Below are 57671 nucleotides of genomic sequence, written 5' to 3'. Positions count from 1 at the left end.
CCGATACGAAACGCGCCGCCAGGCCCAGGTGGCGCAGCGCCTGCACCAGCAGCCAGGCCGAATCGCGGCACGAGCCAGCGTTGCGGGTCAGCGTCACCTCGGGCGTCTGCACGCCCGGCTCCATGCGGATCAAGTACTTGATTTCCTGGTGGATCTGGCGGTTCAGGCCCACCAGGAAATCCACGGTGCGCTGGCGCCGCACGTCCACCCGTTCCAGGAAGTCGACAAAGCGCGGCGTGGCGTCGTCACGCACCCGGTACGGCGCCAGTTCACGGGCCAGCCCCTCGTCGTAGTCAAAGGGGTATTCCTCGGCGCCCGGCTCCAGGAAGAAATCGAACGGGTTGTAGACCGCCATTTCGGCGACCAGGTCCACCGTGATCTTGAATTCGCGGGTCTTGTCGGGAAAATTCAGCCGCGCCAGGTAATTGGCAAAGGGATCCTGCTGCCAATTGATGAAGTGGTTTTCCGGCTCGACCTTCAGCGAATACGACAGGATCGGGGTGCGGCTGTGCGGCGCCGGCCGCAGCCGCAACACCTGGGCGGACAGCCCCACCAGCCGGTCATATCGGTACTGCGTCACATGCTTGAGCGCTACGTGGATCGTCACTGCCTTCTCCGAAGACCGGGCCTGGGGCCAGGATACTGAAACGCGCCTGGCCGGTGATCGGTCGCCCGGCCAGGCGCGGATTGAATGCCGCAAAAAAGGGGAAAGCGGGAAAGCCTATGTGCTCAGGCGCCGGCTTGCATCGTCACGGAAATCTGCGTGGACAGTTCCGCGCCCTGCCCGTGCAGCCAGCGCACCGGCGAGGCCGAATCATGGTCGCGCGCCACGGCCAGCCGGCAGTGCCGGTCCGACGCAAAGCGGCGGTGGGTCACGTCCACGCTGACCCAGCCCGGTTCGGGCAGCCAGATGTCGGCCCAGGCATGGGCCACGGCCTGGTCTTCCTGGGTGTACAGGTAGCCGCTGACGTAGCGCGCGGGGGTGCCGCAGGCCCGGGCGCAGGCCAGGAACAGGTGGGCCTGGTCGCGGCTGCCGCCCCGGCCCAGCGCCAGCACCTGGGCGGCGCCAGACGGTTCGCCCCCCGCCGTATCATCGTCGGGGGCAAACACCACCCGGTCGCAGATGGCTTCGGCCAGCGACAAGGCATCTTCGGGGGTGGACAGGCCGCGCGGCAGCACCCGGCCCGAAAAGCCCCGCACGGCGTCATCGCCGTGGGTCAGCGCGGTGGGCACGCAGTACACGTGCACGGGCAGCCGGTGGTCTTCCTGGCCCACGTGGCCCTGGGCCCGCGGTTCGATCTCGACCTGGCCAGTGACCTGGATCTCGACCTCGTGGTGGCGTCGGTTCAGGATCAGGGTGTGCGCCACATTGCCGTAGGCGTCGACCTGGGCCTGGATGTCGCCGGGCGCCTGGATGTGCCAGCGCAAGGCGCGCTGATGGTCATCGAACCGGGGCGTCAGCCGCAGCGTCTGGATGCTGTAACTGACCGGCGCGGCATAGCGGTAACGGGTAACGTGCTTGACGAGATGCCTCACGAACGTCTCCTTTGCAAGATCACGCCGGCCCTGCCTGTCTTGGGCAGATGCCGGCTTTGCGCTTATCTTGATGACCGTCTGTGACGTTACTGCTAGCAACTCGCGTGCCAAGCCCTGACAGGGATGCGCAGGTTGCGCCGTACGGAGGGAAACGCCGCCGCGGCAAACGCGGTGCGAACGAAAATAATGCCACGGCAAGGGGGTTGGCACCAAGCCGGTGCCGCCGCGACGCGCCATCGCGGGTCAGACCTTGGCGGCTGCCCCGGCCATGACCCGGCCATACCGGTGCGCCTACACCGCCACCGGCTGTTCCAGCCGCAGCCCGCGGCGCTGGGTATCCAGCGTCACCAGCGCCCCCAACGGCAGCGTCAGGTTGGGGTCGCCGTGGCCGCTGGGCCAGGCCGCCAGCACGGGAATGCCGCGCGCCTGGAATTGTTCCTGCAACAGCGGAAACAGCTGAAACTGCCCCGCCGCATCGCCGCCCGGCAGCCCCAGGCGGGTGAAATTGCCCACCAGCACGCCCTTGATGCGGTCGAATTTACCGGCCGCGCGTAATTGCGACAGCAGGCGGTCGATGCGCGGCAGCGCCTCGTTGACGTCTTCGATGAACAGAATCGCGTCGCGGGTGGCGATCTCGTGGCGCGAGCCGATGGTGGCGGCGATCAGCGCCAGGTTGCCGCCCACCAGCCGGCCGGTCGCCACGCCGGGCGCCAGCACCACCGGGTTGGATTCCGGGGGCGCATCGATCCAGGCGCCCTGCCCGATCTGCCCGCCCACCATGGCCAGCACGTGGCTGGCGGTGGGTTCGGCCTTGCCGGCCAGCAGGTCCTGCGCCAGCATCGGCCCGTGAAAGGTCACGAAACCCGCCTGTTTCTGGATGGCCAGGTGCAGCGCGGTGATGTCGCTATAGCCGATGAAGGGCTTGGGGTGCTTGCGCAACAGGCCGAAATCCAGCTTGTCGGCAATGCGCCACGAGCCGAAACCGCCTTGCAGGCACCACACCGCGCCAATCGCCGGGTCGGCAAACGCCGCGTGCAGGTCATTGAGCCGGGCGGCGTCGTCGCCGGCCAGGTACTCGAACGGCGCGTCGCTGCGGGTCAGCGCGGCGGGCATGATCTGGGCTTCGAAGCCCCGGGCCTGCAACCAGTCGGCCGCTTCAAAGGCCGCGCCATCGGCGGCCGACGCGGGCGCCACGATGGCCACGCGGCCGCCGGGCCGCAAGGCCGGTACCGGGGCGTCGCGCCGGGGGGCGGCGTTGGACAGCGATTGGCCCGTCTGGCTGGCCGACAAGTCGCCGGGCGCGGTCTGCTCGCCTTCGCCACGGTTCGGCGAGCGGGTGGCGCAGCCGGCCAGCGCCAGGCTCGACAAGCCCACGGCACCCACGGCGCGCAACACGCTGCGGCGGTGCGGGTTGAAAGCGGGCGACAAGCGGCCGGGCGTACTTGGCATGCAGCGTCCTTTTAAATTTTATTATTATTTATCAATAATTTATTGAATAAACTTCATGTAAATAATGAGATTATTCAAGAATTCACTTGAAGCTATTCGAGAAACCACACGAAGTCATTCGAGAATTCACTTGAGGTTATCCGAGAATTCACTTGAAGTCTTTCGGGGGCTGGCAAGGGCCTAGAACCGCTCGTATTCCAGCCGATAGCGCCACTGCCCCACCGCCAGCCCCGCCATCGGCAACCGGCCAATGCGCAAACGGCGCAGCCCCAGCAATTGCAGCCCGGCGGTATCGCACACGTATTCGATGAACCCCAGCGCCGGCGTCTTCAGCGCAAAGCGCAGGTGGGTTTCGTTCTGCCAGCTGACCTTCATGGGCGTGGCGGGCCGGCCCTCGTAGGCCAGGCCGCGTTGCAGGCGCGCCAAGCCGGCCGCGTCCAGCGTGCCGCGCACCTGGGCAATGTATTCCTGTTCGACGTGCCGGCCTTCTTCGACCAGCTTGCGCGACACCGCGTATTCCTGCGTGTACACCACCAGCCCACTGGCCGCACGCTCGAGCGGCGTCGCCAGTTTCAGGCCGTTGAACATGCGCTTCAGATAACGCAGGCCCGAACGGTCACCCGGCATCAGGTTGGCCGGCACGATCAGGTCCAGCGCGGATTCCCGAGGGTCTGATGCGGACAGGCCCGCCGGCTTGTGCACCAGCACGCTGACCGGCCGCATGTCTTCCAGCTTGGCGCCGGCAAGCAGGCTCACCGTCTGGTTGGCGCCGACGCGAAAACCGGGTTCTTCCACCACCTTGCCATCCACGGCCACCCAGCCGCCTTCGATATAGCGTTCGGCATCGCCGCGCGAGCACGATTGTTCGGTGGCCAGCCGCTTGGCCAGGCGGATGCTGTCGCTCATGGCCGGCCTCCCGAGTGCGTGAGGATCACGAAGGCAAGGCGGGAAAGCGCGGGAATGGGCGTAGAGGAATTCAGCGGAAAAATCGTCATCTTGGACACTGCGGAAAAGGCGAAACGGGGGGGGCGTTGATGCAGGCCTGAATCACGCAAGCCTGCATGCACGGCGGGCCCCAAGGCCAGAATGGTACGCGCTTTCCCCTGGCCGCGCGGGCCGCCCGGCCGGGGCATCACGCAGGCCAGCGCCGAATCCGGTTGCCGGACACGACGCCAGCCATCACCGAAAGCGCCCGTCCGCCACGCCGGGTTCAAGCCAGCGCCGACAGCGCCTGCTCCAGGTCCGCGATCAGCAGCGGCGCCGGTTCCAGCCCCACGTTCAGCCGCACCAGCCGGTCGCCGTATGGCCGCACCGTGCGCCGCAGCTTGAAGTACGGCGCGACCAGGCTGGTCACGCCGCCCCAGCTGTAGCCGATCTTGAACAGCCGCAGCCGGTCCACGAAGGCCTCGATCCGCGCGCGGCTCGGCGCCGGCCCCAGCACGATCGAAAACACGCTGGCCGACCCGGTAAAGTCGCGCCGCCAGATCTCGTGCCCGGGGCAGGATGGCAGCGCCGGATGCAGCACCGTCTGCACCTCGGGCCTTGCGGCCAGCCACTGGGCGACCTCGAGCGTGCTGCGTTCCAGCTGGTCCAGCCGCACCGCCAGCGTCTGCAGGCCGCGCAGCGCCAGGCTGCAATCGTCCGGCGACGCCGCCATGCCCAGGAAATTGCGCGCCTCGCCCAGCGCCCGGTAATGCGCCTCGTCGCGGCAGGTCACCGACCCCAGCAGCAAGTCGCTATGGCCGCCGATGTACTTGGTCAGCGCCTGCATCGTCACGTCCACGCCGTGCGCGAAGGCGTCGAACAGCACGCCCGCCGCATACGTGTTGTCCAGCGCCACCACGGCGCCCGCCCGGTGCGCCGCCGCCGCAATCGCCGGCACGTCCTGGATTTCCATCGTGGCCGAGCCGGGGCTTTCGCACCAGACCAGCCTGGTATTGGGCCGGATCAGCGCCGCGATGCCCGCGCCGATCATCGGGTCGTAGGTTTCCACCTCGACACCCAGGCGTTGCATCAGGCCGCCGGCCAGCCCCTGGTTGGGGCCGTAGGCCGTCTCGGGCAGCAAGGCGTGGTCGCCCGCGCCGCAAAACGCCAGGTAGATCAAGGCGATGGCCGCCTGCCCGCCCGGCGTGATGAAGCAGTGCCGGCCCTGTTCGATGCGGGCGATGCGCGCCCCCAGTTCCAGCACCGTGGGCGTGCCGTGCAAGCCATAGGTATAGGGGGATCTCTCGGCATCCCAATCGTCGCGCAGATCGGCGGCGCGCTCGAACAGCGTGGTCGAACCGCGGCTGGTCGGGGTGACCAGCGACCGGAATCCTGCCGGCGCCAAGGGCGCGGGGTCCACCACGGCACTGCGCCAATCGAAGGGTTGCGAGGGATGCGGTGTCACGGGCGGCTCCTGGTGGCGGGTTGTGGTCTGGGCCAACGGGTGGTGGTCTGGCCCAAAGATAAGCCGCCCGCGACGATAAAGATTGCACCAGCTTGCGGTGGCCGGGCCGCCATCAAAGCTCGGTCGGATGCTTCAACGTGGCCGGCGCGCCATCATCGGGCGGCGGCACTTCGTCAACCCAGGCCTTGAGCAGCGTCGATGTCACGGCCAGGATCACCGGCCCGATGAACAGGCCCACGATGCCGAACGCAAACAGGCCGCCCAGCACCCCGGCCAGGATCAGCAGCATCGACAGGTTCACGCCGCGCTTGATCAACATGGGGCGCAACAGGTTGTCCAGCATCGTCACCAGCACGGCCCACACCAGCAGCAGCACCGCCGCCAGCTTCATGTCGTTCTGGAACAGCCAGACCACCCCGCCCAGCAGCGGCAGGAACGGCCCCAACTGCGCCAGGCACAGCATCAGCATCAGCGCCGTGATGATGCCGGCGGCCGGCACCCCGGCGATCCACAGGCCCAGCCCGCCCAGCGCCGACTGCACCACGGCGGTCACGACGATACCCAGCGCCACCGCGCGGATCGACAGGCCGGCCAGCCGGATGGCCGCCACGCCCCGGTGGCCCGCCAGCCGGTTGGCAAAGCGCTGCATGAAGTCGGCCGCCACGTCACCCTGGAAATACAGGATGCCGGCAATGACGATCGTGATCAGCATGTGCATGACGAACACGCCGACAATCGCCGCATTGCTCAGCAGCCACTTGGCGGCCATGGTCACGTAGGGTTCCAGCCGCGCCAGCAGGCCGCCCGCGCCCGCATCGGCCAGCGCCTGCCATTCCTGGGCGATGCGCGGCCCGCCCAGCGGCACGCTTTGCACCCAGCCCGGCGGCGCCATCAAGGCGTAGTCGGGCAGGCTCTTGATGGCCGTCATGATGGCGCCGCCATGCAGCGCCAGGGTGGAAATCGCCTGGTACAGCGGCAGCACGATCACCACCAGCAGCACCAGCAGCATCACCAGCGTCGCCAGCCAGCGGCGGCCGCCGCAGCGGCGCTGGATCGCCCGCATCACCGGCCACGTCGCCACCACGATGGTGGTGGCCCAGATCAGCCCGAACAGAAAGGGTTTCAGCACATACAGGCTGCCGATCATCAGGGCCAGCAGGATGACGATGACCAGCAGGTTACGGGGCAGATCAGAGGTCGGGCGCGGGATCGGGTTCAAGCGGTGCTCCAGGCGAACAGGCCCAAGGTGCCCTGGGCGTTTACGAATTTATCCGAAATTGCCGTGGACGAGTCACCCGGGCGGGAGGAAAATGGCCCAGACAAGCCCGCCCAGGCGCCGCCCTGCTGCTTTCGCCCCGCCCGGGCACACCACTTGCTGTGGGCTTGCCCCATGAGCTGTTCCCCCTCCCAACAAGACATGCTGTGGATCGCTTGTCGCGGGACGCCCCTGGCCTGCCACCAGGATGCGCCGCGATAGCCCCTCGCACCCGGCAAAGCCGGGTGCCCGAGGCCTCGACAGGCTGTGTTGATTTGCTTGCCATCGTTTCTGCCCATCCGCCAGGCGGCCCGACCACGGCCTGCCTGACCGGACAGGCACCATCGCGCCTGCATCCGGCGCGCATGTGGCACGCCGGAGTGGATGCAGGCGATACCGGCCAGTCCGGTCCGCTTTTCCGGCAAGCTTCTTTGTGGAGGTTTGTGATGAAACTCGTGACCACTGCCGGCCTCGTGCTGGCCATCCTGCTAGCCGGCTGCACCATGACACCGGGCGGCAGCAGCAGCGCCAGCGGCCAGAAGTCCAGCATGCGTTCGGACCCGGCCAACTATCACGCCGACAATTTCGGTGAACCCGACAATACGCCGTTCCAGGGGGTGTATCCCGGCCGCTAGGGCGCGATGGCCGGGCGCCGCGACAATGCTTGGGCCTGACCCTGCCTGGCCCTGACCCGATGACCGGGCCAGCAGCCAGGCCGCGGCGCATTACCGACAGGGGCCGGCAGCCACTTTCGCCGGCCTGCCCCGACCTTCAGGCTGGGCCCGCCTGCTTTTCCCCTGCGGAATCGGACTTGGCCTGCGCGGCCATCAGGTGCCGAGTCAATTCCAGTAGCTGGGCATCCCGCGCCTTCAGTTGCGCCAATAATTCGACCCCTTGCGCGTCGGCCGCGGCCACGCGCTCGACCAGATCCTGTTCGCGGCGTCGCGAGGCCTGCAGGGCTTCCTGGGCCGCCGCCGCGTCGGCCTGCCGCCGGCCCAACTCGGCCAGGGCATCCGCCCGGCGGGCCTGGGCGTCGGCCTGCGCCGCGCGCAGTTGTTCGGCTGCGCTGTGCTCGGCCGCGCGCAGGCGTTCAGTGGCCTGCGCCAGGGCCTGGCGCGCCTGTTCTGCCTGTTGCTGACGGGCTGCCTGGGCCTCGTCGACCCGCCCCTGCAAACGCTTGACCGCCCCGCGCTCGGCATCCAGTTCGGTCATCCAGCGCCGTTCGTGCGCGGCATGGCGCTCATGCGCCGCCGCCAGGGCCTCGGCCTGCTCGGCGCGGGCGCGCTCGGCGTCGGCCGCCTGGGCTTGCAGCACGGCGCGCGCGTCCGCCAGTTGCCGCTGCCCGGCGGCCAGCGCCTGGTCTCGTTCGCGCAAGTGCGCCTCGGCCGTACGCAGGCGCTCTTCCGTGGCAGCCAATTGGCGGGTGGCGACTTTCAGGCCTTCTTCCAGGTCGCGTTCGCGCGCTTGCAGCTGCGTTTCGCGCAGCGCCAGCTGTTCGGCCCGGCCGGCCAGGCGTGCGCCCTCTTCTTTCAGTTCTTCCCAGCGCTGGCGGGTGGCGTCGGCCTGCTCGGCCCGGGCGGCCGACAGCGCGGCTTCCCAGAAATGGGTCGCGGCCTGGGCAATGGGGTCGGGAATGGCGGCGGGTGCGGCGAACGCGCCCGGGTCCTGGATGCGTGCCCCCAGGCCGCCAAACCAGCTTTCCAGGTGCGGACTGACGGTATTGGGCGAGCCACGGCCGATTTTCTGGCGCACCCGCTCGATGGTGGGCCGTGCGCCTTCGAGCAGCAAGGCATCTGCGGCTGCCCAAACGTCCGATTGCGTGATTCCGGTGGCCATGGCGCGATTCCTGGAGAGAGGTTCATTGAATTACTCACGATAAGTGAACATTATCGTGAGTAATTTCTAATTTATATATTATATATTACGTCATACGTATTAAATCATACAAATAAGGCAAGTGGAGGACGAATCGCGTCGCGCAGGACGGATTGGGAAGGAAATGGGGGTGCCAAATTCGCTTGGCAGTGGGACGATGGCGAATCGGCCTGCAGAATGGGCCTGAGTCCAACCTCAAGGTGCAAACTGATGTTCAGCCATATCACCGTCGGCGTGAGCGACTTGAATCGCGCGTCGGACTTCTACGACGCGATTCTGCTGCCGCTAGGCCTGCAACAGCGCCAGGTCACGCCGGACGGCGGGCCGGCCGCCCGCTGCTGGATCGTTCCGGGTCAGCCATTGCCGCGCTTCTATGCCTATGCCCCATTCAACCGGCAAGCGCCTAGCGCCGGCAACGGCAGCATGGTGGCGTTTCTGGCACCCGACGCGCACGCCGTGCGCCGCGCCCACGCCGCAGGCCTGGCCGCGGGCGGCACGGATGAAGGCGCGCCCGGGTCCCGGCCGCATTACGGCGATGGATACTACGGCGCTTACCTGCGCGATCCCGACGGCAACAAGATCCATCTCGTCTATCGGGGCGATCTCGCGGCGCCCGGCGCCGTCAGCTCAGCAGTTCCGCCGTCAGCCGGGCAATGATCGCGTTCGACAGAATCACCGGCAGTCCCGAGGCCTCGGCCGCCACCTGCCGGTGGCGCTCGACAAACCCCATGCAGTCCAGCACCAGCACTTCGGCGCCCTGGCGCCGCAGATCTTGTGCGGCCTGCGCCAGCGTGGCGGTCTCATCCGAATAAGGCGAGGCCGCGGCGCACAGCGGCGCATGCGCCAGTGCACGCCACTTGTGCGCCTCGGACGCCATCTGCGACGCCAAGGGCACGATCACCCCCACCTGCCGCCCGCCGACCAGCGCCGCCACGGTGGGCGACACGATGCGGTCCGGCTCGATCAGCCACGCGCCGCCCGCCTCAAGATCATCGAAGGCGCCCGTGCACAGCACCAGCACGTAACGGCAACCCTGGACCGCCAGCGCTGCCGCTTTCTGCTTCAGCAATTCAAGCATCCGGGCCTTGTCCACCACCACCGACGACCCGTCCAGCAAGCGCGTGATCAGCGTGGGCTGGTCGCCCTGGGGGGCATAGCGCTGGCCGATCTCGTCTCGCGACAGGCCGTCGAGCAATCCGGCATGCACGCACGAGACACCGGGCGGCAAGTGCTGAAGAAGAATCGGCGTGATGTCAGGCCGCGGCGCCTGCCCGATGGTGATGGTGCCCAGTTGGGCGGGGGTGGACATGGCGATGCTCCTTGCGTGTCAGCGCGGTATCAGGGCTTTTGGACCTGGACGCCCTGCAAATGCGCCAGCGAGCCGTACAGTTCTTGCAGCAAGGCGAATTCTTCGCGGTCGAAGAACTGGCACTTGCCCTGGGTGAATTCCTTGGCGACTTCCACGGCGAACTTGGCGGCCGCAGCAATGTCGACCTCGTGGCTGGCGCCGGTGCCGCAGCCAGGCACCACCGTCTCTGCGGTGATGGCCACGCCCACCACCGGCGCCGAAGTGGCCACCGACGGTTGCAGGATGCTGTTCACGTGGTAGACGCCGTTGTCGTAGGGCGTGATGTCCTGGATCGAGATCGGAAAGGTCGCGGCCGGGCGGCCCGTGGTCGTTTCCATGATGCGCAGCAGGTCTTCCGACATCCGCAGAATGTAGCCCTGCTTCACCGTGGGCGACAGCGCAAAGCCTTTGTGGTTGATGATGCGGTTGCCCTTGGTGGTGTCGATCGACAGCACGGCGTCCATCTCGTCGCTCAGTTCGTGGTCGTTCATGGCCTTCATGTCCACGGGCGAATCCATGAAGTCCACCGGCTGGTGCGGGCGGGTGGGCGCGTCGGGGCAGATGTGCGTGCCCACGATCACGTCGCCGGCCAGCACGTCGCCCTGCGACTGCATGTGCGCCAGTTTCAGCGCGGCGGCCACGGCCGCCACGGCGCCATCGCCGTCGGACACCAGACCCAGGCGGCTGGGCCGCGCGCCGATGCCGCCCAGGCGGCCGACGATGCCCAGCGTGGGCGCCGACCCGCCGGCGCGCTTGCCCTGGGCGCCGGGAATCACCACGCGCACGAAATCGGTCGAACCGTTCGCGCCGCGGATCTGGGTGACGGTGACGCTGGCGTTCGGGTACGGGGCCAGCAGCCTGGCCACGGTGTCGCCGGACGCGTACGCGCTGTCCAGCGCTTCAAAGGCCTGCAAGGTTTGGGAAAGACTCACAACGGGTTCCTTTCTGGGTAAGACAACAAGAAGGGAAAATCACTTCTTGCCAAAATGCGAGGTAATGGTGGCGTTGAAGAAGCTGAAGATGGCGTCGCCAGCGATGATGCCCCCGGCAAACACTTCCATATGGTTGCGGTGCTTTTCGCCGCCGACCTTCTCGATCAAGAGGCGCAGCGCGATGCCGGCCGCCACGGCCCAGCCGGCCAGCGGATTGGCGATCAACAGGCCCGTGGCCAGCAGCACGCCCAGCTGGCGCTTGGGGCCGCCGATCAACTGGATGACGGCGCCGGGTATGGCCCAGATCAGCAGCATGTGGGCGATGCCCGGGGTGGCGCCGGCGTTGATGGTGGCGACATACACCTTGGCCACCGGCGGCAGCTGGCCGCCATCGAACAGCGCGCCGTAGCTGAAATACACCACCGGAATGGCAATCAAGAAGGCCAGCATCGCGGCGATCAGCTGCTGCTTGCGCCCTTCCAGTTCCTGCGCCATGTCGGCGCCGTTGCCGCGCAGCATGTAGCCCGCCTTCAGGTCGTAGCCCATGTCGGCAAAGGCCGGGCCGGTCGCTACCGAGAAGCCGCACAGAATCGCCAGCGCATGGGGCGGAAAGCCGATCAACAGGCCCAGCAGCAGCGTGATGAGCGCCACGGCAAACGCCGGAAACCACCCCGAATGCATGGCCGCGATGCCCACGATCAGCTCATGCACCAAGGCAGCAAAGGCGGCATACAGAATGAAGCCCAGCAGCATCGGCAGCGACATGTCGGCATACAGCCCCGCCAACACCGAAATACCGGCGGACAGCAGGATGTAGCCCGCCCCGCCCAGGCGCAGGCTGCTGCCCACGCTGGGGCCGGTCGGGCCGCTGGCCTTGGGGCCGGACTTACTGCGCATCACCATCACCACCTGCACCAGCGCCACGAGACCCGCGCCGATCATCATGCCGTGCGGAATGTATTGCTTGCTGATGTCGACGCCGAACAGGGGTTCGGAATAGCCCCGCAACAGCAAGCCGGCGCCGAACATGGCCAGCGCCCAGATGTTGCCGATGAAGGCCACGCCGAACGCCGACATGGGTATCTTGAACCACGAGCCCACCGTGCCCACGACGATGCCCAGGCCCAGCAGCTTGGCCTGCGTGCCGCCCTGGTCGCCCGCCTTGATGGCTTCGGCCGCCGCCACGCCCGGCGGCCAGGCGCCCGTGGCCGGAAACACCGTGCTGCCGAACAGGCGATACAGCATGTAGGCGTCCAGCAGCATCGCCAGGCCCACGCCCAGGAACATCGGCAGCACCATGTCGGGGCGGCCCAGCAGATAGGGAATGGCCAGCGGCAGCAGCAGGCTGTTGGCCGCGCCGAACGTGGCCGACGAAATCGCGGTCTGCGCCAGGTTCTGCGCATGCACCGAGCGGTACGAGCGCAGCAGCTGCACGGGGATGCGCGACAGGATCATCGCCACCAGTGCGCCGATGATGGAGGTATTGGGCGTGACGCCCAGCGTGACGATCAGCTGGATGCCGATCACGGCGCCGAACACGCTCAGCGCGGCCAGCAGAATCAGGTTGGACAGCGACAGTGCCCTGGGATGCGACGGCGGGCCCTCGTGTGCCGAAGCGCGATGGGGCTCTACGGCGGATTGGGGGGTGGACTTGATCATCGTGCTCACACTTGAGTGACAGGAACGGGAGAACCCCAGGCCGGATCGCAAACCAGCCGGCCCAGGGTGGAGGCTTCCGCCAGCAGCTCCGCGGCCAGCGCCTTGACGCTGGCCGCATCGGCCTGCGCCGCCGGAAAGGAAAGACACATGGCCAGGCGTTGCATCGATGCCGGATCGCTCACGGCGCAGCTGATGGACGCCACGCCGGGGATGGCCTCGTTGATGGCCACCGCATAACCGGCTTGCCGCACGCCCTGCAGCAGCGCTTGCACGTCCTGCACCGTACGTGGCGCGTGGTCGGAGATGAACGGCAGCGACTTGCCCAGCCGCTTGGCGACGTCCGCGTCGCTGTCGCGCGCCAGCAGCACGCGGCCGGTTGAGGTGGCCCAGCTGGGCGACCGGTGGCCCGGATGGGTGGTGACGCGCAAGGGATGGGTGCCGTGCTGCACGTGCAGCACCATGATGTCCCTGCCCTCCAGCACCGAGATGTAGCCGGTATGGCCGCTTTGGGCGCTGAGCCGTTTCAGGGCGTCCTGCATCTGCGCCGACAGCGTGGTGGTTTCGCGCACCAGGCGCGACAGTTCAAGAATGATGACGCCCGGCCCATAGGCGCGGGTACTTTCCTCGCGTTCGAGCAGCCCCAGGTCCTTCATCTGCGCCAACAGGCGCGAGGCCGAGCTTTTCGGCATATCGAGATGCTCGACCAGATCGGTCACCGTGACCTTGCGATGCAACGTATTGATCAGGCGCAGGATGATGGCGGCGTTTTCGAGTGAGGCCATGAAGTTCCAAAAAATGAGACTTGGTTCCAATTAATGGATTAATTTTACGCTTGGCGATATCGGCGCAAACGAGGACTAACCCTAGGTGGCAGCCAAAAAATGTAGGAAACTTCCACCTTCTGATGCGCTGCCGTCCCACCCGTCCCTGCCGTTGCCCTGCCCCCGCGATTGCCGAATGCTCCCCGTTTCTCCTGCCCCGCCCGGCCTGCTGCCAGACCCCACCCGGCTTGATCGCGACGCCGACGCTGCCGCGCGCGAGCTGCTGCGCGAAGGCAGTTCACCCAATACGGCGGCCAGCTATCGCGCCGCCATCCGCTACTGGTCGGCGTGGTTCGGCCTGCGCTACGGACAGGCGTTTGCCCTGCCCCTGTCCGAAGCCGCCGTCATCCAGTTCGTGGTGGACCACGCCCAGCGCGCCACGGCCCAGGGGCTGACATGCGAGCTGCCGCCCGCGCTGGACCAGGAGCTGGTGCGCCTGAAGGCCAAGGGGCGGCCGGGCGCGCCCGCCCTGAACACGCTGCTGCAACGCCTGTCCGTGCTGTCCAAGGCCCACGCGCTGGGTGGCCTGCCCAACCCCTGCCATGCGCCGGCCGTGCGCGAACTGGTGGCCAAGACTCGGCGCGCCTATGCCCGCCGCGGCGTCGCGCCGAGCCGCAAGGACGCCCTGACACGCGAACCGTTGCAGGCGCTGCTGGATACCTGCGACGATTCCCTGCGCGGCCTGCGTGACCGGGCGCTGCTGCTGTTCGCCTGGGCCAGCGGCGGGCGACGCCGCTCTGAAGTGGTGAGCGCGACCGTCGAGAACACGCGCCGGGTGGGCGACGATTACCTGTACGTCCTGTCCCATTCCAAGACCAACCAATCCGGCCTCGACCGCGCGCAGGATCGCAAGCCCATTGCCGGCGCCGCGGCCCGGGCGCTGGACGCCTGGCTGGCGGCCAGCGGCATTCGCGAAGGGGCGCTGTTTCGCCGCATTCGCCGCGGCGATGTGATTGGCGAACCCCTGGCCGGCGCCGCGGTGCGCGCCATCGTGCAGGAACGCTGCCGCCTGGCCGGCATCGAGGGCGATTTCTCGGCCCACAGCCTGCGGTCGGGCTACGTCACCGAGGCCGGCCGGCAGAACGTGCCGCTGGGCGAGGCCATGGCCATGACCGGCCACGCCAGCGTGGCCACCGTCATGGGCTATTTCCGCGCCGGCGCGGCGCCGCAATCGCGCGCAGCCCGTTTACTGGATCGCGACGCCGACGTAAAGGACGAATAACGCGGCCAGGCAGCACCTGGCCCCACGATTGGACTTGGCGGCCGCTTGCATACAATGGCGCCTGCCGGCGAAGTCGCCGCGCCCCTCCCGAGGTCCAAGCCTGCTGTGTTCCCCCTGCGAATCAATCTGCGCGGCCTGGTGCTCGCGCTTACGGTGTTCAGCGCCCTCGCCGCCACCGCCAACGCCCTGTATGCCAGCTACCGCCTGCAACGCGAACAGCTCATCGCCAACACACTGGAGTCGAACCGGGTCTACGCCGCCAAACTGGCCGAAAGCGCCGGCTATTTCCTGAAGGCGGCCCAGCGCCAGCTGAGCTACAGCGCCCGCCAGATTGCCGAGCATATGGACACGCCCGACCAATTGGCGGCCGAAGTGCTGCGGGTGCAGGAACAAAGCGACAACTTCAACTCGGTCGGCGTGGTGGGCGCGGACGGCCTGATCCTGGCCACCACGCAGAACTTCCGCAATTTCCTGGGCACCCGCGTGGACAGCCCCGGCAGCCGAGCCGCGCTGGCCGCGCGCCAGCCGCTGATCAGCAAGCCCTACGTGTCCATCGCCGGCAACCTGCTGATCAACCTGTCGCACCCGGTGTTCTCGGCCGACGGCCGCTACCTGGGCTATCTGGCGGGCACCCTGCACTTGCGCAAGGAAAGCGCCCTGGAAGATTTGCTGGGCAAACACCATTACACCGACGGCTCTTATCTCTATGTGGTCGATGGCGACGGCCGGCTGATCTATCACACCGACCCCCACCGGGTCGGCGAACGCGTCACCGGCAACGCCGTGATCGACGCCGTGGTGGCAGGCCATGCCGGCGCGCAGCGCGTCATCAATTCGAAGGGCGTGGACATGCTGGCCGGCTACGCGCCGGTGCCTGCCAGCGGCTGGGGCGTGGTGGCGCAACGGCCGGCCGAGGCCACGCTGGAACCCATCCACGAACTGGTCTGGGCGCTGGTGGGCTATGCCGCGCCGCTGGCGCTGGTGTTCCTGCTGGCGATCTGGTGGTGCGCGCGGCAGATCTCGCTGCCCCTGTCGCAACTGGCCACCAACGTCGAACACCACGACGTGGCCGTGGCCATGCAGCGGGTGAAATCGGTGAAAGCCTGGTATTTCGAGGCCGAACGCCTGAAGCGCGCGGTGATCTGGAGCTTCACCAGCCTGCAGGAAAAGATCGGCAGGCTGAATCTGGCCAGCATCACCGATCCGCTGACCGGTCTGCGCAACCGGCGCGGCACGCAGGATGCGGTCGACCACCTGCAGGCATCGAACACGCCCTTCGCCGTGGTGGCGCTGGACATCGACCACTTCAAACAGGTCAACGACACCTACGGCCACACCATCGGCGACCAGGTGATCCAGGGCGTGGCGCAACGAATGCGGGACTGTTCGCGGCCCAGCGACATCCTGTGCCGCAACGGCGGCGAGGAATTCCTGATCCTGCTGCCCGGCGTGGCGCAGACCGAAGCGGCCATCGTGGCCGAACGGCTGCGTGGCCGCATCGCGGCGCGCGACATCAGCCAGGTGGGCGGCATCACGGTGTCGGCCGGCGTGGCGCAGTGGCCGGCGGCCGGGCCCGACGTGGCCCAGGCATTCCATGCGGCCGACGCCGCGCTGTATGCCGCCAAGCAGCAAGGGCGCAACCGGGTGGTGCTGCACGGCACGCCGTGAGGCATGCCGTGGGCCGCTTCCTGAAGCGTGCCGTCTGCGCTTGTGCGCGAGGCCGGCCGCGGCCCCTAGTGGCCGGTCAAGGCCCTGAAATGGCTGGCGATGGCCGCCGCGATCAGCCCGCCGATGACCGACACGTGTTCCAGCGCGAAGAACAGCGCCAGCTTGGCCTGGGGCGGCGGCAGCCGCCAGAACGCGTGCACGAGCACGATCGTGAGCAGCAGGAACCCGCCCAGCGCCCCCGCGGCCAGCCACAGCGCACGGTCGGCAAGGATCAGCACGGACCCGGCCAGCATCAGCGCCGCCACCGCAATATTGGTGAGGATGGCCGGCTCGAGCCCGGCCGCGCGCATTTCTGCCACCCCGCCCCGAAAATCGATCACCTTGGCCACGCCGGACGCAATGAACACCACCGCCAGGCACAGCCGGGCGATGAACCAGAGTCCGCTGCTTTGAAGAAGGGGATCGATGTATTGCGCGATGAACGGCGGGGTCTGCATGAGTCCTGGTCCTGGGTGGCCGCGGCCCGATGGGCGTCGCGGTGAAGCTGAGTTGCCAAATGCGGCGCGACGGACTATAAGACCTCAAGCTAACTTGAGGTCAACACCCATGGCGGGCGACAAGCCGATCGACACGGCGCGACTCATGACGGTGGGCGAAGTGGCCCGGCGCAGCGGGGTCGCGGTGTCCACCCTGCACTTCTACGAATCCAAAGGCCTGATCCAGAGCACCCGCAGCGGCGGCAACCAGCGGCGCTATCCGGTCATCGTGCTGCGCTATATCGCCATCATCAAGGTGGCGCAGCGCACGGGCATTCCGCTGGAGGAAATCCGCGAGGCCATGGCCCGCTTTCCGCAAGACGGCAACAAGCTCACCCCGGCGCAATGGAACGAGCTCTCGTCGCAATGGCGCGAAAACCTGGACGAACGCATCCGCAAGCTGACCCGGCTGCGCGACGAGCTGGACAGCTGCATCGGCTGCGGCTGCCTGTCGCTGCAGGACTGTCCGCTGCGCAATCCCGACGACGTGCTGGGCCGCGACGGGCCGGGGGCGCGGATATTGGACCGGCCATGAGGCCGCTGTTGGCCGGCGATGCGGCCCGCCAGGGCGCATTCCGGCAATGATCCGCATTGATTTCAATTCCTTGCGCAACGGCTTGTATTCGATTGACATAGTGTTGCGCGACGGCTCGGCATAATCGCAATTGTCCGACCAAGTCGGGCCTGCCGGCCCTGCAATTACAGTATCCTGCGCGCAGAGAAACATCGCATCAGGCCGGCCCACCCGTATATGTTGCGCAGTAGATTTTCGATCAAGTCCCTGGAACGCTATTTCTTGATCCTGGCGGCGGGGGTCGTGTTGCCGATGTCGGTGTTGACCGGGATTCTGCTGCTGCAGAGCCGCGCCGCTGATGTCGCCACGAGCGATGCGCAACGCGCCTTCAGCATCGTGCGCGCCACCGTGAGCGCCATGGAAAAGGTCTCGGCCGAACGCGGCCCGATGAATGCCGCGCTGGGGGCCCCCTATCCCGTGGCACCGCCCCTGCTGGATGCCCTGCAGACCGCCCGCGACCGCAGCGACGCCAGCATCGCCCAACTGCTGGCCTTGTACCGCGCGCCGCTCAGCCCGAACAGCGCCAAGGAATTCACCAATGTCCAGCGCATCCGCTACGCCCTGATCCAGGCGCGCGCGCAGGCCGACGCCCTGATCGCCGCGCCGCGTGACACGGTGTCGGGCTACAGCGTTCTGATGGCGGTCAATGGCATGGTGGCGCTGGTGCCCGAGCTGCAAGCGGCCATGGCCGACAGCGTCGGCGTGGTGATGCGCAACGAAGTTGACGCCCCCAGCCTGCTCGCCCTGGCGCTGCTCGCCAGCGAGCTGCGCGAACAGGCGGGCCTGTTCGGGTCGACCTTCACGCCCGCGCTGACCAAGCACCGCCAGCTGACCGATGCCGACGAATACCGCATGGAACGGGTGCTGGGGCGCATCGACCAACTGCGCGCGCTGCTCGAAGCACGCATCGCCACGCGCCCCGACCTGCGCGCATCGCTGGCCTACATGGACATGCAACGGCTGTACTTCGGCGAAGGCATGCGCTACCTGGAAGAAATCCGCGATGCGGCGGCGTTGCAGCCGGGCGGCGCCGAGATCTCGACCGGCGAACTGGCCCGGACCTACGTGCCGCTAATGGCGTCCATCACGCAGTTTCGCGACCAGATGCTGGACAGCATCGAACGCAGCATGCAGCAGCACCGCGCCGAGGCGATCCGCCTGCTGGTCATCACGCTGGTGGCGGCCACCATGCTGGCCGCCGCGTTGATGCTGTCGCTGGGGCAATTCCGGCGCCGCGTGATCCGGCCGTTCGTGCAGGCCACCCGCATCATCGGCGCCATCGCCAACGGGGCCCCCACGTCGTCCATTCCGGTGGGCCGGTACCGCGGCGAGGTCGACGGCATGTTCAAGGCGCTGCGCGTGCTGGAGGACAATGCGTCGGCGCGCCAGCGGCTGGAACGCGAGCGCGACCGGCTGATCGTCGACCTGGCCGTCATGGCCGAAACCGATTTCCTGACCGGCCTCTTGAACCGGCGCGCCTTCGAGGGCCGCCTGGAGCAGGCGCTGGAAACCTGGAGCGGCTCGGACGCGGTGCTGGCGTTCATCCTGTTCGACATCGACGATTTCAAGGGCATCAACGACACCTATGGCCACGCCAGCGGCGACCAGGCCTTGAAGGTCGTCGCGGACCTGTGCCGCCAGACCTGGCGCCAGTCCGACGTGGTGGCGCGCGTGGGCGGCGAGGAATTCGCGGTGCTCTGTCATACCGGTACGGCGGACCAGGCGGTGCAGGCTGCCGAACGCATGCGCATGCGCATCGCCGCCGCCCGCGTGCCGGCCGAGAACGGCACGACCTTTGCGCTGACCGCCAGTTTCGGCGTGGCGTATGCGTCGTGGGGCAATGCCGGCGCGGCCGATTCGCTGTTCCGCCATGCCGACGAGCTACTGTATCGCGCCAAGATGGCGGGCAAGAACCGCGTGGTGCCGGGCGACGTCGCCTAGCGGGTGCCAGGCGCGCGCCCTTGAAATGAAAACCGCCGCCGGCATGGCATGCGGGCGGCGGTCGGTAGGGTCGGTCGAAACGGGGTACAGCGACGCTTGACCGCGATGGGGTTACGCAGGCGCGTGGGCAGCGCGCTTGTCTTCGGACGGCTCGGTGTCGGCCGGGCGGGGGATGATTTCAGGGTCCGGGCGCGTATCAGGCGCCTTCCAGTTCAGCGGCGGAATCTCGATGCGCGATTTCTTGCTGATCAATTGGGACATGTGCGTACTCCTGTTTGCGGTGTCGGCCTGCCCTGCGCAGGCACACAACACGGGTATCCAGCGCGCCCGGGATGCGAAGGAATGCAGAGGGGCATCAGGAACGGGCGCCAGGGCGTGGCCCTGGGGACTGCTCTCGTAGGGGGCAATGCGTGCGGTGTCTTCGGCGGCTTGGAAACAGCGGCCCGAAGGCGATTGTTTGGGATTGCCCTGGATGGCTTGCCACAGTGTTGCCGACCAGGCATTTGGGGGAAGGTCTTGCCCAAAATCGGCCGCCCCACCCGGAAGACTTGCCAGAAGACTGGCAACCACCACTGATAACTACGAGATAAAAGTAGTTTACAACAAATTAAAAGAAAAAGCCAGAAAATGGTCACGAATTGCCCGCATGGCAAGTCCAAGGCATACCCGAGCGAAAAGTTGCACGAGCTGTCGACAAACGGGAAAATCGCCACCTTGGGCCGCCCTGTCCGTGGCTGCAGACTATAGGAGTAAACGACGTGCGCAACCCCGTTCTCGCGGCAATACCGGCCGGCATCATGAAAGGCCGGGGCCGGCAAAGCGCCCAAGGCAAACACGCGATCCTGCATGGGGTCGTTTGCGCGGTCCTCGCCAGCGCGCCTTTCCTGCAGATCGAATCCGCCCAAGCCGCCGACTTCGACTGCAAGGCCGCGAAAACCCATGTCGAACATCTGATCTGCGGCGAACCCTCGCTGTCCCGGCTGGACGATCAGGTCAAGGACCTCTACGACCGGATTCAAGCCGAAACCGCTGGCCGTGACGGTGAAACCGGTGAATGGCGCGATCCTGTCGCGAAAGAGCAGACGCAATGGCGTACCACCGTGCGCGACCGTTGCCCGGACGCCGCCTGCTTGAAATCCGCCTACGTGGACCGCATCGCTGCCATGAAAAAGAACTGGGCAGAAGCGCTGGGCCCCGCAGGCAAGTAATACGCGAAGCCCTCCGGGGGCGAATCTCGCGATTCAGACGCCTCCTGTCGGCGCCGACGTGATGGCGGACTGACCATGGAGATTGGCAGCAGGGATTGACACCAGAGAATGACCGTTCTACTCTGCATCATCCTTTGCAGAACGATCATTCTCCATGGTTCGCCCCGCTCCCTCACGCGCCTCTCGCCCCCCTGCCCTGGCCGCCGCATCGCTGCCCCCGGCAGACACCCGCCAGCGTCTGCTGCAAGCCACCGAATACCTGGTCTATTCGGGCGGCATCCACGCCACCGGCATCGACCTGATCGTCAAGACATCCGGCGTGGCGCGCAAGAGCCTGTACCAGCTGTATCCGAACAAGGATGCGTTGGTGGCGGCGGCGCTACAAGCGCGCGATGCACGCTGGATGCGATGGTTCATCGACGCGACGTCGACCGCGCCCACGCCGCAGGCGCGGCTGCTGTCCATGTTCGACGCCTTGCGCGAGTGGTTTGCCTCCGACGGCTTTCGGGGCTGCGCCTTTTTGAACGCCGCGGGCGAGATCGGCGACGACGCCAGCCCGATCCTGGCGGTGTCGCGCGAACATAAAACGCGCTTGCTGGCCTATGTGCGCGACCTGACGCACGCGGCGGCGCTGCCGAACCCGGACGACACGGCCTTGCAGTGGCTGGTGCTGCTGGACGGCGCCATTGCGGTGGCGCTGGTCTCGCGCGATCCGTCCATTGCCGACAACGCGCGGCGCGCGGCCCAGGCCGTGCTGCAGGCGGCCGGCTTGCACGTCGTTGACGCCAATTCCCCAAGCTGAAGGCCCGCCGCCCGGTTTTCTCTTCCCTGCCCCCCACCCATGAGGTCACCGCGATGACATCCGTTTCCGCCAACCGTCCCCCGCTTCCTCCCTTTACCCGCGACAGCGCGATCCAGAAAGTGCGCCTGGCCGAAGACGGCTGGAACAGCCGCGATCCGGACAAGGTCGCGCAGGCCTACAGCCTGGACACGCAGTGGCGCAACCGCGCCGAATTCGTCAAGAACCGCGAGGAGGCGCGCGCCTTCCTGGCCCGTAAATGGGCCAAGGAACTGGATTACCGCCTGATCAAGGAACTGTGGGCGTTCACCGACAACCGCATTGCGGTGCGCTACGCCTACGAGTGGCACGACGATTCCGGCAACTGGTTCCGGTCGTACGGCAACGAGAACTGGGAATTCGGCGAAGACGGGCTGATGATTCACCGCTACGCATGCATCAATGACCTGCCCATCAAAGAGGCCGACCGCAAGTTCCGTTGGCCGCTGGGCCGCCGGCCGGATGACCATCCTGGCCTGTCGGCGCTGGGCCTGTAAAGCGGGTCGTGACGACGGGGCCCGCCCCGGATCAGCCCTGCTTACGATTCGCCTGCAAGAGCTTGGCCAGCAGCGCGCTCAACTGCGCCTGCTCTTTGGCGTCCAGCGCCGCCAAGACCTCGGCCTGGTTCTGCACGTGCGCGCCGACGGCCTCGTCGATCAGTTTGACGCCCTGGCGCGTCAGCATCACCCGCGTGGCGCGGCCATCGGTGGGGTCGGCGCCGCGCTTGACCAGCCCCGCCGCTTCCAGTCGGTCGATGCGGTTGGTCATGCTGCCCGACGAGATCATGGCGTCTTCGTACAGCGCCGTGGGCGTCAGCGCATAGGGCTTGCCGCTGCGCCGCAGCGTCGCCAGCACATCGAATTCCCCCGGCTGCAGGCCGAAGCGCGCGAACAGCGGGTTGATGCGGTCGCGTGACAGCACCAGCGCGCATTCGGCCAACCGGCCCAGCACCTGCATCGTCGACACGTCCAGATCCGGGCGTTCGCGGTTCCATTGCGCCACGGCGCGTTCTGCTCGATCCATAGCCCTGCTGGCCTCCCTGATTATCTTGACGTCAAGATAAATGCCATCTATCTTGACGTCGAGATATTTTAGCGGAACGCGCCGGGCATGCCGCCCCCGCCATCCGTGCCGGAGCCTTCGTGTCATTCTTTCGCCTCAACAACGCCTGGCGCATCGTCGCCATCATCCTGGTGGGCCTGAACCTGCGCCCCGTGCTGGCCTCGGTGCCGCCGCTGCTGGACCTGGTGCAGGCCGCCACCCGCCTTTCCGATTCAGCCGCCGGGCTGCTGACCGCCCTGCCGGTCTTCATCATGGGCCTGGGCGCCCTGGCCGTGGCGCCGCTGCGCCGGGTGGTCAACGAACAGCAAGGCGTGGCGCTGGGCCTCGTGCTGATCGCCGCCGCCACCGCCGGCCGCCACTGGGCCGGCCAGCCCCATGTCATGCTGGCCACCGGCCTGACCGCCGGGCTGGGCATCGCCATCACGCAGGCCCTGCTGCCGATCTACATCAAGACGCGCCTGCCCGCGCAAGCCAGCCGCATCATGGGGCTGTATTCCACCGCCATCATGGGCGGCGCGGCGATCGCCAGCGTCGCCGCGCCCCTGGCGGCGCAAGGCGGCGCCTGGCCCGACGCGCTGGCGCTGTGGGCCGCGCCCGCCGGGCTGGCGCTGCTGTGCTGGCTGGCGGTGGCGCGACGCGCGCCCGTACCGGCCACGGCCAGCGCCCGCGCCGCCACCGCCCGCGCGCCGCGCAGCCGCGTGGCCTTGCTGGCTGCCTTCTTCGGCCTGGGCACCGGCGCCTACACGCTGGTGCTGGCGTGGCTGTCGCCCTACTTCACCGCGCGCGGCTGGACGCCGCTGGCGGCCGGGCAGCTGCTGGGCGCGGTCACCGTGGCCGAGATCGTGGCGGGCCTTGCGGTATCCGCGGGCATCGGCCGCCTGCCCGACCGGCGGCCGGCGCTGTATGCGGCCGTGGCCGCCCTGCTGGCCGGATTGGCCGGCCTGGTCGTCGCGCCCGATGCGCTGGCCTGGCCTGCGGCGATCCTGGCCGGCCTGGGCATCGGCTCGCTGTTCCCGCTGTCGCTCATCGTCACGATGGACCATGCCGCCACGCCCGCCGAAGCCGGCCGCCTGGCGTCCCTGGTGCAAGGCGCCGGCTACCTGATCGCGGCGCTGTTTCCGTTTGCCGCGGGCCTGGTACGCCAGCATCTGGCGGACCTCGCGCCCGCCTGGATCGCGATGATGTTCATCTGCCTGGCGCTGTTCGCCATGGCCGCGCGGCTGCGCCCGGCACGGGCAGCCTGATCGGCAAATCAAGGGGGTTTGGGCGGCGCACGGCCGCCAGAACCCGCTTGCATTCGCTGCGCCCAGGGCCCGATTTGCATCAGATGGCCCTAGGGATTTCCCTCGATTATTCCTGCGTCCCCGCCCTGCGCTGAAATTTTTTTTCATCCCTGAAAGGTGAACGGAAGTTTGAGTTTTTAGACTCCCGCATTCATTGGACTGTCAGCTATTTTTCAGACCTCAGTCAGGTCTAAGAAAAGCAACAACAAAGGGAGGAATGATCCAATGCAGTCAAAACGCAGCGCCATCAAGCGCGAGCTCTGGGCCGCCGGCACGATGATCGTGCTGGGCCTGGGGGCCATCGCGCAGGCATCCACCTACACGTTAGGCAGCCTGGCGCGCATGGGGCCGGGCCTGTTTCCGGCCATCCTCGGCGTGCTTCTGGTCCTGTTGGGCCTGATCATCGCCCGCATGGCGTATTCGCCGCTGACCACCGAAGAAGACGCCGAAGACGTCCCGCCGCCGCAATGGCGCGGCTGGGGCTGCATCATCGGCGGCCTGATGGCGTTCATCCTGTTCGGCAAGTTCGGCGGCCTGATTCCCGCCACCTTCGCGCTGGTCTTCATTTCGGCCCTGGGCGACCGCCAGCACACGCTGCGAAGCGCCGCCGTGCTGGCCGTGGGCGTGACCATTCTGGGCGTGGCCGTTTTCTCCTGGGCGCTGCAGCTGCAGTTTCCGCTGTTTCGCTGGGGCTGATCGATGGAAATCTTCAATAACCTGATGCACGGGTTCTCCGTCGCGTTCGCGCTGGACAACCTGCTGTGGGCCGTGTTCGGCGTCTTCATGGGCAACCTGATCGGCGTGTTGCCGGGCATGGGTGTGCTCGCCGCCATCTCGATCCTGCTGCCGCTGACCTACACCATGACGCCCACCGCGGCGCTGGTGATGCTGTCCGGCATCTACTACGGTTCGCAATACGGCGGCGGCATCACCTCGATCATGCTGAACCTGCCGGGCACCGCCTCGCACGCGGTGGCCTGCCTGGACGGCAATCCGCTGGCACGCAACGGCAAGGCCGGCTCGGCGCTGTTCATGCTGATGTTCTCGTCGTTCTGCGGCGCGTCGGTCGGCATCCTGGCGATGATCCTGTTCTCGCCGCTGCTGGTGGACGTGGCCTTCAAGTTCGGTCCGGCCGAATACTTCTCGATGATGATGCTGGGCCTGTTGGCCGGCGCCACGCTGGCCAAGGGATCGGCCATCAAGGGCGTGGCGATGGTGGTCGTGGGCCTGTTGCTGGGCGTGGTGGGCACCGACGTCAACACCGGCACCATGCGCTTTCACTTCGGCATCCTCGAGCTGAGCGACGGTCTGCAGATCGTGGCGCTGGCGATGGGCCTGTTCGGCGTGGCCGACTTCCTGAAGAACATCAACCAGATCGGCGGCGACACCAAGGTCACCAGCGGCAAGATCAGCATGAAGTCCATGCGTCCTGAAGCCGGCGACATCAAGCAATCGCGCGGCGCCCTGGTGCGCGGCACCGCCATCGGCGCGGCCTTCGGCATCCTGCCGGGCACCGGCCCTACCATTGCGTCCTTCATCTCGTACGCGGTGGAAAAGAAAGTGGCGCGCGAACCGCGCCGCTTCGGCCGCGGCGCGATCGAAGGCATCGCCGGCCCCGAGGCCGCCACCAGCGCATCGACGCAGACCAGCTTCATTCCCACCATGAGCCTGGGCATCCCCGGCGACCCGGTGATGGCGCTGATGCTGGGCGCGCTGATCATCCACGGCATCCAGCCGGGTCCGCAGATGATGGTCGAACACGCCGACATGTTCTGGGGGCTGATCGCCAGCTTCTGGGTCGGCAACGTGCTGCTGTTGCTGCTGAACCTGCCGCTGATCGGCATGTGGGTGCGCCTGTTGACGGTGCCGTTCCGCTACCTGTTCCCGGCCGCGCTGTTCTTTGTCTGCGTCGGGGTCTACAGCACCAACAACAACCTGTTCGACGTGGGCATGGTGACGCTCTTCGGCGCCGCGGGCTACGCGCTGATCCGCCTGCGCTTCGAGCCGGCGCCGCTGCTCCTGGGCTTCGTGCTGGGGCCCATGGTGGAAGAAAACTTCCGCCGCGCCCTGCTGCTGTCGCGCGGCGACCTGGCCATCTTCGTGACGCGTCCGATCAGCCTGGGCTTCGTGCTCGCTTGCGTGCTGCTGATCGCGCTGCTGCTGGTATCGGCGGTGCGCCAGCGCAACAAGGTGCGCCTGGCCATGGAGACATCCAACTCGACGGCCTGATCAATCCAGGCAAATGCAAACAGCCGCCTCATCGGGCGGCTGTTTTTCTATGTGGCGTCAGGCTCGGCCCGGTGCCCATCGATATGCCCCAGCGGCCGGCCCGGATCCAGCCGGTCGCGCACACGCTGCTTGAGCACCTTGGCCTCGGGAAATCCGCCGTCCCGCTTGCGGTCCCAGATCAGCTCGCCCTCGTAGGTGATCTGAAACACGCCTCCCGTGCCGGGCTGCAGCACCACTTCGCCCAGGTCGGTGGAAAACGTCGACAGCAGTTCCTGCGCCATCCAGCCGGCGCGCAGCAGCCACTGGCACTGCGTGCAATACAGGATGACGATGCGGGGCGCGGGCGTGGCGGGATCGTGGGCGGATGTCATGGTGAGGGCAATCGCATTGGCGCGGGCACGCCGTTGTCGTGGATAATGTCAGGTTTTCCCGGGCGTGCAATGCGCCCAGAGTCTTACGCATGAAGTCTGCATTATCGCCCCGTGGCCAACGCTGGTTGATCGGCCTCTTGATGGGCCTGGTCACGCTCACGCCGATGGGCATCGACATCTACCTGCCGTCCCTGCCTGCCATGGCGGTTGGCTTTGGCCACCCCGTCAGTGCGTTGCAGGCCAGCATCACCCTCTTCATTTTCGCGGTGGGCGTGGGCCAGATCCTGATCGGCCCGCTGGCCGACCGCTACGGTCGCCGTCCGGTGGCGCTGGGCGGCGCCATCGCCTACCTGGCCGGGTCCGCGCTGGGCGCGGCAGCCTCGTCGCTGGACCTGTTCTATACCGCCCGCGTGATCCAGGGCCTGGGCGCGTGCTCGGCATCGCTGGTGGCCTTTGCCGCGGTGCGCGACTGCTTCAGCCCCGCGGTCGGCGCCCGCGTGTACAGCTACCTGAACGGCGCGCTGTGCACCGTGCCCGCGCTGGCCCCGCTGCTGGGCGGCGCGCTGGCCGTGCACGCCGGCTGGCGCAGCACCTTCGTGTTCATGGCGCTGTTCGCGCTGGCCCTGGCCGCGCTGCTGGCGCGCCGTTTCGAAGAAACGCGCGCCGCGCCGCCGCCCGCAGGCGCCGCGCTCTACAGCCTGCGGCGCTATGCGCCTATCATCACCAGCGGCCGCTTCCTGTATTTCGCCGTCTACGCCATGGCCGGCATGGCCATGATCCTGGTGTTCGTATCGGCCGCGCCCGTGGTGCTGGTGCAGCAGCTGGGCTATTCCGAACTGGGCTTTTCCGCCTGGTTCGGCGGCAACGCGGCCATCAACATCGCGGCCTTCTTCCTGGCGCCGGTGTTCATCGCGCGTTTTGGCCGCTACCCCATGCTGCGGGTCGGCATGGCGTCGTTGCTGCTGGCCGCGTTGATGCATCTTGCCGCGTGGCGCTGGGCCCCCGCGGCCGCGTGGATATTCATGCTGCCGGTGGCTGTGCTGACAGTCGGCTTCTCGCTGGCGCTGGGGTCGGCGCTGAGCCTGGCGCTGGAACCCTTCGGCGACCGCGCCGGCACCGCCGCGGCGGTCTTCGGCCTGTTCCAGATGAGTGGGTCCGCCGTCATCGCCACCCTGCTGCTGGACGGCGGCGTCGCGCCACAGGCCGCCATGGGCCTGATCGGTGTCGGGATCGTGGGGCCGCTGCTGTGCCTGTCCGGCGTCATCGCGCGACGCCTTGCGGGCAGGCAGCCAGCGCCGGGCTGACCGTCGCTACGCGGGTGTCGACCCACGGCCCGGATGTTGGCCACGCGCCGTGCCACCGGGCGGTGCCGCCGCCGGCAGCCCGATGCTCACCCCGCCGCGCGCGGCCCGTTCGACAGGTGCATCAGCAATGCCCCCCCGGCGATCAACACCGCGCCCAGCAGCCGGCCCGGGTTCAACGCGTTGGCCGCAAATCCCACCAGCGCGTAGCGGTCCAGCAACAGCGCCGCCAGCATCTGCCCTGCTATCACCGCAGCCAGGAACGCCCCGGCGCCCAGCCGGGGCGCCAACATCAAGGCTGCCGTGATGTAGAACACGCCCGACAGGCCGCCCGTCCAGCCCCACCACGGCAAGCGGCCGATTTCCGAAAAGCTGGGCGCGGGCACCCGCAGCAGCGCCATCACCGCCATGGCGGCGATGGCGCTGATGGCCAGAGACGCCATCGTGGCCCATAGCGGGTGGCCCAGGTGACGGCCCAACGTGGCATTCGCGCCGGCCTGGAAGGGAACGAGGGCGCCGGCCAGGATGGCCGCGGGGATGGCGAAAAGAGAAGTGCCGTTCATGGCGAGGCTCCGATTCAAGAGGGATTGGCGTTATTCTCTTATTCACCAAACGCCAAATCCAATTCGATATTTAGCTATCGAATATGCACCGAATGAATAATCCAGACGCCCCATCCGCCCTCGCCCACAACCTGCGCGCGGTGGACCTGAACCTGCTGGTGGTGCTGGACGCCCTGCTGCACGAACGCCACCTGACCCGCGCCGCCGCCCGGTTGCCGATGAGCCAGCCGGCCGTTAGCCATGCCCTGGCCCGCCTGCGCACGCTGCTGGGCGACCCCTTGTTTCACCGCACCCGCGGCGGCCTGCGGCCCACGCCGCACGCCCTGGCGCTGGAAGCGCCGCTGCGCGACGTGCTGGCGCAAGTGCGCCGCCTGCTGGCCGGCGCGGTGTTCGACCCCGCGGCCAGCCGGCGCACGTTTCGCCTGGCCATGTCCGACTACGGCGCCAGCGTGGTACTGCCGCCGCTGGTGCGGCGCCTGCGCGCCGAGGCCCCCGGCATCGACCTGGAAATCAGCTACACCAGCCGCGGCGGCATGATCGCGGGCGTGGCCGATGGCCAGCTCGACCTGGCTCTGGCCGTGTTCGGCGAAACGCCGGCCGACATTCGTCGCGCGGTACTGTTCCAGGAACCGTTTGTCTGTGTGAGGGATGCGGCCAGCTCGGCCGGCCCATTGACGCTGGATGACTATCTGGCGCGGCCCCACGTGCTGGTGGCCGCCAGCCAGGACCAGCGTTCAGGGGAAGTGGACGCGGCCCTGGCCCGCCTGGGCCGGGCCCGCCGCGTGGCCCTGCGGCTGCCGCACTGGACGGCGGCCCCCGCCGTCGTGGCCGGCACCGACCTGGTACTGACGGTGGCGCAGCGTACGGTGATGCCGACACCGCCCGGGCTGGCGGTGCAGCCGGTGCCGTTTCCGATCGACCCCCTGGGGTTCGAGATGATCTGGCATGAGCGTACGGATGGCGACGCCGGGCTGCGCTGGCTGCGCGAATCGCTGGCCGCGTTGATGGGCTGATGGTCAGGCGCCCATGAAAAAGGCCGCCAGGATCGGCGGCCTTGACCACGACGTCAGTCGCGCGCCCGCGGCGCCATGAATTCCGGCCCCACCGGGTCCAGGATGTTCTTGTCCAGCAGCTCGTTGATCTCGGCCATCTCGGTGTCGGTCAGATGCCAGCCGAACGCATCGTCCACGCCGTTCAACTGGTCCGGCCGGCGCGCGCCCCACAGCGCAATCGTCGGGCCGCTGTCCAGCACCCACCGTATCGCCAGCGCCAGCACCGACTTGTCGTGGCGAATGCGCGCAAAGGCCTCCAATTCCTTGGTGGCGCGCACGTACTGGTCAAACCGCGGCCGACGGAACTTCGGGTCGTTCGACCGCAGGTCGTCGGACCCGAAGGTGGTGTCCACCGTCATGCGGCCGGACAGCAGGCCGCGGCACAGCGCGCCGTAGGCCAGCACCGCCAGCTGGTGCTCGCGGGCATACGGCAGCACGTCGGCTTCGATGGCGCGTTCGAACAGGTTGTACGGCGGCTGCACCGACGCCAGCGGCAGGACGGCGCGGAACTGGTCCATCTGCTCGGGCGAATAATTGCTGACGCCCACCGCCAGGATCTTGCCTTCGCGCTGCAGGTCCTGCAGCGTGCGCGCGGTGTCCTCGATCGGCACCCGCGGATCGGGCCAATGGATCTGGTACAGGTCGATGCGGTCGGTGCGCAGGCGGCGCAGCGAATCTTCCACCTCGCGGCGGATGCGCGCCGGGCTGGAATTGCGCCGCACGCCCTCGCCCGCCCATTCCAGGCCCGCCTTGGTGGCAATCACGGCCTGGTCGCGAATGCCCTGCAAGGCCTGCCCGACCATTTCCTCGGCGTGGCCAAAGCCGTACACCGGGGCGGTGTCGATCAGGTTGATGCCGCGCTCGATCGCGCCGCGCAGCGTCGCCACCGACGCGGCGTCATCGGCGCCGCCCCACATCCAGCCGCCAATCGCCCACGTGCCCAGGCCGATTCTGGACACAGGCGCAGGGATACCTTCAATACGCATGGTCTCGACCAGCATGCTTACCACTCCTGCAAAAAAAAGTTTGATGAGTGTAGGTCAGGTATTATTGAATCAGACTCAACGATCTATTCACTTCGCCGCAGCGCCCCATGCCTTCCTACAGCCGCCACGACCTGGCCGATCTCAGCGCCTTCGCGGCCATCTGCCGCCGCGGCAGTTTCCGCCTGGCGGCCAGTGAACTGGGCGTATCCACCTCGGCCCTCAGCCACGCGCTGCGCAACCTGGAAGGCCGCCTGGGCGTCAAGCTGCTCAACCGCACGACCCGATCGGTCGCCCCCACCGAAGCCGGCAGCAAGCTGGCCGCGCAACTGGACCAGAGCTTCGGTGAAATCGGCGAAGCCCTGTCCGAACTCGGCCAATACCGCGCCGGCCCGCTGGGCGGCCTGCGCATCAACGTGCCGCGCGACGCCGCACGCCTGCTGCTCAGCCCCGTGCTGGCGCGCTACCTGCACGACTACCCCGGCGTGAAGATCGAAGTGGTGGTCGACAACAATATGGTCGACATCGTCAAGACGGGCTTTGACGCCGGCATCCGCTTTGGCGACACGGTGCCGCAGGACATGGTCTGCATGCCGCTGACGCCGGCGCTCAGGTGGGTGGTGGTGGCCGCGCCCGCCTACCTGGGCCGCCACGGCACGCCCAAGACGCCCGACGACCTGCTGCGCCACGCCTGCATCCGCCTGCGCCTGGGCGACCAGACCCTGTACCGGTGGGAGCTGGGCCAGGGCCCGCGCGCCTGCGAAATCGACGTGCCGGGCGCCCTCATCGTGAACGACACCGACATGGCCGTGGACGCCGCGCTGGACGGGCTGGGCCTGGCCTATTGCCTGGAACGCTACGCCGAACCGCATTTGCGCGCCGGCCGCCTGCGCCGCGTGCTGGACGACTGGGCGCCGGCCGGCGCGCCGCTGGTCATGTACTACCCCAGCCGACGGCAACTGGCGCCCGCGCTCAGCCGCCTGATCCAGGCCATCCGCTCGGCCAACGGCCTGCCAGACCCCGGGTGAACGGCAGCCCCGGCTGGCCTACTATGGCAGGCAACGATGGCAGGCGCCGATCACAGGCGCCGCCCCCCTCCTGGAGACATCATGGCCCCCGATTCCCCGACCCGCACCGACGCCCCCGCCCCGCTGCTGCTGCGCACGACGCAAGCCGGCATCGCCACCTTGCGGCTGAACCGGCCGGCACAATTCAACGCGCTGTCTGAAGCATTGCTGGAGGCGCTGCGCGTGGAAATCGATGCGCTGGCGCGCGACCCTTCGCTGCGCTGCGTGGTGCTGGAATCGGCCGGTCGCGCCTTCTGCGCCGGCCACGACCTGCGCGAAATGCGTAGCCAGCCGTCGTTCGACGACTACCTGGCGCTGTTTCGCCAGTGCAGCCGCGTGATGCAGGGTTTGCAGGCGTTGCCGGTGCCCGTCATTGCCAAGGTGCGCGGCATCGCCACCGCCGCGGGCTGCCAGCTGGTGGCCAGCTGCGACCTGGCCGTGGCGGCCGATACCGCTACTTTTGCCGTGTCCGGCATCAATGCGGGGCTGTTCTGCTCGACGCCGGCCGTGGCGCTCAGCCGCAACGTATCGACCAAGCGCGCCTTCGAGATGCTGGTCACCGCGCGCTTCATCGATGCCGCGCAGGCCTGCGATTGGGGCCTGTTGAACGATGTCGCGCCCGATGCCGAGCTGGATGCACGGGTGCAGGCCCTGGCCGAGGTCATCGCCGCCAAGAGCCCCAGCGCGATCCGCTACGGCAAGCGCATGTTCTATGCGCAGCGCCAGATGCCGCAGGCCGAGGCCTACGACTACGCCGCCGAGGTCATGGCGCGCAACATGATGGAAGAAGACGCAGCCGAAGGCATCGATGCCTTCCTGCAGAAGCGCGCGCCGCAGTGGCGCGGCTGACGCGCGGGCAACCCACCCGGCCCGCTACGCCAGCCAGGCCAGCGCCCAGCCGCCCGCCGCGGCGGCCAACACCACCCACACGGGCGACCAGCGCGCATAGACCAGCAGGCCGAACAGCGCCAGGGCCAGGCCGAAGTCGGCCTTGTTCAGGATGGCGCCCGTCCACACCGGATCGTATAGCGCCGCCAACAGGATACCCACCACCGCGGCATTGACGCCCGCCACCATGTTGCGCACGCCGGGCCGGCGGCGCAGGCTTTCCCAGAACGGCAACGCGGCCGCCAGGATCAGTGCGCCGGGCAGGAAAATGGTGGCCAGCAACGCCACCCCACCCGCCCAGCCGGATAACGGACCCGCGCCGGCCGCACCCACAAACGCGGCGAAACTGAACAACGGCCCCGGCATGCCCTGCGCCACGCCATAGCCCGCCAGGAAATCCGCGCTGGACAGCATGCCCCCGCGCACCGCGGCCGTTTCCAGCAAGGGCAGCACCACGTGGCCGCCGCCGAACACCAGCGCGCCGGCCCGATAGAAGCCCGCCAGTTGCGCCGCCAAGGCGCTGCCCGACCCCGCGGCCCAAAGCGGCAGCGCCACCAGCAGCGCCGTGAACACCCCCAGGCACACGTAGCCCGCGCGCCGGGACACGCCTTGCGCCCGGTTGGCCAGGAGCGGCCGGGGCGGCACCTGCAACAGCACCGCGCCCGCGACGGCGCCCAGCGCGATTGCCCCCACCTGCCCCAGCGTGGTCGGCAGCGCCACCGACAACAGTGCCGCGGCAACGGCGAGGCCGGCGCGCGGCCGGTCCGGACACAGCGAGCGGCCCATGCCCCACACGGCCTGGGCAATCACGGCCACCGCCGCCACCTTCAACCCATGCACCACCGCCAGGCCGGATACGCCACCGATGCGCGCCAGCCCCAGGCCCAGCAGGATCATGGCCACGGCCGACGGCAGCGTGAACGCCAGCCAGGCGGCCAGCATGCCGGCCCACCCCGCCCGCTTCAGGCCCAGCGCCATGCCGACCTGGCTGCTGGCCGGCCCGGGCAGAAACTGGCACAACGCCACCAGGTCGGAAAACGCGTAGTCATCCAGCCAGCGGCGGCGGTCGACAAATTCTTCGCGGAAATAGGCCAGGTGGGCGACGGGGCCGCCGAAGGCCGTCAACCCCAGCCGCAGAAACGCCAGGAAGACCTCGGCACAGGAACCGTGCTCGGCCGGCCCGGCCTCGTGCGTCGCCGGTTTGCTGGCGACGCGTTCATCGTGGAAAGGCGGCTGCGGCGACATGGGTCGTTGCACTCTGCACGGCGGGGCCCCGGGTTGCGGCCCCCTGAACCCTGCTTATAGCCGGCCCACGCCGCCGTTTCAATCCGCCATTGCCATGGGTTTTGCCGCACGCCCGCGCCAATGACTTCATGAATATTCACAATTGCCACACAAACGGCGGCGGATTACCCTGCCGCGACCCTGTACCATTCCGCAGCCCGCGACCATCGACGCGTCCGAAAAGGATGACGCGCGGCCGCGGTGCCCACAGGAGTTCTGACACACCATGCTCAAGTTCACGATCCGCATCTTCGTGGTCGCCGCCATTGCCTACATCGCTGCGTCGCAGTTGGTGAACCGCAGCCTGGGCTACCTGCTGGACTCGGTCAGCGCGGATCTTTCCTACCAGGCCGTGCGCGGCCAGATGTACGCCCTGCACAAGGACCTGGACCCGATCGAGCCGGAATCCCGCGCCGCCTTCATCCGCGACACCCTGCGGCCCCACTACGGGCTGGAGCTGAAGCTGGTCACCCCGGAACGGGTCGAAGCCACCGAACAGGAAAAGCAGGACCTGGCCACGCGCGGCTTCATCATGCGCGACGAATACAACACCTACCTGGCGCCCTTGCCGGGCGAGCCGCGCCAATGGCTGGAAATGCGCCTGCCCGGCGAACCCACGCTGGAAAAATGGATCACCTGGGGCGCCTGGCTGGCGCTCAGCGTGGTGCTGGCCGCCGTGCTGTTGCTGCTGTGGGCGCTGCCGGTCTGGCGCGACCTGGATTCGCTGCGCAACGCCACGCTGCGCATGGGCCAGGGCGACCTGGGCGTGCGCGCCCGGCTATCGCATTTCTCCGGCATCCGCCACGTCGGCGAAAGCTTCAACCAGATGGCCGAACGCATCGCCGCGCTGGTTGAAAACCAGCGCAGCCTGACCAACGCCGTGTCGCACGAACTGCGCACCCCGCTGGCCCGCCTGTCGTTCGAGGTCGACATGCTGGGCCAGGAGAAATTCCAGGCCAGGCGCGACCAGATCCTGCACGACATGCGCACCGACATCTCCGAACTGGAAACCATGGTCGATGAACTGCTGGTGTACGCCCGCCTGGAACGCCCTACCGAAGACATCGTCAAGCAGGAAACCGTGGACGTGCGCGACTGGCTGGGCGAAGCGCTGGCCCAGGTGGCGCACCAGGCCGACTCGCGCGGGGTGCGCTGCCACGTGCGCGACGACGGCCTGCCGGCCCACGTGCAGCTGCACCCGCGCTACATGAGCCGGGCCTTGCTCAACCTGGTGCAGAACGCCGTGCGTTACGCCAAGGCGCGCATCGAGATCTCGTTGACCAGCTGCCCGGCCGGCGGCTTTGAATTGATCGTCGACGACGACGGCCCCGGCGTGGCACCGGCCGATCGCGAACGCATCTTCGAACCCTTCATCCGCCTGGATGAAAGCCGCGATCGCGGCACGGGCGGTGCCGGTCTGGGGCTGGCCATCGTCAAGCGGGTGGCGGCCAGCCACAAGGGCACCGTCGAGGTGCGCGAAAGCCCCTTGGGCGGCGCGCGTTTCGTGCTGCGCTGGATATCGCCGAACGGCGTCGTGGAATAAATCGCGGAACGCCCGCCAATCCGCCGCCCCCTGATTCTCCGGTTATCTCAACCCCGCACGGCGGCATGCGGTCGGGGTATTTACGGCTGCTTTCATGTTGCGATGCAATAGTTGCATTGCTGTCGATTTATTGCGCCTGACGGCCTGGCGCATATCCGACCCCAATATCGCAACGATTATTCGCATATTTAAGGGTTTTTCATTTCCGCTCACCCTACTTGCCAATAATTAATCAGCAAAAATCATTCCCGCTCGCCACAAAACCACTCAAACGATAATTTCCATCATCACAAAAACATCGTTTGAATAGCGTTAACGAATTACTTTTTTGTCAATTTTATCAATAGCTTATTGATAGTCATTAAAGTAAATTAAACGATAAAAAATTTTCCAGCCCCCTGGAAAAACCCCTCCCGCCCGGTCCTTTCCCAGTGTTGCTTAAAATATATATCCTATAGTAACTTTAGTATCTATTTGAACGTTGCAATGTGAGAGCATTGCTGTCATGCGAGAAACTACTAGTTACTATTTACGCAAAACTCTTGATGGATATGCCGCCACGTTCCTTTCAAACTGACTCCAGGTTTAAACGGCAGACATAAAAAACATACGGTGCCGTGCGCGCTTCCTGATTTGCAGCAATCGCTTTTTTCCGGTTCCGGATGATCGATGGCCAGGCTGGGGGAAAGCTCTTTCTGACTTTGGAGCTGAGATGAACCCTGGCCGCCGGCACGGCAATACCCAAATCCCCCTCAACTACATCTGGCGCGTCCTGATTCTGCTGATGGCGCCCGTGCCCGCAGCGCTGGCCTGCACCACCAGCGGTTCCTCGATCCTGTGCAATGACGCGGTGACGCTCTTGCCACCGCACCTGAACACCGTCAACAGCAGCGCCAATGGCGTGTCGGTGCTGGTCACCAGCGCCGGCCAATCCTCGTCCGCGGTGCTGGGCCCCGCCATCACCCTGTCCGGCCGCAACACCAGCCTGACCAACCAAGGCACCGTCGATCCCGGGCTGGGCCTGCTCAGTCTGGGCTCCTCCGGCGCAGTCATGGGCAACCTGACCAACAGCGGCACCGTCTCGGTCACCAACAGCGGCACGCTGCTGGGCACGGGCCTGTCCGTGCTGGGCCTGCCGGTGTTGTCCACGCTCAGCGGCGCCTCGCTGATCCTGCAAGGCGACGCGAACGGCAGCATCACCGTCAACAACTCGGGCACCATCGGCACCCACCCTGGCCTGCTGAGCGGGCTGACCGCGATCTACAGCACCCCCGCCATCGCGGCCTACGGCGGCGCCCCCATTGCCGTCACCAATGCCGCCGGCGGCGTCATCAACGGCCGCGTCGGCCTGGGCCGGTCCGCGACCGGCAACACCTTCGTCAACGCCGGCACGATCAACGGCGGCGTCAACATGGGGGTCAACAGCACCAACACGTTCACCGCCGTCACGGGGTCCAGCGTCACCAACGGCGGCGCCGTCGACCTGGGCGTGAGCGTCGGGCTGGGCGGCCTGGATGCCAGCATCGCGCTCAACTTCTCGACGCTGGGCGTGGTCGACGGCGGCCTGGGCGGCAACAACACCCTGGTGCTGCAAAACCCTGGCGCCAGCGGCACCACCGGCACGGGCACCGCCAGTTCGGCCACCTACATCAACTTCAACAACCTGGTCATCAACAGCGGCTCCTGGACCGTCACCGGCCCGCTCGTCAGCGCGCAAGCGTCGTTGAACGGCGGCCTGGTCAACATCAACAATGGCGCGGCCTTCGGCTCGGGCACGCTGACCGCCAATGGCGGCGCACTCAGCACCGCCAGCAGCCTGACCTTGAACAATGCCGTGTCGCTGGGCGCGGGCGGCCTGTCCGTGCAAGGCACCAACGGCCTGACCCTGGGCGGCGTGGTGAGCGGGGCCGGCGCGCTGGACATGTCCGGCAGCGGCACCCTGACGCTAAACGGCGCCAATGCCCATACCGGCGGCGTGCGGCTGGGCAACGGCACGCTGGCGCTGGGCACCAACACCGCGCTGGGCCTGGGCGATCTGGTGGTGTACGGCGCGGCCACGCTGCAGGCCGCCGCGGCCACCAACCTGGCCAACAACATCACCCTGAACGCCAACCTGGCACTGGGCAACAGCGGTTCGCTGACGCTGGGCGGCGTGCTGTCGGGCGCCGGCACGCTGTCCAAGTCCGGCGCGGGCATCCTGACCCTGAACGGCGCCAATACCCACGCCGCCACGCAGATCAGCGCCGGCGGCCTGATCGTGGGCAACAACAACGCGCTGGGCAATGGCGCCTTGACGGTCAATGGCGCGGCCACGCTGGCCTCGTCCAGCGCCGTGGCGCTGCAGAACGCCATCGTCCTGAACAACGCGCTGACGCTGAACGGCGCCAACGACCTGACCCTGAACGGCACCCTGAGCGGCGCGACCGGCACGCTGGTCAAGAGCGGCGCGGGCGCGCTGACGCTGACCGGCGCCAATACCTTCGGCGGCGGCGCCACGCTCAGCGGCGGCACGGTCAACGTGGGCAGCAATACCGCGCTGGGCACGGGCAGCGTGACCGTGAACGGCGCGGTCACCCTGGCCAGCCTGTCGAACAACGTGGCGTTGTCCAACACCATTGCGCTGAGCAACGCGCTGACGGTGGGCGGCGCCAGCAACCTGACGCTGAACGGCGCCCTGTCGGGCGCGGGCGGCACGCTGGTCAAGACCGGCACGGGCACCCTGACACTGAACGCCACCAACTCGATGGGCGGCGCCACGCTGAACGGCGGCACGGTGGTCGCAGGGGCCAACAACGCCTTGGGCGCCGGCACGGTCACCGTGCAAGGCGCCACCGCGCTGGACGCTGGTGCGACCGTCAGCCTGGCCAACCAGTTCCTGCTGAACAACAGCCTGTCGGTGCTGGGCACCCAGGCCCTGACGCTGGCCGGCGCGCTGTCGGGCAGCGGCCAACTGATCAAGAACGGCCAGGCCAACCTGACGCTGGCCACGCAGAACACGCACACTGGCGGCGTGCTGCTGAACGCCGGCACCCTGACGCTGGGCAATGCCCAATCCCTGGGCACGGGCCTGCTGGACGTGCAAGGCGCGGCCACGCTGGCTGCCGGCGCGGGCAACCTCAATGTGGGCAACAACATCCGGCTGGGCGCCGGCCTGGGCGTCACCACGGGAAGCCAGGCCCTGACGCTGAGCGGCGCGCTGAGCGGCGCCGGCGGCCTGACGCTGAACGACGGCGGCACCCTGACGCTGTCCGGCAACAACACCCACACGGGCGGCGTCCTGCTCAATGCGGGCGTGCTGGTCGCCGCCAGCGATACCGCGCTGGGCAGCGGCCTGTTCACCGTCGGCGGCAACGCCACGCTGCAAAGCAACGCCAACCGCAACTTCGTCAACAACATCGCCCTGAACGCCAACCTGACGGTGGACAGCGCCAACAACATCGGCCTGTACGGCGCCATCAATGGCGCAGGCGGGCTGATCAAGAACGGCACCGGCACCCTGACGCTGACCGGCGCCAACAACTTCGGCAACACCACCATCAACGCGGGCGTGCTGCAGGCCGGCACGGGCAGCCTGGGCGCCAGCGTGCTCAACAACAGCAAGCTGGTGCTGGCCCAGGGCGCCAACGCCACCTACAGCGGCAGCATCAGTGGCACGGGCAGCGTGGACGTGCTGGCCAACAACACCACTTTGCTGCTCAATGGCGCAAACACCTTCACGGGCGGTCTGAACCTGCTGTCCGGCACCGTGGAAACCCAGGGCGGACAGGCCCTGGCCGACAACCTGGCCGTGAACCTGGCGGCGGGCACTGCCCTGAAACTGACCGACAGCGAAACCTTCGGCTCGCTCAGCGGCGCGGGCAACGTGGCGCTGGGCGCCAACGCCACCCTGCAGATGGGGCTGAACAACGCCGATTCGACCTTTGGCGGCGTCCTGGCCGGCGCGGGCAACATCGTCAAGAACGGCACCGGCGCGTTGACGCTCACCGGCGCCAACACCCAGACCGGCGCCTTCAACGTGGGCGGCGGATCGCTGAACGTGAACGGATCGCTGGCCAGTTCGCAGGTCAACGTCGGCGCGGGCGCCACGCTGGCCGGCAGCGGCAGCGTGGCCGGCACGGCCAATATCGCGACCGGCGGCGCGCTGTCGGCCACCACCGGCCAGACCCTGACGCTGGGCGGCCTGGCGATGAACGCGGGCTCGCAGTTCAACGTGTCGCTGGGCGCACCGACCCCGCAGGCGCTGGTGCAGGTCAACGGCAACGTCACGTTGGCGGGCGACCTGAACGTCACCGACAAGGGCGGCTTCGGCGTGGGCGTGTATCGCCTGCTGGGCTACACCGGCACGCTCGTGAACAACGGCCTGGCGCTGGGCACCCTGCCCCCGGGCACCCTGCCGGCCAACCTGCAGATCCAGACCGCGGTGAACCAGCAGGTCAACCTGATCGTGCAGGCCGGCGGCAATAATGTGCAGTTCTGGAACGGCACCAAGCTGGCCGCCGACGGCACGCTGGCCGGCGGCAGCGGCACCTGGCAGGCCGGCACCACCAACTGGACCGACCAGACCGGCAACCTGAGCCAGGCCTGGGGCAGCCAATTCGCCGTGTTCGGCGGCCTGGCCGGCGGCGCCGTCACCGTGTCCGGCGACCAGGCCGTGACCGGAATGCAGTTCTTCACCGACGGCTACACCCTGACCGGCGGCGGCCTGCAACTGGCCAGCGGCACCAACAATTTCCGGGTCGATCCGCTCTTGACCGGCACGGTCAACAGCGACATCAAGGGCGCCGGCCAATTGCAAAAGCGCGACCTGGGCACCCTGGTGCTGGGCGGCGCCAACACCTACACCGGCGGCACGCTGGTGGCCGAAGGCGTACTGCAGGTCAGCGCCGACAGCAACCTGGGCGCAGCCAACGGCGCGCTGGGCTTTGCCGGCGGCACGCTGCGCGTGACCGGCACGGGCTACACCGGCACCACCCGCGCCATCGACATCGGCGCGGGCGCGGGCTTTGACATCGCGGATGCGGGCAACACATTCACCCTGAACCAGGCGCTGACCGGCGCCGGCCGCATCACCAAGCTGGGCGCCGGCACGCTGGCGCTGGGCGGCAACAACAGCGCCATCGGCGGCATCACGCTGGGCGCCGGCACCGTGTCGGTGGGCAGCAACACGGCCCTGGGCAACGGTTCGTTCAACATCAACGGCTCGGGCGCACTGGACAGCACTGCCGCCGTGACGCTGGCCAACGACGTGTTCATCGGCGCCGGCAACACCTTGACGAACCTGGGCACGAACGACCTGACGCTGAACGGCGTGGTGGCCGGTACCACCGGCGCCCTGGCCAAGAGCGGCAACAGCACCCTGACGCTGAACGGCACCAACAGCTATGCCGGCGGCACCACCCTGTCCGCCGGCGCGATCCGCGTGGGCAGCAATACCGCGCTGGGCACGGGCCTGTTGACGGTGGCCGGCGCATCCAGCCTGCTGTCCGACAGCACTGTCGCACTGGGCAACGGCATCGCCTTGAACGCCAACCTGACCACCGGCGGCACGGGCAACCTGACGCTGAACAACGCCATCACCGGCGCGGGCACCCTGATCAAGTCGGGCACGGGCACGCTGACGCTGAACGGCATCAACACCCACGCGGCCACGCAACTGGCCAGCGGCACGCTGCTGCTGGGCAACAACCAGGCGCTGGGCACGGGCAACCTGTCGGTCACCGGCAACGCGGCGCTGGACGGCACCACGGCCGGCCTGTCGCTGGGCAATGCCATGACGCTGGCTTCCGGCGCGAACCTGACGCTTGCGCAAAGCCAGGACGCGACCCTGTCCGGCTTCATCAGCGGCGCAGGCGGCCTGATCGCCGGCGCCGCCGGCCGCACGCTGACGCTGTCCGGCAACAACACCTACCAGGGCGGCACGCAGCTCAATGGCGGCAGCCTGGTGGTGGGCTCGAACACCGCGCTGGGCACGGGGGGCCTGCTCGTGAACGGCGCCGCCAACCTGTCCGGCACCGCCGGCGGGCCGGCCATCACGCTAAGCAACAACGTCACGCTGAACAACGCCTTGACGGTCAACGGCGCGCGCGACCTGACCCTGGCGGGCGCGGTTGACGGCGCGGGCTCGCTGACCAAGAGCGGCACGGGCACCTTGACGCTCGGCGGCAGCAACACCTATGCCGGCGGCACCACGCTGACCGCCGGCACCCTGCGGGTCGGCACCGGCGCCGCGCTGGGCACGGGCGACCTGACCGTGAATGGCGCCAGCTCGCTGGGCGCGACCCAGGCGCTGGGCCTGAACAACAACGTGGTGCTGAACCAGGGCTTGACCCTGGACACCTCGCAAAACCTGGCGCTGTCCGGGGTGATTTCCGGCGCGGCGGGCCTGACCACGAGCGGCACCGGCGTCTTGACCCTGCTGAGCGCCAACACCTACGGCGGCGGCACCCAGGTCAACGGCGGCAGCCTGGTCGTGGGCACCAGCACGTCGCTGGGCAGCGGCGCCCTGACGGTCAATGCGGCCACGGTGCTGGATTCAATGACCAGCGTCGCGCTGGCCAACAACGTCACCCTGAACGGGGCGCCGCTTACCTTGGCCGGCAGCCAGGATCTGGCACTGAACGGCACCGTCTCGGGCGGCGGCAGCCTGGTCAAGCAAGGTGCCACCACGCTGACCCTGACGGGCAACAACACCTTCGATGGCGGCGTGACGCTGGCGCAAGGCGGCCTGAATGTCGGCTCGAACCTGGCGCTGGGCACCGGCGCCCTGACCGTGGCCGGCGCGACGACGCTTGCCAGCACCCAGGCGGTGACGTTGGCCAACAACGTGGCGCTCAACGGCGGCAACCTGACCGCTACGGGTTCCAACGACATCACCCTGGGCGGCACCGTATCCGGCGCCAACGGCCTGGTGCAAAGCGGCACCGGCACCCTGACACTGAACGGCAACAACAACTACAGCGGCGGCACCACGCTGAACAGCGGCACGCTGGCTGCCAACAGCAATACCGCGCTGGGCACCGGCGCACTGGCCGTCAACGGCGCGGCCAGCCTGACGGCCGCCGATGGCGTGACGCTGGCCAACAACGTCACCCTGGCCAACGCCCTGACCGCCACCGGCGCGGGCAGCTGGACGCTGGCCGGCAACCTGACGGGCGCGGGCAGCCTCATCAAGGAAGGCGTGGGCACGCTGACGCTGACCGGCGCCAACGGCTACACCGGCGGCACGCAATTGAACGCGGGCGGGCTGACCGGCAACACCGGCAGCCTCCAGGGCAATGTGGCCACGGCGGCCGGCACCACCCTGACCTTCAACCAAGGCACAAACGGCATTTACGGCGGCGTGCTTTCCGGCGCCGGCAACCTTGAAAAAACCGGCCTGGGCACTCTGACGTTGGGCGGCGCCAATACGCTGTCCGGCGGCATCGGCGTGGCGCAAGGCACGCTGACGGCGAACGGCGCCGCGATCAACTCGGCATCCGGCGTGCGCATCGACACCGGCGCCACCCTGGCGCTGACCAGCGCGGCCTCGATCGCCAGCCTGACCGGCGCCGGCACGCTGCAAAGCGGCTCGACCCTGACACTGGGCAACGGCAGCGACAGTCTTTTCAGCGGCGTGCTGGCGGGCACGGGCAACATCGCCAAGGTCGGCGCGGGCACGCTGACCCTGGCCGGCGCCAATACACAAAGCGGCGTGTTCGACATCAACGGCGGCCGGGTCAGCCTGACCGGTTCGCTAGGCAGCAGCACGGTCAACGTGAATGGCGCGGGGTCGAGCCTGGCCGGCACCGGCACCGCCAGCGGCGATGTCTTCGTCAAGAACGGCGGCAACCTGTATGTCAGTTCCGCCAACACCGGCGGGCTGACCCTGGGTTCGTTGAGCGTGGATGGCGCCTCCAGCATCAACGCCGACCTGGGCGCGCCCTATTCCGGCAGCCTCATCAACGTCAACGGCAACGTGACGCTGAACGGCACCATCAACGTCACCCAACTGCCCGGCTTCGGCGTGGGCGTGTACCGCATCGTCAGCTATCAAGGCACTGGCGTGACCACCGACCTGACGCTGGCCAATGCCTCGCCCACCTTCAGCCTGCAGACTGCCCTGGCCGGCCAGATCAACGTGCTGAACCAATCCCAGGCCAATGAAATCCAGCTCTGGCAAGGCGGCAACGGCACGTGGGACGGCATCACCACGGATTGGAGAAACGCCACCACCCTCGCCTCGGAAGCGTGGGGGGGCCGGTTCGGGGTCTTCCAGAATCAGGCCGGCACGGTGAACGTCGTGGGCAACCAGCAGTTCCAGGGCCTGCAGTTCTCCACCGACGGTTACGTGGTCACCGGCGGCGCCCTCACGGCAGTCAACGGCAGCGACGGCGTGACCACCCTGCGGGTCGAACCCAACGTCACCGCGACGCTGGGCTCGACGCTGGGCGGCAGCGGCGTCACCATCGCCAAGCGCGATGCCGGCACCCTGATCTTCACTGCCGCCAACACCTACACCGGCACCACCCGGCTCGAAGGCGGCGTGCTGCAGATCAGCGACGACAACCAGCTGGGCAACATCGCCAACGGCGTCGCCTTCGCGGGCGGCACGCTGCGCTACGCCGGCACGGCGGACGGCAGCACCGGCCGCGCCTGGACGGTGGCCGGCAACGGCGGCATCGACGTCGCCAACACGGGCGTGACCTATACCGCCAACGGCGCCATCACCGATGGCGCGACCGCCGGCACGCTGATCAAGACCGGCGCCGGCACCCTGGCGCTCAACGGCACCAACACCTATTCGGGCGGCACCTTGCTGCAAACCGGCACGATCCAGGTCGGCAGCAACGCCGCCCTGGGCGCGGGCGCCCTGACCGCGTCGGCAGGCACCACGCTGGCCAACGGCACCGCGGTGCCCCTGGCGCTGGCCAACAGCGCCGTGCTGCAAGGCGACCTGACGGTGCAAAGCGGCGCGGCCGGCCTGGCGCTGAACGGCGACGTGTCCGGCGCAGGCGGGCTGGTCAAGACCGGCACGGGCAACCTGACCCTGGCCGGCAACAACACCTACCAGGGCAATACGCAACTGACGGCCGGCCAGCTCACCGTGGGCAGCAACACCGCGCTGGGCACGGGCAACCTGATTGCGTCGGCCGGCACCGCGCTGACCGCCAGTACGCCGGTGCAGCTGCAGAACGGCGTGACGCTGTACGGCGGCCTGACCGTCACCGGCGCCAACGACCTGACGCTGGCCGGCGCCATCGGCGGCGCGGGCGGCCTGACCCAGGCCGGCACCGGCACCCTGACGCTGGCGACGGCCAACAGCTTCTCCGGCGGGGTGCAACTGAACTCGGGCACCCTGGCCGTAGGCAACAACGCCGCCTTGGGCAGCGGCATGCTGGGTACCGCGGCCGGCACCACCCTGTCCGCGACCAGCCCCGTCACGCTGGGCAACGCCGTGATGCTGACCGCCGGCACCACCACCATCACGGGCAGCGACCTGACGCTCACTGGCACGATCGATGGCGCGGGCGGCCTGGCCAAGACCGGCACGGGCACGCTGACCCTGACGGGCAACAACACCTACGGCGGCGGCACCACGCTTACCAGCGGCACGCTGGCCGTAGGCGGCAACAACGCGTTGTCCTCGGGCGCGTTGACGGTCGCCGACGGCACCACCCTGCGTGCGCAGGGCGCGGCGACGTTGAGCAACGCGGTGACCCTGAACGGCGGCCTGACCGTCAACGGCAGCGACAACCTGACGCTCGCCGGCAGCGTCGGCGGCACGGGCGGGCTGACCAAGACGGGCACGTCCACGCTGACGCTGGGCAGCGCCAACACCTACGGCGGCGGCACCACGCTGGCGGGCGGCACGATCATCGCCGGCAACAATACGGCGCTGGGTTCGGGCGACCTGTCCGTCACGGGCGCGGGCACGCTGCAAGCGGGCGCGCCGGGCATCGCACTGGCCAACAACGTCGGCCTGGGCGCCGCCCTGACCGTGGCGGGGGCCAACGACCTGACGCTGGCCGGTAACCTCACCGGCGCGGGCAGCCTGGTCAAGACCGATGGCGGCACGCTCACGCTCAGCGGCCAGAACCAGTACACCGGCGGCACCACGCTGTCCGGTGGCACGCTGGCGGGCAACACCGCCAGCCTGACCGGCAACGTCTCGACCGCCGCCGGCACCAGCCTGGTGTTCAACCAGACCGCGGGCGACGGGACGTTCGACGGGGCCATCAGTGGCGGCGGCGCGCTGGTCAAGGACGGCGCCAGCACCGTCACGCTGACCGGCACCAACACCTACACCGGCGGCACCACCATCAACGCCGGCACCCTGGCCGGCAACGCCGCCAGCCTGCAAGGCAACATCGGCATCAACGGCACCGGCGCAGTCGTCTTCAACCAGACCACCGACGGCACCTATGGCGGCAACATCACCACGGCGTCCGGCACCCTGACCAAGGACGGCGGCGCCACCCTGGCGTTGACCGGCACCAATCAGGTCGGCGGCGGCACCACCATCAACAGCGGCACGCTGCAGGTCGACGGCACGTTGACGGGCGGCAACGTCACCGTCAACGCAGGCGCCTCGCTGGGCGGCTCGGGCTCGGTCTCGGCCGACGTCACGCTGGGCAACGGCGCGCACCTGGTGGCGGGCACGCCCACCAATCCGATCTCGTTCGCGCAGAACCTGACGCTGTCTTCCGGCACGCAGCTGGACTTCACGCTGGGTTCACCCAACTCGGCCACCACCGCGGTGACCGTGGGCCAGACCCTGAACCTGGCCGGCGTCCTCAACCTGACCGACGGCGGCAACCTGGGCACGGGCGTGTACCGCCTGTTCACGGCCAGCACCCTCAACAACAACGGCCTGACCTACGGCACGTTGCCCAACGGCTATACCAGCGCCAACCTGACCCTGCAGAACCTGAACAACCAGGTCAACCTGGTGCTGCAGAGCCAGCCCGGCGAAATCCTGTTCTGGAACGGCGCCAAGACCACGCCCGACGGCGTGATCGCGGGCGGCACCGGCACCTGGAACGCCGCCAACAACAACTGGACCGACGCCAGCGGCAACCTGGCGTCCAGCTGGAACGGCAAGTACGCGGCCTTCTCCGGCGCCAGCGGCACGGTCACCCTCGACGGCTCGCAGGCGGTCACCGGCGTGCAGTTCCTGACCAACGGCTACACCCTGCAAGCCGGCGCCGGCGGCCAGCTCAGCATCGCCCAGGCGCAGACGCCGTTCCGGGTCGAGGCCGGCAGCACCGCCACCATCTCGGCGCCCATCACCGGCGCGGGCGGCATCGAGAAAGGCAATGGCGGCACCCTCATCCTGACGGGCGCCAACACCTACACCGGCAACACGTCCATCCGCAGCGGCGTGGTGCAGGTCACGCAGGACAGCCAGCTGGGCAACGGCGGCGCCATCTCGATCAACGGCGGCACGCTGCGCATCGCCGACGCCGGCTACACCACCACCTCCCGCGCCCTTTCGCTGGACGGCACGGGCGGCGGCATCGACATCGCCGCGGCCGGCCAGACCTTCACGCTGAACCAGTCCATCAATGGCACCGGCGCGCTGGTCAAGCAAGGCGACGGCACTCTGGTGCTGAACGGCGCCAACGCCTATGCCGGCGGCACCGTGGTGGCGGGCGGCACCCTGGAAGGCAACAGCGCCAGCGTGCAAGGCGCGGTCAGCACTTCGGCCGGCACCACGCTGCGCATGAACCAGGGCACCGACGGCGCGATGACCGGCGGCATCAGCGGCGGCGGGCAACTGGTCAAGGACGGCGCCGGCGCGCTGACCCTGACGCAACCGTCGACCTACACCGGCGGCACCCGCGTCAACGCCGGCACGCTGATCGGCGACACCAGCAGCCTGCAAGGCGCCATCACCAACAACGCCACGCTGGTCTTCAACCAGGGCACGGACGGCACCTTCTCCGGCTCGCTGGCCGGCGCCGGCACCATCGTCAAGCAAGGCGGCGGCGCGTTGGGCGTGGGCGGCTCGCAGACCTTCAACGGCACCGTCGCGGTCAATGGCGGCACGCTGCAACTGGGTAGCGCCCAGGCCCCGGCCACGCTGCCGGCCGCCGTGCAGGTCAACAGCGGCGGCACGCTGTCCGGCTACGGCACGATCGCCAGCCTGACCAACGCCGGCACCGTCAACAGCGGCGGCGGCGCGGCGGGCGGCGGCATCAAGGTCAGCAACAACTTCAGCAACGGCGCGGGCGCCACGCTGGCCGTGAACCTGGGCAGCACCGCCGGCCCCAACCTGCATGTCACCGGCACCGCGGCGCTGGACGGCACGCTGCGCGTCACCAACAGCGCGCCGCTGACCGGCAACGACACCTTCACGGTGTTGACGGCGGACCAGGGCCGCCAGGGCACGTTCGCCAGCACCGTGCTGCCGCAACTGGCCTTCGTCGATGCGGCAGTCGGCTACGACCCCAACAACGTCACCGTGACCTTCACCCGCAACCAGACCGGCTTCGGCACGGTCGCCCAGTCGCCCAACCAGCGCGCCGTGGCCGGCGCCCTGGGCGGCATCGACACCAACTCGTCGCTGTACGCGTCCATACTCGGCCTGACCGCCGACGAGGCCGCCGCCGCGTTCAAGCAGCTGTCGGGCGACAGCCACGCCTCGCTGGCGTCGGCGCTGATTCGCAGCTCGGAAACCGCACGCACGGTGCCGCTGAACCACCTGCGCGACAGCCTGCAAAGCGAAAGCACGCAGGACGGCCGGCCGTGCGACGAAGCCCTGCGCACCAACGGCGGCTACGCACAGCGCTTCTCGTGCCAGCGCAACGTCTGGGCCGAAGTCATCGGCAACTGGCAGAGCCAGGACGGCGACGGCAACGCGCCCAGCTACAAGCAACGCGTGGGCGGCGTGCAGGTCGGCGGCGACATCCGGGTGGGCGACGGCTGGCGCGTCGGCATGGCGCTGGGCTACCAGGACAGCACCATCTGGCAGGACAGCCGCAACGCCCGCGCCAAGGTCGACAGCTACAGCGTGTCGCTGTTCGGCGGCAAGTCGTTCGTGCAGTCCAGCGGCAACGCGTGGAACGTCATGGCCGGCGCCGCCTACAGCTGGCACGACATCGACAACAAACGCGACCTGACGCTGGCCGGCCAGAACCAGGAGCTCAAGACCAAGTACCGCGCCAACACCACGCAGATCTTCGGTGAACTGGGCTACGCCGTACCGGTGACCCCGCAGGCAACGGTGGAACCCTTCGTCGGCGCCGCCTGGATCAAGCAGCGCATGGGCGGCTTCTCGGAAGACGGCGGCTCGGCCGCGCTGTCGGCCGGCAGCCAGAGCAACGACGTCACCACCACCACCGTCGGCCTGCGCGGCAAGCTGGACACCGAGATTGCCGGCGCCCCGGCCCGCCTGCGCGCCACCCTGGGCTGGCGCCATGCGATGGGCGACGTCGATCCGGACCGCACCATGGCCTTCAGTTCGGGGCCGTCGTTCACCGTGGCCGGCACGCCGGTCGCGCGCAACGCCGCGGTCACGGAACTGGGCGCCGACATCGCAGTGTCCAGGAACGCCTCGGTCGGCCTGAGCTACCAGGGCCAATACGGCAACGGCAATCGCGAGAACGCCGGGTTCCTGAACGTGCGGTGGAATTTCTAAGCCATCGGCCGCGCGGTCCCGTGCAGGGGCCGCGCGGCCGTGGCGTTCCGGCGTCAGCGCGCGCGCGTGCCGCCGGGCATCAGAAGATCAACGCCGCCGACGCCATGAAGGTGCTGCTGCTGTCCAGGCGGTTGGTGCTGCTGATGGTCGGCACCCAACGCAGGCTCAAGGACAAGGCGCGCTGGTCGGCCAGCTTGCGGTCGTAGGTCAGGATCGGGCCCAGCGCCCAATCGCGGCCCTTGAAGCCGTTCAGGCGGTCGGCCGTGGGGCCGCTGTCGCTGCCCAACTGCTGCTGCGTACCCAGGATCAGGCCCACGGCCAGGCCATTCGAGAATTTCTTGCGGCCCATCACATCCAGCCCGAAGATCGGCGCATTGCGATAATCCGTGGCGCTGTTGCGGGTATAGAACTGCACGCTGGCCACGGTATCGAGTTGCAAGCCCGATTCCGGAAATATCCTGGTGTAGGCCGCCTGCGGAATGAAGGTCCAGTTGTTCAGGCTGGGATTGGCCAGGTTATTGGCATCGTATTTTCCGGTGGGCGCCCAGAAATTGAAGCTCAGCGCCATGTGCGAGGTTTCCGAAAAATGGTAGCCCGCGATGATCGGCGAAAAATACAGGTCGAACAGATTCGACGCAGTATCGCTCTCGCCCGTCTTGCGGCCCAATGGCCCGGTCACCGTCGCATTCACCTTGGTCCATAGGTACGGCAACGTGATGCTGGACGCGAAATTCCAGCGCCCCGGCCCCGTATCCCAGGTCTTGAGCAAGGTGGCCAGCGTGAAGGCCACCTTGCCTTCCACGCCCGCCGTTGCCCGCTTGCCCAACGGCACCTCGCGGCTGCCGCCCACCTTGCCGTCCAGGTAGATCTGGGCGAAGTTCACCGCCCAGATCGGCTCCGGCGACACGATGCCCGCATTGGGTTGCACGCTGGTGCCGGTGACTTGTCGGCCCAACGCGCCTTCGGTGGCCTGGGCCGCCCCGCCCCCGGCGATGGCCAGCGCAGCCCAACAGGCGGCCCACGTCCGCGGCCCGCCAGGCCGCATCGTTGCATTGCGCATGTTTTCAGCTCCTGAATGCCCTGCGTTCCGTTACGGGATCACATCATGCAAAGACAAGCGTCTTGCGGCGCGGATTGAGTGCTTCTCTCAGGCAGAATAATCATTATTGAAGCGAGAACCGTGGGCAATATTGGCACAGAGTCTTGAAAGTACCAATATTGCGATTATTTTTTTGCCTCCGCTCGCCGGCGCCAGGGCGACTGTAGCCAGTACAAAAAACAACAGCGGAAATACCGACAAGGGTATTCCCGCTGTTCACGGCATCGATCGAAATCAGGCGCCGGCTACGGTCTCGTGCCCCGGCGGACGGGCGTGTACCTGATCGATACGCAGGCCGTCGCGGCGCGTGATTTCAAAGCGCCATCCGCCCCACGCGACCACGTCGCCCGCGTCGGGGATGCGGCCTTCGGCGCGCAGCAGGCAACCGGCCAGGGTCGCATCGCCATGGTCATCCGCCAGTTCCGGCGCATCCAGCAGGCGCGCCGCTTCGGCCAGCGCCAGGCGGCCGTCCAGCAGCCATGAACCGTCGGACAGCTGCAAGGCATCGGGCGCCTCCTCGCTGTGTTCGGGCAGGTCGCCCGCCACGGCCTCCAGCACGTCCATCGGCGTCACCAGGCCTTCGCATACGCCGTGCTCATCCACCACGATCAGCATGTGGTCGCGCGAGGCGCGCAGTTCTTCCAGCACCCGCAGCACGGGCGTGGTCTCCATCACGTAGCGCGGTTCGCGCGCCAGTTCCACCAGGTCGATCGGGCCGGGGTTCTGGAGCAGCGCCAACAGGTCCTTGAAGTGCAGCACGCCCAGCACGTTGGCGGGGTCGCCTGCGCACAGCGGCAGGCGCGAGTGGCCCGAGGCGAACTTGCGCACGATGGTATCGGGCGAATCGGCCACGTCCAGCCAGACCATGTCGCCGCGCGCCACCATGATGGCGCGCACGTCGTGTGAGCCCATTGCCAGCACCCGCTCGATCATCGAGCTTTCCTCGGGCGCGAAGGCGGGTTCGTCGCCCGCGCTGTCCACCAGCGCGACCACGTCGTCAGCCTGCTGCGACGCCTGCTCGCCGCTGCGGCCCGCGCGCAGCAGGCGCAGCACCGCTTGCGCGGTGCGCTGACGCCGGCCCAGCGCGTGGGCGCCACGGGCCCGGTTGCGGCGCGCCAGCTGGTTGCACAGCTCGATCAGGATCGAGAAACCGATGGCCGCGTACAGGTACCCCTTGGGCACATGGAAGCCCAGGCCTTCGGCCACCAGGCTGAAGCCGATCATCAGCAACAAGCCCAGGCACAGGATCACCACCGTCGGGTGGCGCGCCACGAAGCCCATCAGCGGACGGCTGGCCAGCATCATCACCGCCATGGCCAGCACCACCGCGATCATCATGATGCTCAGGTCCTCCACCATGCCCACGGCGGTAATGACCGAGTCCAGCGAGAACACCGCGTCCAGCACCACGATCTGCAGGATCACCTGCCAGAACACGGCGTGCTGCACCTTCTGGCCATTGTCGTGGCCGGCGCTGCCTTCGACGCGCTCATGCAGTTCCATGGTGCCCTTGAACAGCAGGAACAGGCCGCCCAGGATCAGGATCAGGTCACGCCCCGAGATCTCGGCGCCCAGCACCGTAAAGAGCGGCGCGGTCAGCGTCACCACCCACGCGATACTGGCCAACAGGCCCAGGCGCATCACCATGGCCAGCGTCAGGCCGATCATGCGGGCGCGGTTGCGCTGCGCCGGCGGCAGCTTGTCGGCCAGGATGGCAATGAATACCAGGTTGTCGATACCCAGCACGATTTCAAGAATGACCAGCGTCGCCAGGCCAAGCCAGGCGGTCGGGTCGGACATCCAGTCGAAGATCATCAACGTTCCACGAAAATCAGGAAGGGATGTGCGCGCAGGCGCGCACGCGCTCGGACCGTCGCCAGGGGCGGGTCAAGCAGGATAGATCAGAGGCGAGCGCCCGTGTCGGCCGCGCAGGCGGTGCGCGGCCGCCGATGCGGGGCGTGGGGGCCACCGAAATGACCGGCGCGCGGCCATCGGTGTCGTGGAAAACCGGCCTGGCGTGGCCGGATGCCGGGATGCGGCAGGAAGATGGGGCTGGGCGCCGCGCGGTGTGGGGCGCCCTACTAGGAGGCTCGTCGGTCATAGATGGCGAAATCGTCGGGGCTTGCCAGGCAAGCGCGGGCCGCGTGTTTCGCCGTGCTCTCGTTCTTTCAGGAACCTGAATACTAGCTGAAAAACGCCAACAATAAAAATCCGGGCCTACCCGTACAACGCGCTTGTCGGCGTCACGTAAACAGTGACAAACTCAGCGCACGAACACATATGCTGTCGCGGGATCCCTTTCACTCGGGAGCCGAACGCTCCGGAGGCCGTCGCCCGGCGGACCTTGTGTGCCGGGCGCCAGCCGCCGTCCGTCGGCTCCGCTGCTGGAGCGATGAATGGACGATCAACCTGTTTCCGGACGGCGCGGCCTGCTCAAGGCCCTGGCCGTGGGCGTACCCGGCGCGGCCTGGGCGCCCAAGACCCTGGCGGCCCCCGACCACGCCACCCCGCCCGCCACGGCGGCCCCGGCCCCGAACCGCACCCTGAAATTCTTCAACGCCCAGGAAGCCCTGGCCATGGACGCCATCGCCGCGCGGCTGATTCCGGCCGATGACCTCGGCCCCGGCGCCAAAGAGGCGGGCGTGACGCAATTCCTGGACGGCCAACTGGCCGGCGCCTGGGGTGCGGGCGAACAGTTCTATCGTCAGGGCCCGTTCGAAAAAGGCACGCCCGAACAGGGCTACCAACTGTCGTTCACGCCCGCCGAGATGTTCCGGCGCGGCCTGGCGGCGCTGGATGCGGCCACGCGCAAGCAGGCCGGCAAGCCCTACGCCGAACTGGACGCCGCCCAGCAGGACGCCTGGCTGCACGACATGCAGGCCGGCAAGCCGGACTTCTCGCCACTGCCGTCCGACGTGTTCTTCCAGGCCTTGCTGGACGCCACCATCGAAGGCTTCTTTTCCGACCCGCTCTACGGCGGCAACGCCGACATGGTGGGCTGGAAGCTGGTGGGGTTTCCCGGCGCCTACGCCTCGTTTTCGAACGACATCGAACGCCATGGCGTGATCTGGGCCGGCAAGCCGGTCTCGATTGCCAACGCCCAGGCCCACATGACGAAACCGGGAGACGGCCATGGCTAAGACCCTGCCCGCGGTAGACGTGGCGATTGTCGGCGGCGGCTGGACCGGCGCCATCATCGGCAAGGAACTGGCGGCGGCCGGCCAGCGCGTGCTGGTGCTGGAACGCGGCGAGGCGCGCTGGCCCTCGCCCGATTTCCAGGGCCCCTACGTGCACGACGAGCTCAAGTACACGCGCCGTCACGAACTGCACCAGAACGCCGCCACCGAGACCTTCACCTTCCGCAACAATACCGACCAGAAGGCGCTGCCGATGCGGCGCTGGCAGTTCGCCTATCCGGGCACGCACCTGGGCGGCGCGGGCAATCACTGGTCGGGCGCCTACTACCGCTTCGACCCCACCGACTTTCGCATCCGCAGCCACTACACCGAACGCTACGGCGCCGCCATCTTCGACAAGGAACTGACCTGCCAGGACTGGCCGCTCACCTACGACGAGCTGGAGCCCTATTTCGACCGCTACGACTACCTGATCGGTGCCTCCGGCCAGGCCGGCAACCTCAAGGGCCAGAAGCAGGAAGGCGGCAACCCGTTCGAGCCGTGGCGCTCGCGCCCCTACCCTAATCCCCCCATGAAGGTGCCCTACGCCCCGGCGCTGTTCGGCGAGGCCGCCCGCAAGCTGGGCTACCACCCCTACGTGCAGCCGTCAGCGCTCTGTACCCGGCCCTACGTCAATACCGAAGGCCTGCACATGAGCGCCTGTGTGTATTGCGGCTTCTGTTCCAACTTCGGCTGCGAGCACTTCGCCAAGGCCTCGCCGCAGGTCTGTATCCTGCCGGTGGCCCTGAAGCTGCCGACCTTCGAACTGCGCACCGGCGCCCACGTGCTGCGCGTGGAACTCACGCCCGACAAGAAGCGCGCCCGCGGCGTGACCTACGTGGACGCGGCCGGCGAAGAGATCTTCCAGCCCGCCGAGATCGTGGTGCTGTGCGCGTTCGGCATCAACAACGTGCGCCTGTTGCTGCTGTCGGGCATCGGCCAGCCCTATGATCCCGCCACCGACCAGGGCGTGGTCGGGCGCAACTACACCCACCAGACCACCTCGGGCGTGAACCTGTTCTTCGACGAGTCGGTGAACATCAACCCCTTCATGGGCGCGGGCGCCGTGGCGGTCACCATGGATGACTTCAGCGCCGACAACTTCGACCACGGCCCGCATGGTTTCGTGGGCGGCGGCTACCTGCAGATCCAGGTGGTCAGCGGCGCGCCCATCGGCTACCACCCCACGCCCAAGGGCACGCCGGGCTGGGGCGCCGACTGGAAAAAGGCCGTCAAGCGCTACTACAACCACTCGGCCAACATCACCATCACCGGCTCGGCGCAGCCCTGGCGCGGCGGCTACCTGAGCCTGGACCCGACCTACAAGGATGCCTGGGGCCAGCCGCTGTTGCGCGTGACCTACGACTTTCCCGACAACGACATCCGCATGTCCGCCTTCCTGACCGAACGCGGCGACGAGATCGGCCGCGCCATGAAAGGCGTGACCCACACCGAGCCGGGGCCGCGCAAGCGGCCCTTCTCGGCCACCGTGTACCAGTCCACCCACCTGACGGGCGGCGCGGCCATGGGGACCGACCCCACCACCAGCGTGGTCAACCGCTACGGGCAGTCGTGGGACGTGCCCAACGTGTTCGTCACGGGGGCCGCGCTGTTCCCGCAGAACTCGGGCTACAACCCCACGGGCACGGTGGGCGCCACCGCCTACTGGATCGTCGAGAAAATCAAGGCGGACTACCTGCGTTCGCCGGGGCGGCTGGTGTCATCATGATCGAACATCGCAAAGGCATCCTCATCGCGGTCTCGCTGATGGTCGGCCTGCCCGCCATCACCCTGATCGCCACGTTGCACCAGATGTACGGCACGGGCGGCGACGGACCAATCCGGGCATCCGCCGTGCAGGCCCCGCCTGCGCCTGCCTCCGCGCCTGCCGCGGCCCCCGCCGCGACACCAGCCCCCGCGCCAGCAGCTGCGGCGCCCGTGGCTGCCGGCGCAGGCAGCGCGGCGCCCGCCTCGCCGCCTGCCGCACCTGCCGGCGCAGCGACAGGGACGACGGCCGCCCCGACTGCCGGTGCCCCGGCCGCCGCGCCCACGCCCGTGCCTGGCCGCAGCGCGCTGGATTTCAGCGCCTCCCGGCCCGCCTGGGAAGGCGCGCTGCAAGGCGCCGACCCCGCCCTGGGCAAGCAGTTGGCGGCCACCGGCAGGCCGGCTGCCGGGGTGCAGGCCTGCGTCGCCTGTCACGGGCAGGCCGGCATCACGCCGCTGGGCGGTATCTTCCCCAACCTGGCCGGCATGACGCCCGAATACCTGGCCAAGCAATTGACCGATTTCCGCCAGGGCACGCGCAAGGTGCCGCTGATGAACGGCATCGCCCAAGCGCTGACCGAGCAGGAAATCGGCCAGTTGGCCGCCTACTACGGCAGCCTGGCCGGCCCGCCGCTGCACGTGGGCGATGTCGGCGGCGAAGCGGCGCGCAAGCTGGACCAGGTGGGCGATGGCGCACGCGCCCTGCCCGCCTGCGCCAACTGCCATGGCCTGCGCGGCCTGGGCGAAGGGCCGCTGTTGCCCCGGCTGGCCGGCCAGCCCAAGGAATATTTCGTCGACCAGATCAACGCCTTTCGCAATGGCTCGCGCCAGAACGACGACGTGGGCGTGATGCGGGCCTTCGCGCAGCGCCTGACCGATGCCGAGGTCCAGGCATTGAGCCAGTACTACGCCGGCACGCCCTGAATCGCCGCTGGGCGGCCCCCGTGGCGAGCGTCTTCAAGGCATCGCCACGGGGCCCCGAAAAGAATCGCCACGCCGCATTTTTTTCTTGGTGTTTTCCCTGATGCCTATTTATAATCGCAGCACTTTCAACCACCCCGAGATCATTGTGGACAACGACGGATGTAGTCGATACACGACTGCTCGCGCCGCTTGACGCAGGATTCTTCGCAGCATCATCTGCCAAGTCCTGCGTAAAGCCAGGACACGGCATTCGGCCCCGGACAGCCAACGTGCGATGCACGCACTGCCCAGGCCGCAGCCCTCCCCCGAATACCCCTTACCGACGCATACCGCGGGCTTTGTTGCGCCCGCGCCGCGCCGGCCAGGCGGCGCCTGCATGTGGACCTTCCACCGTACTCCCCCTGGAGACGACCATGCGCATCAAGAAATTCCTCCCCTTCCTGGATGGGGCCGCCGCCCTGCGCGGCGCCGGCCACGCCGCCGCGCCCGCCGCACCGGCTGCCACCCCCACCTACCAGTTCACCATCGTCAGCCTGGCCGACACCCTGAACGCGCTGCGCAAGCAGCTGTACTACGAGCTGCAAGCGCTGGACCTGCGCGTGCTGAACGTGCGCATCTCGCGTGCGGACGCCGGCCAACTGGCCAGCACCATCGTCACGCTGCAATGCCCGCCGCAACTGCGCGGCCTGCTCAACGCCGTCGCCCTGCGGCTGGGCCAAAGCCCCGACGTGCGCCGCGTGCACTGGGAAAACGAGGCCGGCGCCAGTCTGGCCGTGCTGCCGGCCTGAATGACGGAAAGGAGACTGTCATGAAAGACCCGTACAAATGCCTCCTTGTCGCGCGGGTAGCTGCCCTGCTGCTGATCTGGCTGCTGGCTTTCGTGCTGACGGCGCTGTCGGTCTGGCAATTGCCCTGAAGGGCGCCGGCCCGGCCGGCGCCCGTTGGTCACCCCTGGGCCCCGACGTATTCGTAAAAAAACACGCTGCATTCGAGAACAACAACATGAAGAACTTCGAAAACATCCAGCTGCTGACGCTGGCCAACACGCTCATCAGCCTGGCCACGGCTTTCGTGCTGGGGTCCATCGTGGGCTTCGAGCGCCAGGTGCGCCAACGCACGGCCGGCCTGCGCACCAACGCCCTGGTGGCCGTGGGCGCGGCCATCTTCGTGGACATGGCCTTTCGCGTCGGCGGCCCCGACGGCGGCGCGCGCGTCATTTCCTATGTCGTGTCCGGCGTCGGCTTCCTGGGCGCAGGCGCCATCATGCGCGAGGGCGGCAGCATTCGCGGCCTGAACACGGCGGCCACGCTATGGGGCTCGGCCGCCATCGGCGCGTGCGCCGGCGCCTCGCTGATCCTCGAAGCGCTCGCGGCCACCGTGTTCGTACTGGCCGCCAACACGCTGCTGCGGCCGGTGGTCAGCTACGTCAACCGCCAGCCGGTGGACGCGCAGACCACGGAAGTCACCACCGTCATCCACGTCATCGCGCATGTCGACCAGCGCCAGGCCGCCATGACCGTGCTGGAAGACGTGCTGGAAGAAGAACAGCTGCCCCTGTCCGAGCTGAAGATCGACCAGTTCGGCGAAAACGAGGTCGAGATCGAGGCCGCGCTGAGCGAAGCGTCGGTCGACGAATTGGACCTGGACCGCGTCACCGCCCGCATCGCGGCCGCGCCCGGCGTGCGCACGGCCTTCTGGGCCGCCAGGACGGTGTGACGCTGAGGTGAACGCGGTGGCCTGCGGCGATGCGTCGCAGGCCACCCCCTCGCCCGGCGCCACCCCGCCCGCAAAACCTTCTAGAATGGGCGCCGACCATGCCCCGCCCGTTCCTGCCCTTCGCCCGCAACACCGCCACGCTGTGGCTGGTGCTGGCGCTGTTCGCGCTCAAGGCCATGGTGCCGCAGGGCTTCATGCCCGCCGCGCAGCAGGGCACGCTGATCCAGCTGTGCTCGGCCGCCGGCACCATCTGGGTCGCCGGGCCCGCCAAGCATAGCGATGCCCCCGACGAGCGGCACGCGGCCCAGGCCGCCGCCTGCCCGATGGGCGCCATGCTGGCGGCAGTGGCGTTGCCGCCCTCGCCCGCGCCGCTGTTGGCCAGCACGGCCGTCATGGCCCACCCGCTGGCCGCGCGTGCCCCGCCGGCCGTAGCCGAAGGATTCCTGCCCGGCCCGCCACTGGGCGCCCGCGCCCCGCCTCTGTTCCCGGTTATCCGC

At 68.1% G+C, this 57671-nt stretch carries 44 protein-coding genes (2 of these 44 running past the window's edge); 24 read left to right on the top strand and 20 right to left on the bottom strand.

Features of this window, described 5'->3' with window-relative positions; all coding sequences use genetic code 11:
• The 6 genes from AC3WMR_RS08280 to ydiK form a co-directional block, all read right to left on the bottom strand.
• Positions 1 to 607, bottom strand: partial view of a transglutaminase family protein gene (locus AC3WMR_RS08280; protein WP_492263544.1) — the 5' portion only. 2798 nt of this gene lie to the left of the window's left edge; only the first 607 of its 3405 coding nucleotides appear in the window; its start codon is at positions 605 to 607; its stop codon lies beyond the left edge, outside the window.
• Between the two features lie 122 nt (positions 608 to 729).
• The gene (locus AC3WMR_RS08275; protein WP_492263543.1) at positions 730 to 1536 is read right to left on the bottom strand and encodes a transglutaminase family protein; all 807 of its coding nucleotides are present in this window, start codon (positions 1534 to 1536) and stop codon (positions 730 to 732) included.
• Positions 1537 to 1827: 291 nt separating this feature from the next.
• On the bottom strand, positions 1828 to 2985 hold the full coding sequence (locus AC3WMR_RS08270) for a S66 peptidase family protein (protein ID WP_492263542.1): 1158 nt from the start codon (positions 2983 to 2985) through the stop codon (positions 1828 to 1830).
• A gap of 180 nt (positions 2986 to 3165) precedes the next feature.
• On the bottom strand, positions 3166 to 3891 hold the full coding sequence (locus AC3WMR_RS08265; RefSeq protein WP_492263541.1) for an RNA pseudouridine synthase: 726 nt from the start codon (positions 3889 to 3891) through the stop codon (positions 3166 to 3168).
• A 304-nt stretch (positions 3892 to 4195) separates the two neighbouring features.
• On the bottom strand, positions 4196 to 5374 hold the full coding sequence (locus AC3WMR_RS08260; protein WP_492263540.1) for a cystathionine beta-lyase: 1179 nt from the start codon (positions 5372 to 5374) through the stop codon (positions 4196 to 4198).
• A gap of 112 nt (positions 5375 to 5486) precedes the next feature.
• A complete protein-coding gene (gene ydiK, locus AC3WMR_RS08255) occupies positions 5487 to 6593 on the bottom strand; it encodes an AI-2E family transporter YdiK (RefSeq protein ID WP_492263539.1) in 1107 nt (368 codons plus the stop codon).
• A gap of 482 nt (positions 6594 to 7075) precedes the next feature.
• On the opposite strand from ydiK, the gene AC3WMR_RS08250 reads away from it, so the two are divergent.
• Positions 7076 to 7264: a hypothetical protein gene (locus AC3WMR_RS08250; protein WP_492263538.1), complete on the top strand. Its 189-nt coding sequence runs from the start codon at positions 7076 to 7078 to the stop codon at positions 7262 to 7264.
• Positions 7265 to 7400: 136 nt separating this feature from the next.
• On the opposite strand, the gene AC3WMR_RS08245 is transcribed toward AC3WMR_RS08250, so the two are convergent.
• Positions 7401 to 8465 carry a DNA-binding protein gene (locus AC3WMR_RS08245; RefSeq protein ID WP_492263537.1) on the bottom strand — a complete coding sequence of 355 codons (1065 nt, stop codon included), beginning with the start codon at positions 8463 to 8465 and terminating at the stop codon, positions 7401 to 7403.
• Positions 8466 to 8714: 249 nt separating this feature from the next.
• On the opposite strand from AC3WMR_RS08245, the gene AC3WMR_RS08240 reads away from it, so the two are divergent.
• Positions 8715 to 9161: a VOC family protein gene (locus AC3WMR_RS08240; protein WP_492263536.1), complete on the top strand. Its 447-nt coding sequence runs from the start codon at positions 8715 to 8717 to the stop codon at positions 9159 to 9161.
• On the opposite strand, the gene AC3WMR_RS08235 is transcribed toward AC3WMR_RS08240, so the two are convergent.
• Genes AC3WMR_RS08235 through AC3WMR_RS08220 form a run of 4 tightly spaced genes read right to left on the bottom strand, consistent with a single transcriptional unit; the run spans position 9127 to position 13225 of the window.
• Positions 9127 to 9813, bottom strand: coding sequence for an AroM family protein (locus tag AC3WMR_RS08235; protein WP_492263535.1), 687 nt, complete (start codon positions 9811 to 9813; stop codon positions 9127 to 9129). The two genes, AC3WMR_RS08240 and AC3WMR_RS08235, sit on opposite strands and share 35 nt — an antisense overlap.
• 29 nt (positions 9814 to 9842) lie before the next feature.
• Positions 9843 to 10784, bottom strand: coding sequence for a DUF1177 domain-containing protein (locus tag AC3WMR_RS08230; protein ID WP_492263534.1), 942 nt, complete (start codon positions 10782 to 10784; stop codon positions 9843 to 9845).
• Positions 10785 to 10823: 39 nt separating this feature from the next.
• Positions 10824 to 12443: an OPT/YSL family transporter gene (locus tag AC3WMR_RS08225; protein WP_492263533.1), complete on the bottom strand. Its 1620-nt coding sequence runs from the start codon at positions 12441 to 12443 to the stop codon at positions 10824 to 10826.
• A gap of 5 nt (positions 12444 to 12448) precedes the next feature.
• Positions 12449 to 13225, bottom strand: a complete 777-nt coding sequence (locus tag AC3WMR_RS08220) for an IclR family transcriptional regulator (RefSeq protein ID WP_492263532.1) — start codon at positions 13223 to 13225, stop codon at positions 12449 to 12451.
• Between the two features lie 175 nt (positions 13226 to 13400).
• Between AC3WMR_RS08220 and AC3WMR_RS08215 the strand changes: the two genes are divergently transcribed.
• A complete protein-coding gene (locus AC3WMR_RS08215) occupies positions 13401 to 14486 on the top strand; it encodes a site-specific integrase (protein ID WP_492263531.1) in 1086 nt (361 codons plus the stop codon).
• A 114-nt stretch (positions 14487 to 14600) separates the two neighbouring features.
• The gene (locus AC3WMR_RS08210) at positions 14601 to 16154 is read left to right on the top strand and encodes a GGDEF domain-containing protein (protein ID WP_492263649.1); all 1554 of its coding nucleotides are present in this window, start codon (positions 14601 to 14603) and stop codon (positions 16152 to 16154) included.
• A 65-nt stretch (positions 16155 to 16219) separates the two neighbouring features.
• Here the strand turns inward: AC3WMR_RS08210 and AC3WMR_RS08205 are convergent, their stop codons facing one another.
• Positions 16220 to 16651 (bottom strand): DoxX family protein, encoded by a 432-nt coding sequence (locus tag AC3WMR_RS08205; RefSeq protein WP_492263530.1) that lies wholly within the window; start codon positions 16649 to 16651, stop codon positions 16220 to 16222.
• 109 nt (positions 16652 to 16760) lie between these two features.
• On the opposite strand from AC3WMR_RS08205, the gene soxR reads away from it, so the two are divergent.
• Positions 16761 to 17225, top strand: coding sequence for a redox-sensitive transcriptional activator SoxR (soxR, locus tag AC3WMR_RS08200; RefSeq protein ID WP_025140722.1), 465 nt, complete (start codon positions 16761 to 16763; stop codon positions 17223 to 17225).
• A gap of 216 nt (positions 17226 to 17441) precedes the next feature.
• Entirely contained in the window at positions 17442 to 19205 is a 1764-nt protein-coding gene (locus tag AC3WMR_RS08195) for a GGDEF domain-containing protein (RefSeq protein WP_492263529.1), read from the top strand.
• Between the two features lie 111 nt (positions 19206 to 19316).
• Here the strand turns inward: AC3WMR_RS08195 and AC3WMR_RS08190 are convergent, their stop codons facing one another.
• Positions 19317 to 19466: a hypothetical protein gene (locus tag AC3WMR_RS08190; RefSeq protein WP_175193042.1), complete on the bottom strand. Its 150-nt coding sequence runs from the start codon at positions 19464 to 19466 to the stop codon at positions 19317 to 19319.
• Between the two features lie 497 nt (positions 19467 to 19963).
• On the opposite strand from AC3WMR_RS08190, the gene AC3WMR_RS08185 reads away from it, so the two are divergent.
• The 3 genes from AC3WMR_RS08185 (at position 19964) to AC3WMR_RS08175 (ending at position 21748) form a co-directional block, all read left to right on the top strand.
• Positions 19964 to 20413, top strand: coding sequence for a lysozyme inhibitor LprI family protein (locus tag AC3WMR_RS08185; RefSeq protein WP_492263528.1), 450 nt, complete (start codon positions 19964 to 19966; stop codon positions 20411 to 20413).
• 154 nt (positions 20414 to 20567) lie between these two features.
• Entirely contained in the window at positions 20568 to 21215 is a 648-nt protein-coding gene (locus AC3WMR_RS08180) for a TetR/AcrR family transcriptional regulator (protein ID WP_492263527.1), read from the top strand.
• Positions 21216 to 21268: 53 nt separating this feature from the next.
• Positions 21269 to 21748 (top strand): nuclear transport factor 2 family protein, encoded by a 480-nt coding sequence (locus AC3WMR_RS08175; RefSeq protein WP_492263526.1) that lies wholly within the window; start codon positions 21269 to 21271, stop codon positions 21746 to 21748.
• 31 nt (positions 21749 to 21779) lie between these two features.
• Here the strand turns inward: AC3WMR_RS08175 and AC3WMR_RS08170 are convergent, their stop codons facing one another.
• Positions 21780 to 22274 (bottom strand): MarR family winged helix-turn-helix transcriptional regulator, encoded by a 495-nt coding sequence (locus AC3WMR_RS08170; RefSeq protein ID WP_492263525.1) that lies wholly within the window; start codon positions 22272 to 22274, stop codon positions 21780 to 21782.
• A 119-nt stretch (positions 22275 to 22393) separates the two neighbouring features.
• Here AC3WMR_RS08170 and AC3WMR_RS08165 point away from each other — a divergent pair, with 119 nt between their 5' ends.
• The 3 genes from AC3WMR_RS08165 to AC3WMR_RS08155 all read left to right on the top strand — a co-directional run bounded on the left by AC3WMR_RS08165 (position 22394) and on the right by AC3WMR_RS08155 (position 25825).
• Positions 22394 to 23557: an MFS transporter gene (locus AC3WMR_RS08165; RefSeq protein WP_492263524.1), complete on the top strand. Its 1164-nt coding sequence runs from the start codon at positions 22394 to 22396 to the stop codon at positions 23555 to 23557.
• A 264-nt stretch (positions 23558 to 23821) separates the two neighbouring features.
• Positions 23822 to 24292: a tripartite tricarboxylate transporter TctB family protein gene (locus tag AC3WMR_RS08160; RefSeq protein ID WP_175196438.1), complete on the top strand. Its 471-nt coding sequence runs from the start codon at positions 23822 to 23824 to the stop codon at positions 24290 to 24292.
• A 3-nt stretch (positions 24293 to 24295) separates the two neighbouring features.
• Positions 24296 to 25825: a tripartite tricarboxylate transporter permease gene (locus AC3WMR_RS08155; RefSeq protein WP_025140749.1), complete on the top strand. Its 1530-nt coding sequence runs from the start codon at positions 24296 to 24298 to the stop codon at positions 25823 to 25825.
• 47 nt (positions 25826 to 25872) lie between these two features.
• Here AC3WMR_RS08155 and AC3WMR_RS08150 read toward each other — a convergent pair whose 3' ends face one another.
• Positions 25873 to 26196 (bottom strand): Rdx family protein, encoded by a 324-nt coding sequence (locus tag AC3WMR_RS08150; RefSeq protein ID WP_492263523.1) that lies wholly within the window; start codon positions 26194 to 26196, stop codon positions 25873 to 25875.
• 89 nt (positions 26197 to 26285) lie between these two features.
• Here AC3WMR_RS08150 and AC3WMR_RS08145 point away from each other — a divergent pair, with 89 nt between their 5' ends.
• A complete protein-coding gene (locus AC3WMR_RS08145) occupies positions 26286 to 27500 on the top strand; it encodes a multidrug effflux MFS transporter (RefSeq protein ID WP_492263522.1) in 1215 nt (404 codons plus the stop codon).
• An 86-nt stretch (positions 27501 to 27586) separates the two neighbouring features.
• Here the strand turns inward: AC3WMR_RS08145 and AC3WMR_RS08140 are convergent, their stop codons facing one another.
• Positions 27587 to 28060, bottom strand: a complete 474-nt coding sequence (locus AC3WMR_RS08140; RefSeq protein ID WP_492263521.1) for a DMT family transporter — start codon at positions 28058 to 28060, stop codon at positions 27587 to 27589.
• 92 nt (positions 28061 to 28152) lie between these two features.
• Between AC3WMR_RS08140 and AC3WMR_RS08135 the strand changes: the two genes are divergently transcribed.
• Positions 28153 to 29073: a LysR family transcriptional regulator gene (locus AC3WMR_RS08135; protein WP_492263520.1), complete on the top strand. Its 921-nt coding sequence runs from the start codon at positions 28153 to 28155 to the stop codon at positions 29071 to 29073.
• Between the two features lie 53 nt (positions 29074 to 29126).
• On the opposite strand, the gene AC3WMR_RS08130 is transcribed toward AC3WMR_RS08135, so the two are convergent.
• Positions 29127 to 30113, bottom strand: coding sequence for an aldo/keto reductase (locus AC3WMR_RS08130; RefSeq protein ID WP_492263519.1), 987 nt, complete (start codon positions 30111 to 30113; stop codon positions 29127 to 29129).
• A 92-nt stretch (positions 30114 to 30205) separates the two neighbouring features.
• On the opposite strand from AC3WMR_RS08130, the gene AC3WMR_RS08125 reads away from it, so the two are divergent.
• The gene (locus AC3WMR_RS08125; RefSeq protein ID WP_492263518.1) at positions 30206 to 31123 is read left to right on the top strand and encodes a LysR family transcriptional regulator; all 918 of its coding nucleotides are present in this window, start codon (positions 30206 to 30208) and stop codon (positions 31121 to 31123) included.
• A gap of 81 nt (positions 31124 to 31204) precedes the next feature.
• The gene (locus AC3WMR_RS08120) at positions 31205 to 32011 is read left to right on the top strand and encodes an enoyl-CoA hydratase (RefSeq protein ID WP_492263517.1); all 807 of its coding nucleotides are present in this window, start codon (positions 31205 to 31207) and stop codon (positions 32009 to 32011) included.
• Between the two features lie 24 nt (positions 32012 to 32035).
• Here AC3WMR_RS08120 and chrA read toward each other — a convergent pair whose 3' ends face one another.
• The gene (gene chrA, locus AC3WMR_RS08115; protein ID WP_492263516.1) at positions 32036 to 33295 is read right to left on the bottom strand and encodes a chromate efflux transporter; all 1260 of its coding nucleotides are present in this window, start codon (positions 33293 to 33295) and stop codon (positions 32036 to 32038) included.
• Positions 33296 to 33560: 265 nt separating this feature from the next.
• On the opposite strand from chrA, the gene AC3WMR_RS08110 reads away from it, so the two are divergent.
• Positions 33561 to 34877 carry an ATP-binding protein gene (locus AC3WMR_RS08110; protein WP_492263515.1) on the top strand — a complete coding sequence of 439 codons (1317 nt, stop codon included), beginning with the start codon at positions 33561 to 33563 and terminating at the stop codon, positions 34875 to 34877.
• A 712-nt stretch (positions 34878 to 35589) separates the two neighbouring features.
• Positions 35590 to 48495 (top strand): autotransporter-associated beta strand repeat-containing protein, encoded by a 12906-nt coding sequence (locus tag AC3WMR_RS08105; RefSeq protein ID WP_492263514.1) that lies wholly within the window; start codon positions 35590 to 35592, stop codon positions 48493 to 48495.
• 79 nt (positions 48496 to 48574) lie between these two features.
• Here the strand turns inward: AC3WMR_RS08105 and AC3WMR_RS08100 are convergent, their stop codons facing one another.
• Positions 48575 to 49555: a SphA family protein gene (locus tag AC3WMR_RS08100; protein WP_492263513.1), complete on the bottom strand. Its 981-nt coding sequence runs from the start codon at positions 49553 to 49555 to the stop codon at positions 48575 to 48577.
• 273 nt (positions 49556 to 49828) lie between these two features.
• On the bottom strand, positions 49829 to 51409 hold the full coding sequence (locus tag AC3WMR_RS08095; protein WP_492263512.1) for a TerC family protein: 1581 nt from the start codon (positions 51407 to 51409) through the stop codon (positions 49829 to 49831).
• A 581-nt stretch (positions 51410 to 51990) separates the two neighbouring features.
• Here AC3WMR_RS08095 and AC3WMR_RS08090 point away from each other — a divergent pair.
• From AC3WMR_RS08090 to AC3WMR_RS08065, 6 genes are all read left to right on the top strand, one after another.
• Positions 51991 to 52734, top strand: a complete 744-nt coding sequence (locus AC3WMR_RS08090) for a gluconate 2-dehydrogenase subunit 3 family protein (protein WP_492263511.1) — start codon at positions 51991 to 51993, stop codon at positions 52732 to 52734.
• Complete coding sequence (locus AC3WMR_RS08085) at positions 52727 to 54499, top strand: GMC family oxidoreductase (protein ID WP_492263510.1); 1773 nt, start codon at positions 52727 to 52729, stop codon at positions 54497 to 54499. Before AC3WMR_RS08090 ends, AC3WMR_RS08085 begins: the two co-directional genes overlap by 8 nt.
• Positions 54496 to 55458, top strand: coding sequence for a c-type cytochrome (locus tag AC3WMR_RS08080; RefSeq protein ID WP_492263509.1), 963 nt, complete (start codon positions 54496 to 54498; stop codon positions 55456 to 55458). The genes AC3WMR_RS08085 and AC3WMR_RS08080 overlap by 4 nt, the downstream gene beginning before the upstream one ends.
• A 413-nt stretch (positions 55459 to 55871) precedes the next feature.
• The gene (locus AC3WMR_RS08075) at positions 55872 to 56246 is read left to right on the top strand and encodes a hypothetical protein (protein ID WP_175217387.1); all 375 of its coding nucleotides are present in this window, start codon (positions 55872 to 55874) and stop codon (positions 56244 to 56246) included.
• 214 nt (positions 56247 to 56460) lie between these two features.
• Positions 56461 to 57174 (top strand): MgtC/SapB family protein, encoded by a 714-nt coding sequence (locus AC3WMR_RS08070; protein WP_025140766.1) that lies wholly within the window; start codon positions 56461 to 56463, stop codon positions 57172 to 57174.
• A gap of 98 nt (positions 57175 to 57272) precedes the next feature.
• On the top strand, positions 57273 to 57671 hold the 5' portion of the coding sequence (locus tag AC3WMR_RS08065) for a DUF2946 family protein (RefSeq protein ID WP_492263508.1). The gene runs 3 nt beyond the window's last position; 399 of the gene's 402 nt are visible here — the first part of the coding sequence; it begins with the start codon at positions 57273 to 57275; its stop codon lies off the right edge, out of view.

The sequence above is a fragment of the Achromobacter sp. FW305-C-28 genome (assembly GCF_058783235.1).
The sequence above is the reverse complement of the archived record's forward strand: the minus strand, read 5'-3'. Positions and strand labels throughout refer to the sequence as shown.

Coding starts and splice junctions, on each gene's coding strand:
- AC3WMR_RS08085 (WP_492263510.1), top strand. CDS start 52,727: ATGGCTAAGACCCTGCCCGCGGTAGACGTGGCGATTGTCGGCGGCGGC.
- AC3WMR_RS08235 (WP_492263535.1), bottom strand. CDS start 9,813: ATGTCCACCCCCGCCCAACTGGGCACCATCACCATCGGGCAGGCGCCG.
- AC3WMR_RS08145 (WP_492263522.1), top strand. CDS start 26,286: ATGAAGTCTGCATTATCGCCCCGTGGCCAACGCTGGTTGATCGGCCTC.
- AC3WMR_RS08220 (WP_492263532.1), bottom strand. CDS start 13,225: ATGGCCTCACTCGAAAACGCCGCCATCATCCTGCGCCTGATCAATACG.
- chrA (WP_492263516.1), bottom strand. CDS start 33,295: ATGTCGCCGCAGCCGCCTTTCCACGATGAACGCGTCGCCAGCAAACCG.
- AC3WMR_RS08240 (WP_492263536.1), top strand. CDS start 8,715: ATGTTCAGCCATATCACCGTCGGCGTGAGCGACTTGAATCGCGCGTCG.
- AC3WMR_RS08180 (WP_492263527.1), top strand. CDS start 20,568: ATGGTTCGCCCCGCTCCCTCACGCGCCTCTCGCCCCCCTGCCCTGGCC.
- AC3WMR_RS08075 (WP_175217387.1), top strand. CDS start 55,872: ATGCGCATCAAGAAATTCCTCCCCTTCCTGGATGGGGCCGCCGCCCTG.
- AC3WMR_RS08270 (WP_492263542.1), bottom strand. CDS start 2,985: ATGCCAAGTACGCCCGGCCGCTTGTCGCCCGCTTTCAACCCGCACCGC.
- AC3WMR_RS08100 (WP_492263513.1), bottom strand. CDS start 49,555: ATGCGCAATGCAACGATGCGGCCTGGCGGGCCGCGGACGTGGGCCGCC.
- AC3WMR_RS08125 (WP_492263518.1), top strand. CDS start 30,206: ATGCCTTCCTACAGCCGCCACGACCTGGCCGATCTCAGCGCCTTCGCG.
- AC3WMR_RS08265 (WP_492263541.1), bottom strand. CDS start 3,891: ATGAGCGACAGCATCCGCCTGGCCAAGCGGCTGGCCACCGAACAATCG.
- AC3WMR_RS08150 (WP_492263523.1), bottom strand. CDS start 26,196: ATGACATCCGCCCACGATCCCGCCACGCCCGCGCCCCGCATCGTCATC.
- AC3WMR_RS08190 (WP_175193042.1), bottom strand. CDS start 19,466: ATGTCCCAATTGATCAGCAAGAAATCGCGCATCGAGATTCCGCCGCTG.
- AC3WMR_RS08120 (WP_492263517.1), top strand. CDS start 31,205: ATGGCCCCCGATTCCCCGACCCGCACCGACGCCCCCGCCCCGCTGCTG.
- AC3WMR_RS08205 (WP_492263530.1), bottom strand. CDS start 16,651: ATGCAGACCCCGCCGTTCATCGCGCAATACATCGATCCCCTTCTTCAA.
- AC3WMR_RS08215 (WP_492263531.1), top strand. CDS start 13,401: ATGCTCCCCGTTTCTCCTGCCCCGCCCGGCCTGCTGCCAGACCCCACC.
- AC3WMR_RS08160 (WP_175196438.1), top strand. CDS start 23,822: ATGCAGTCAAAACGCAGCGCCATCAAGCGCGAGCTCTGGGCCGCCGGC.
- AC3WMR_RS08110 (WP_492263515.1), top strand. CDS start 33,561: ATGCTCAAGTTCACGATCCGCATCTTCGTGGTCGCCGCCATTGCCTAC.
- AC3WMR_RS08170 (WP_492263525.1), bottom strand. CDS start 22,274: ATGGATCGAGCAGAACGCGCCGTGGCGCAATGGAACCGCGAACGCCCG.
- AC3WMR_RS08070 (WP_025140766.1), top strand. CDS start 56,461: ATGAAGAACTTCGAAAACATCCAGCTGCTGACGCTGGCCAACACGCTC.
- AC3WMR_RS08135 (WP_492263520.1), top strand. CDS start 28,153: ATGAATAATCCAGACGCCCCATCCGCCCTCGCCCACAACCTGCGCGCG.
- AC3WMR_RS08140 (WP_492263521.1), bottom strand. CDS start 28,060: ATGAACGGCACTTCTCTTTTCGCCATCCCCGCGGCCATCCTGGCCGGC.
- soxR (WP_025140722.1), top strand. CDS start 16,761: ATGGCGGGCGACAAGCCGATCGACACGGCGCGACTCATGACGGTGGGC.
- AC3WMR_RS08195 (WP_492263529.1), top strand. CDS start 17,442: ATGTTGCGCAGTAGATTTTCGATCAAGTCCCTGGAACGCTATTTCTTG.
- AC3WMR_RS08080 (WP_492263509.1), top strand. CDS start 54,496: ATGATCGAACATCGCAAAGGCATCCTCATCGCGGTCTCGCTGATGGTC.
- AC3WMR_RS08225 (WP_492263533.1), bottom strand. CDS start 12,443: ATGATCAAGTCCACCCCCCAATCCGCCGTAGAGCCCCATCGCGCTTCG.
- AC3WMR_RS08175 (WP_492263526.1), top strand. CDS start 21,269: ATGACATCCGTTTCCGCCAACCGTCCCCCGCTTCCTCCCTTTACCCGC.
- AC3WMR_RS08155 (WP_025140749.1), top strand. CDS start 24,296: ATGGAAATCTTCAATAACCTGATGCACGGGTTCTCCGTCGCGTTCGCG.
- AC3WMR_RS08095 (WP_492263512.1), bottom strand. CDS start 51,409: ATGATCTTCGACTGGATGTCCGACCCGACCGCCTGGCTTGGCCTGGCG.
- AC3WMR_RS08105 (WP_492263514.1), top strand. CDS start 35,590: ATGAACCCTGGCCGCCGGCACGGCAATACCCAAATCCCCCTCAACTAC.
- AC3WMR_RS08130 (WP_492263519.1), bottom strand. CDS start 30,113: ATGCTGGTCGAGACCATGCGTATTGAAGGTATCCCTGCGCCTGTGTCC.
- AC3WMR_RS08250 (WP_492263538.1), top strand. CDS start 7,076: ATGAAACTCGTGACCACTGCCGGCCTCGTGCTGGCCATCCTGCTAGCC.
- AC3WMR_RS08245 (WP_492263537.1), bottom strand. CDS start 8,465: ATGGCCACCGGAATCACGCAATCGGACGTTTGGGCAGCCGCAGATGCC.
- AC3WMR_RS08090 (WP_492263511.1), top strand. CDS start 51,991: ATGGACGATCAACCTGTTTCCGGACGGCGCGGCCTGCTCAAGGCCCTG.